The 56,020-nt window shown below is 59.6% G+C and carries 48 protein-coding genes (1 of these 48 running past the window's edge); 24 read left to right on the top strand and 24 right to left on the bottom strand.

What is annotated here, in order from left to right; genetic code table 11:
* Positions 1-95: 95 nt before the first annotated feature.
* The gene (locus ACTD9P_RS03940; protein ID WP_438866780.1) at positions 96-2,471 is read right to left on the bottom strand and encodes an efflux RND transporter permease subunit; all 2,376 of its coding nucleotides are present in this window, start codon (positions 2,469-2,471) and stop codon (positions 96-98) included.
* A gap of 15 nt (positions 2,472-2,486) precedes the next feature.
* Entirely contained in the window at positions 2,487-3,539 is a 1,053-nt protein-coding gene (locus ACTD9P_RS03935; RefSeq protein ID WP_438866779.1) for a WD40/YVTN/BNR-like repeat-containing protein, read from the bottom strand.
* A 387-nt stretch (positions 3,540-3,926) separates the two neighbouring features.
* Here ACTD9P_RS03935 and ACTD9P_RS03930 point away from each other — a divergent pair, with 387 nt between their 5' ends.
* Positions 3,927-5,042 carry a Gfo/Idh/MocA family protein gene (locus ACTD9P_RS03930; RefSeq protein ID WP_438866778.1) on the top strand — a complete coding sequence of 372 codons (1,116 nt, stop codon included), beginning with the start codon at positions 3,927-3,929 and terminating at the stop codon, positions 5,040-5,042.
* A 340-nt stretch (positions 5,043-5,382) separates the two neighbouring features.
* Positions 5,383-7,491 (top strand): M10 family metallopeptidase C-terminal domain-containing protein, encoded by a 2,109-nt coding sequence (locus ACTD9P_RS03925; protein ID WP_438866777.1) that lies wholly within the window; start codon positions 5,383-5,385, stop codon positions 7,489-7,491.
* A 54-nt stretch (positions 7,492-7,545) separates the two neighbouring features.
* Here the strand turns inward: ACTD9P_RS03925 and ACTD9P_RS03920 are convergent, their stop codons facing one another.
* Entirely contained in the window at positions 7,546-9,171 is a 1,626-nt protein-coding gene (locus tag ACTD9P_RS03920) for a methyl-accepting chemotaxis protein (protein ID WP_438866776.1), read from the bottom strand.
* Positions 9,172-9,406: 235 nt separating this feature from the next.
* On the opposite strand from ACTD9P_RS03920, the gene ACTD9P_RS03915 reads away from it, so the two are divergent.
* From ACTD9P_RS03915 to ACTD9P_RS03905, 3 genes are read left to right on the top strand one after another with little or no spacing between them, the layout of a single operon-like run.
* Positions 9,407-10,834 carry a nucleobase:cation symporter-2 family protein gene (locus ACTD9P_RS03915; protein ID WP_438866775.1) on the top strand — a complete coding sequence of 476 codons (1,428 nt, stop codon included), beginning with the start codon at positions 9,407-9,409 and terminating at the stop codon, positions 10,832-10,834.
* Positions 10,835-10,847: 13 nt separating this feature from the next.
* Entirely contained in the window at positions 10,848-11,309 is a 462-nt protein-coding gene (locus ACTD9P_RS03910) for an LEA/WHy family protein (protein ID WP_017138141.1), read from the top strand.
* Between the two features lie 5 nt (positions 11,310-11,314).
* Complete coding sequence (locus ACTD9P_RS03905) at positions 11,315-11,866, top strand: GNAT family N-acetyltransferase (RefSeq protein WP_438866774.1); 552 nt, start codon at positions 11,315-11,317, stop codon at positions 11,864-11,866.
* Between the two features lie 123 nt (positions 11,867-11,989).
* Here ACTD9P_RS03905 and ACTD9P_RS03900 read toward each other — a convergent pair whose 3' ends face one another.
* Entirely contained in the window at positions 11,990-12,916 is a 927-nt protein-coding gene (locus ACTD9P_RS03900; protein ID WP_438866773.1) for a carbon-nitrogen hydrolase family protein, read from the bottom strand.
* Positions 12,917-13,007: 91 nt separating this feature from the next.
* Between ACTD9P_RS03900 and ACTD9P_RS03895 the strand changes: the two genes are divergently transcribed.
* Entirely contained in the window at positions 13,008-13,907 is a 900-nt protein-coding gene (locus tag ACTD9P_RS03895; RefSeq protein WP_438866772.1) for a LysR family transcriptional regulator, read from the top strand.
* On the opposite strand, the gene ACTD9P_RS03890 is transcribed toward ACTD9P_RS03895, so the two are convergent.
* Positions 13,900-14,154, bottom strand: a complete 255-nt coding sequence (locus ACTD9P_RS03890; RefSeq protein WP_003190904.1) for a hypothetical protein — start codon at positions 14,152-14,154, stop codon at positions 13,900-13,902. The genes ACTD9P_RS03895 and ACTD9P_RS03890 overlap by 8 nt on opposite strands.
* A gap of 163 nt (positions 14,155-14,317) precedes the next feature.
* On the opposite strand from ACTD9P_RS03890, the gene ACTD9P_RS03885 reads away from it, so the two are divergent.
* Positions 14,318-14,638 carry an ElaB/YgaM/YqjD family protein gene (locus ACTD9P_RS03885; RefSeq protein WP_056860283.1) on the top strand — a complete coding sequence of 107 codons (321 nt, stop codon included), beginning with the start codon at positions 14,318-14,320 and terminating at the stop codon, positions 14,636-14,638.
* 46 nt (positions 14,639-14,684) lie between these two features.
* On the opposite strand, the gene ACTD9P_RS03880 is transcribed toward ACTD9P_RS03885, so the two are convergent.
* Entirely contained in the window at positions 14,685-15,722 is a 1,038-nt protein-coding gene (locus tag ACTD9P_RS03880) for an Ldh family oxidoreductase (protein ID WP_438866771.1), read from the bottom strand.
* Between the two features lie 170 nt (positions 15,723-15,892).
* Between ACTD9P_RS03880 and ACTD9P_RS03875 the strand changes: the two genes are divergently transcribed.
* A complete protein-coding gene (locus tag ACTD9P_RS03875) occupies positions 15,893-21,037 on the top strand; it encodes a dermonecrotic toxin domain-containing protein (RefSeq protein WP_438866770.1) in 5,145 nt (1,714 codons plus the stop codon).
* A gap of 19 nt (positions 21,038-21,056) precedes the next feature.
* Here ACTD9P_RS03875 and ACTD9P_RS03870 read toward each other — a convergent pair whose 3' ends face one another.
* On the bottom strand, positions 21,057-21,326 hold the full coding sequence (locus ACTD9P_RS03870; RefSeq protein ID WP_056860286.1) for a PepSY domain-containing protein: 270 nt from the start codon (positions 21,324-21,326) through the stop codon (positions 21,057-21,059).
* 152 nt (positions 21,327-21,478) lie between these two features.
* On the opposite strand from ACTD9P_RS03870, the gene ACTD9P_RS03865 reads away from it, so the two are divergent.
* From ACTD9P_RS03865 to fapF, 7 genes are all read left to right on the top strand, one after another.
* On the top strand, positions 21,479-22,474 hold the full coding sequence (locus tag ACTD9P_RS03865; protein WP_438866769.1) for a FecR family protein: 996 nt from the start codon (positions 21,479-21,481) through the stop codon (positions 22,472-22,474).
* 315 nt (positions 22,475-22,789) lie between these two features.
* Positions 22,790-23,248, top strand: a complete 459-nt coding sequence (gene fapA / locus ACTD9P_RS03860) for a fibril amyloid chaperone protein FapA (protein ID WP_438866768.1) — start codon at positions 22,790-22,792, stop codon at positions 23,246-23,248.
* Positions 23,245-23,808, top strand: a complete 564-nt coding sequence (gene fapB / locus ACTD9P_RS03855; protein ID WP_285679590.1) for a fibril amyloid subunit FapB — start codon at positions 23,245-23,247, stop codon at positions 23,806-23,808. Before fapA ends, fapB begins: the two co-directional genes overlap by 4 nt.
* Before the next feature lie 67 nt (positions 23,809-23,875).
* Entirely contained in the window at positions 23,876-24,559 is a 684-nt protein-coding gene (fapC, locus tag ACTD9P_RS03850; protein WP_017138129.1) for an amyloid-like fimbrin subunit FapC, read from the top strand.
* 62 nt (positions 24,560-24,621) lie between these two features.
* On the top strand, positions 24,622-25,299 hold the full coding sequence (fapD, locus tag ACTD9P_RS03845) for a fibril amyloid maturation endopeptidase FapD (protein ID WP_285679589.1): 678 nt from the start codon (positions 24,622-24,624) through the stop codon (positions 25,297-25,299).
* Between the two features lie 37 nt (positions 25,300-25,336).
* Entirely contained in the window at positions 25,337-26,086 is a 750-nt protein-coding gene (fapE, locus tag ACTD9P_RS03840; RefSeq protein ID WP_438866767.1) for a fibril amyloid subunit FapE, read from the top strand.
* A gap of 49 nt (positions 26,087-26,135) precedes the next feature.
* Positions 26,136-27,434 (top strand): fibril amyloid transporter FapF, encoded by a 1,299-nt coding sequence (gene fapF, locus ACTD9P_RS03835; protein WP_438866766.1) that lies wholly within the window; start codon positions 26,136-26,138, stop codon positions 27,432-27,434.
* 121 nt (positions 27,435-27,555) lie between these two features.
* Here the strand turns inward: fapF and ACTD9P_RS03830 are convergent, their stop codons facing one another.
* Positions 27,556-28,881, bottom strand: a complete 1,326-nt coding sequence (locus ACTD9P_RS03830; RefSeq protein ID WP_438866765.1) for a sigma-54 dependent transcriptional regulator — start codon at positions 28,879-28,881, stop codon at positions 27,556-27,558.
* A 345-nt stretch (positions 28,882-29,226) separates the two neighbouring features.
* Between ACTD9P_RS03830 and ACTD9P_RS03825 the strand changes: the two genes are divergently transcribed.
* A complete protein-coding gene (locus tag ACTD9P_RS03825; protein ID WP_438866764.1) occupies positions 29,227-29,487 on the top strand; it encodes a hypothetical protein in 261 nt (86 codons plus the stop codon).
* Positions 29,488-29,554: 67 nt separating this feature from the next.
* Here the strand turns inward: ACTD9P_RS03825 and ACTD9P_RS03820 are convergent, their stop codons facing one another.
* From ACTD9P_RS03820 to gnd, 3 genes are read right to left on the bottom strand one after another with little or no spacing between them, the layout of a single operon-like run.
* Positions 29,555-30,379, bottom strand: a complete 825-nt coding sequence (locus tag ACTD9P_RS03820) for a Cof-type HAD-IIB family hydrolase (protein WP_438866763.1) — start codon at positions 30,377-30,379, stop codon at positions 29,555-29,557.
* Complete coding sequence (gene zwf / locus ACTD9P_RS03815; protein ID WP_438866762.1) at positions 30,376-31,899, bottom strand: glucose-6-phosphate dehydrogenase; 1,524 nt, start codon at positions 31,897-31,899, stop codon at positions 30,376-30,378. The genes ACTD9P_RS03820 and zwf overlap by 4 nt, the downstream gene beginning before the upstream one ends.
* Positions 31,896-32,879 (bottom strand): phosphogluconate dehydrogenase (NAD(+)-dependent, decarboxylating), encoded by a 984-nt coding sequence (gene gnd, locus ACTD9P_RS03810; protein ID WP_138815162.1) that lies wholly within the window; start codon positions 32,877-32,879, stop codon positions 31,896-31,898. The genes zwf and gnd overlap by 4 nt, the downstream gene beginning before the upstream one ends.
* A 270-nt stretch (positions 32,880-33,149) precedes the next feature.
* Here gnd and ACTD9P_RS03805 point away from each other — a divergent pair, with 270 nt between their 5' ends.
* The 4 genes from ACTD9P_RS03805 (at position 33,150) to ACTD9P_RS03790 (ending at position 37,945) form a co-directional block, all read left to right on the top strand.
* Entirely contained in the window at positions 33,150-33,326 is a 177-nt protein-coding gene (locus ACTD9P_RS03805) for a DUF6026 family protein (protein ID WP_438866761.1), read from the top strand.
* A gap of 152 nt (positions 33,327-33,478) precedes the next feature.
* A complete protein-coding gene (locus ACTD9P_RS03800; protein ID WP_438866760.1) occupies positions 33,479-35,221 on the top strand; it encodes a phosphoethanolamine transferase CptA in 1,743 nt (580 codons plus the stop codon).
* A gap of 128 nt (positions 35,222-35,349) precedes the next feature.
* Entirely contained in the window at positions 35,350-37,590 is a 2,241-nt protein-coding gene (locus ACTD9P_RS03795; RefSeq protein ID WP_438866759.1) for a TonB-dependent siderophore receptor, read from the top strand.
* A 142-nt stretch (positions 37,591-37,732) separates the two neighbouring features.
* A complete protein-coding gene (locus ACTD9P_RS03790) occupies positions 37,733-37,945 on the top strand; it encodes a hypothetical protein (RefSeq protein WP_200433756.1) in 213 nt (70 codons plus the stop codon).
* Between the two features lie 112 nt (positions 37,946-38,057).
* On the opposite strand, the gene ACTD9P_RS03785 is transcribed toward ACTD9P_RS03790, so the two are convergent.
* The 4 genes from ACTD9P_RS03785 to ACTD9P_RS03770 form a co-directional block, all read right to left on the bottom strand.
* Positions 38,058-38,549, bottom strand: coding sequence for a GNAT family N-acetyltransferase (locus tag ACTD9P_RS03785; RefSeq protein WP_200433755.1), 492 nt, complete (start codon positions 38,547-38,549; stop codon positions 38,058-38,060).
* Between the two features lie 157 nt (positions 38,550-38,706).
* A complete protein-coding gene (gene zapE, locus ACTD9P_RS03780; protein WP_438866758.1) occupies positions 38,707-39,813 on the bottom strand; it encodes a cell division protein ZapE in 1,107 nt (368 codons plus the stop codon).
* Positions 39,814-39,828: 15 nt separating this feature from the next.
* Positions 39,829-40,164, bottom strand: a complete 336-nt coding sequence (locus ACTD9P_RS03775; protein WP_438866757.1) for a nuclear transport factor 2 family protein — start codon at positions 40,162-40,164, stop codon at positions 39,829-39,831.
* Between the two features lie 51 nt (positions 40,165-40,215).
* On the bottom strand, positions 40,216-40,932 hold the full coding sequence (locus ACTD9P_RS03770) for a helix-turn-helix transcriptional regulator (RefSeq protein WP_138815155.1): 717 nt from the start codon (positions 40,930-40,932) through the stop codon (positions 40,216-40,218).
* Positions 40,933-41,094: 162 nt separating this feature from the next.
* On the opposite strand from ACTD9P_RS03770, the gene ACTD9P_RS03765 reads away from it, so the two are divergent.
* Positions 41,095-42,141 carry an aldo/keto reductase gene (locus ACTD9P_RS03765; protein ID WP_438866756.1) on the top strand — a complete coding sequence of 349 codons (1,047 nt, stop codon included), beginning with the start codon at positions 41,095-41,097 and terminating at the stop codon, positions 42,139-42,141.
* 184 nt (positions 42,142-42,325) lie between these two features.
* Here the strand turns inward: ACTD9P_RS03765 and pepN are convergent, their stop codons facing one another.
* The 8 genes from pepN to ACTD9P_RS03725 form a co-directional block, all read right to left on the bottom strand.
* Positions 42,326-44,983: an aminopeptidase N gene (gene pepN, locus ACTD9P_RS03760; RefSeq protein WP_438866755.1), complete on the bottom strand. Its 2,658-nt coding sequence runs from the start codon at positions 44,981-44,983 to the stop codon at positions 42,326-42,328.
* A gap of 14 nt (positions 44,984-44,997) precedes the next feature.
* A complete protein-coding gene (locus ACTD9P_RS03755; RefSeq protein WP_065931283.1) occupies positions 44,998-45,828 on the bottom strand; it encodes a DUF2797 domain-containing protein in 831 nt (276 codons plus the stop codon).
* Positions 45,825-46,085 (bottom strand): YeaC family protein, encoded by a 261-nt coding sequence (locus ACTD9P_RS03750; RefSeq protein WP_017138108.1) that lies wholly within the window; start codon positions 46,083-46,085, stop codon positions 45,825-45,827. The genes ACTD9P_RS03755 and ACTD9P_RS03750 overlap by 4 nt, the downstream gene beginning before the upstream one ends.
* Before the next feature lie 80 nt (positions 46,086-46,165).
* Positions 46,166-47,089: a tetratricopeptide repeat protein gene (locus tag ACTD9P_RS03745; protein ID WP_099549296.1), complete on the bottom strand. Its 924-nt coding sequence runs from the start codon at positions 47,087-47,089 to the stop codon at positions 46,166-46,168.
* Positions 47,089-47,574, bottom strand: coding sequence for a hypothetical protein (locus tag ACTD9P_RS03740; protein ID WP_438866754.1), 486 nt, complete (start codon positions 47,572-47,574; stop codon positions 47,089-47,091). Before ACTD9P_RS03740 ends, ACTD9P_RS03745 begins: the two co-directional genes overlap by 1 nt.
* Positions 47,574-48,923, bottom strand: a complete 1,350-nt coding sequence (locus tag ACTD9P_RS03735; RefSeq protein WP_438866753.1) for an AAA family ATPase — start codon at positions 48,921-48,923, stop codon at positions 47,574-47,576. Before ACTD9P_RS03735 ends, ACTD9P_RS03740 begins: the two co-directional genes overlap by 1 nt.
* A gap of 38 nt (positions 48,924-48,961) precedes the next feature.
* Positions 48,962-49,933, bottom strand: a complete 972-nt coding sequence (locus ACTD9P_RS03730) for a metallophosphoesterase (protein ID WP_438866752.1) — start codon at positions 49,931-49,933, stop codon at positions 48,962-48,964.
* Entirely contained in the window at positions 49,933-50,823 is an 891-nt protein-coding gene (locus ACTD9P_RS03725; protein ID WP_010210870.1) for an NAD(+) kinase, read from the bottom strand. Before ACTD9P_RS03725 ends, ACTD9P_RS03730 begins: the two co-directional genes overlap by 1 nt.
* A 144-nt stretch (positions 50,824-50,967) precedes the next feature.
* Here ACTD9P_RS03725 and ACTD9P_RS03720 point away from each other — a divergent pair, with 144 nt between their 5' ends.
* Positions 50,968-51,915 carry a DUF1853 family protein gene (locus ACTD9P_RS03720; RefSeq protein ID WP_438866751.1) on the top strand — a complete coding sequence of 316 codons (948 nt, stop codon included), beginning with the start codon at positions 50,968-50,970 and terminating at the stop codon, positions 51,913-51,915.
* On the opposite strand, the gene pvdP is transcribed toward ACTD9P_RS03720, so the two are convergent.
* Positions 51,908-53,521 carry a pyoverdine maturation tyrosinase PvdP gene (gene pvdP / locus ACTD9P_RS03715; protein WP_438866750.1) on the bottom strand — a complete coding sequence of 538 codons (1,614 nt, stop codon included), beginning with the start codon at positions 53,519-53,521 and terminating at the stop codon, positions 51,908-51,910. The two genes, ACTD9P_RS03720 and pvdP, sit on opposite strands and share 8 nt — an antisense overlap.
* A gap of 142 nt (positions 53,522-53,663) precedes the next feature.
* Here pvdP and pvdM point away from each other — a divergent pair, with 142 nt between their 5' ends.
* Together pvdM and pvdN are read left to right on the top strand one after the other, a co-directional pair.
* Positions 53,664-55,013: a pyoverdine-tailoring dipeptidase-like protein PvdM gene (gene pvdM, locus ACTD9P_RS03710; RefSeq protein WP_438866749.1), complete on the top strand. Its 1,350-nt coding sequence runs from the start codon at positions 53,664-53,666 to the stop codon at positions 55,011-55,013.
* 18 nt (positions 55,014-55,031) lie between these two features.
* Positions 55,032-56,020 carry the 5' portion of a pyoverdine-tailoring periplasmic protein PvdN gene (pvdN, locus tag ACTD9P_RS03705; protein WP_438866748.1) on the top strand. 292 nt of this gene lie beyond the right edge of the window, so the window shows 989 of its 1,281 coding nt (coding positions 1-989); it begins with the start codon at positions 55,032-55,034; its stop codon lies beyond the right edge, outside the window.

The raw sequence follows: 56,020 nt of genomic DNA, 5'->3' as shown, positions 1-56,020 counted from the left end.
AATGCGGTAGTTCAGTCTATACATCTGGCGACTGATACACCGCATTCGCGAGCAAGCCCGCTCCCACCGGTTAACTGAGTACGGCCGTTAAACCGTTAGTGCGCAAACAGCGAGTTGCCCTTCTGCCCCGCCAGCTTCTCGGGCTTGATCAAGAACCGCGCCAGTGCCGGCAACAGCCACAGCGCACCGAACATGTTCCAGAGCAGCATAAAGGTGAGCATCAGGCCCATGTCGGCCTGGAACTTGATGGCCGAAAAGATCCAGGTGCACACACCGATGGCCAGGCACAGGCCGGTGAACAGCACAGCTTTACCGGTGGACTTGAGCGTCTGGTAGTAGGCCTCTTGCAACGGCAGGCCGGCGCGCAGGAAGCTTTCCAGGCGACTGTAGATGTAGATGCCGTAGTCCACGCCAATCCCCACGCCCAACGCCACCACCGGCAAGGTCGCGACCTTGACGCCGATGCCCATGAACGCCATCAGGGCGTTGCCCAGCACCGAAGTGAGCACCAGCGGCAACACGATGCACAGGGTCGCCGCCCAGGAGCGGAAGGTGATCATGCACATGGTGGCCACGCACAGGTACACCAGGATCAGGATGGTCAGCTCCGACTCCTTGATCACCTCGTTGGTGGCCGCTTCGATCCCGGCGTTACCGGCGGCGAGGATAAATTCCAGGCCGTCCTTGTTGTTTTCCTTGGCGAAGTCCTGCACCGCATGCACGGCGCGGTCGAGGGTTTCGGCCTTGTGGTCGTTGAGGAACACCAGCACCGGCGCCAGTGAGCAATTGTTGTTGTACAGGCCGTCGGCGCGGGCAATGGAGTTGTTCAACACGTCGGGGTTGCGCGACAGGGTTTCCCATTTGAGGTTGCCCTCGTTCATGCCCTTGATCATCTGCTTGGACACGGTCACCAGCGAGATCGCCGACTGCACGCCCTCGGTGTTCTGCATCTTCCACATCAGTTGGTCGATGGGCGCCATGGCTTCATAACGCGAGCATCCCTCGGCCTTGGTCTTGACCATCACTACCAGCACATCGGAGCTGGTGGAGTAGTTGCTGATGATGAAGTTGTTGTCTTTGTTGTAGCGCGAATCCGGGCGCAGTTCCGGTGCGCCCAGGTCCAGGTCGCCGATCTTGAGGTTCTGGCTGTACCAGAGGCCGCCGCCGAAGGCGACCAGCGCAAGCAGAATCGAGACTGGCGCGACTTTCGCGCTGGCGAATTTGGACAGCAGGCGCCAGAACGGGTGTTCGCGGTGCGCGTCCTTTTTGCTCTTGGCGATGGCGCGCTTGCTGATGCCGACATAGGAAATCGCCACCGGCAGCAGGATCAGGTTGGTGAACACAATCACCGCCACGCCGATGGACGCACCGATGGCCAGCTCGCGGATCACGCCGATATCGATGATCAGCAGCGTGATGAAGCCCACGGCGTCGGCGAGGATCGCAATCATGCCGGGCAGGAACAGTTGCCGGAACGTGCGCCGCGCGGCGGTCAGGGCGTTATCCGCTTCGCTGGATTGCAGGGCGATGCCGTTGATCTTCTGCACACCATGGGAAATACCGATGGCGAAGATCAGGAACGGCACCAGCATCGAATACGGATCCAGGCCAAAGCCGAAAAAGTGCATCAGCCCCAATTGCCAGATCACCGCCACCAGCGTGGTACTCAACACCGCGACGGTACTGCGCAGGCAGTTGGTGAACCACAGCAGCAGGATCAAGGTGATCACAAACGCGATGCCGAAGAACATCACCACCATCACCAGGCCGTCGATCAGGTCGCCGACCTTCTTGGCAAACCCGACGATGTGGATTTTAACGTTGGGGTTCTGGGCTTCGAATTTGTCGCGGATCTTGTCTTCGAGTTCATGGGAAAACTTGCGGTAGTCCAGAGCCAGCAGCTTGCCTTGGTCCTGCGGGTCGGGGTAGGACTCGAGCAACGGAATATCGACGATGCTCGACTTGAAATCGTTGGCGACCAGACGCCCGACCTGGCCGGACTTGAGCACGTTGTTGCGCAGTTGGTCGAGGCTTTGCGGCGAGCCGTTGTAGCTTTGCGGGATCACTTCACCGCCGGCAAACCCCTCTTCGGTGACTTCGGTCCAGCGCACGCTGGGGCTCCACAGCGACTTGAGGCCCGAGCGGTCAACCCCGGAGATGTAGAACACCTCGTCGTTGATCTGCCTCAGCGTCTCCATGTACTCCTTCGAGAAGATGTCGCCATCCTTGGCCTCCACCGAGATGCGCACGGTGTTGCCCAGGTTCGCCAGGTCGTTACGGTGTTCCATCATCTTTTCGATGAAGGGGTGCTTGAGGGGGATCATCTTTTCAAAGCTGGTGGACGGGCGGATCAAGGTCGCCTGCCAGAACAGGAAAATGCTCACCAGCAGGCAGATCACGATCACTGCCGGGCGGTTGTTGAAGATCAGGCGCTCAAGAAAGGTCGCTTTATCGTTGTGATGACTGCTCATTCTTTCCCCGCCTTCTTATTGTTTTTCGAGTTCAGCGCCGGTTGGCTTGGCAACACGAACGCCGCCCTGCCCCGCCAGAATCAAGTTGCCATTGCCCGCCGCCGTGACCGACGACAGTGAAATGCGGTCCGGGCGGTTGAACACGCTGAAGGTCTGGCCGTCGTCGTGGCTGATCACCACACTGCCGCCGTTGCCGACCACCACAATGGCGCCGTCATCGAGTAACGTCGCACCCGACAAGCCAAACTCCAGGGCACCACGCGCCGCATTCAACTCGACCTGCTCCCAGGTGCTGCCAAAATCGGTCGAGCGGTAAAGATTGCCGCGCAGGCCATAAGCCAACAGGGTCTGCGGCTGGGCGGTGCCGATCACGCCGAACAGCGAGCCCTCATAGGGGCCTTCGAGTTTTTCCCAGGTCTGGCCGTCGTCGCTGGAGCGGAACATGCTGCCCTGCTCGCCGACGATAAACAGGCCTGCACCTTTGATAGCGGCGATGGCATTGAGGTGGAACTGGTCTTCGTTGTCGAGGCGATCGCTCACGTCGTCCCAGGTTTTGCCGCCGTCGGTGGTTTCGATCAACGCACCGTAGGCACCCACGGCCAGGCCATGCTCGGCATCCTTGAACCACACGTCCAGCAAGGGTGCTTCGCGCTTGAGGTCCTGGTATTGCTGAGCCCAAGTGGCGCCGCCGTCGGTGCTGGCCAGGATCTGTGCGTCATGGCCCACCGCCCAACCGTGTTTGTCATCGACGAAATACACCGCCGTGAGCAGTTGCCGGGTTGGCACTCTGGCTTGGGTCCAGGTACTGCCCTGGTCATCGGAATACAGGATGTGCCCGCGATCGCCGACCGCCACCAGGCGCTTTCCGGCATGCACGACATCGATCATCAGGCCTTTGGCAGCCTTGGGGGACTCAATTGCAAATACCGGCTGTGCGCTGCTGGTGTCGCCGGTTGCCAGCGCGGGGGTGGACAACACCCCAAGCAGCGAGAGCGCTGTGGCCAGCATCGCAACCCTGCGTGCGGCGCGCGGGCGGCAAACAGCCCAACCCATGACAGGCTCACTCATAGACCTTTCTCCCCATTTATTATTGTTAGGTGGTCTCGCCTTCCCGGGCTCTGAAACCTGCAATCTAGAGCGCCTGGAGGAAGCAGGGCCATCCTATCGGGCTTTGGAATCGTCTGACAATCGGCGCTACGTTATCTTTTGTTAACTGAGGGGCTTTGGCGCTGGCCTGAATATAGCCACATCATCTGCATTGATGCTCGTTCCCAGGCTCTGCGTGGGAATGCGGCCTGTGGCGCTGCGCGTCACGACTTCAAGAGCGAACGCAGAGCGTCCTTGGCTGCATTCCCACGAGCGAGCTTAATGAATTTTTATTCCATCTATTGAATTATGGGAATTTTTATTCCATTAATAGCCTTCCTGACAACAATAATCCAAAGGACCACGGCGATGCGTGAACTCGGAATCGGCTTGATCGGCACAGGTTTTATGGGGCGCGCCCATGCGCTGGCGTTCAACAATGCCCGCGCGGTATTCGAACTGCCGGTACACCTCAAGCTGGCGGCGCTGGCCGATGCCGACACCGAACGCGCCCAACGTTGCGCCACGGCCTGGGGCTTTGCCCAGGCCCACGGTGACTGGCAGGCGCTGGTCAATGACCCGAACGTCGACGTAGTGGCAATCACCACGCCCAATCATTTGCACTACCCCATGGCCATGGCGGCCATTGCGGCGGGCAAGGCGGTGTATTGCGAAAAACCCCTGGCGGTCAGCCTGGAACAGGCCGACGCCATGCGCCGTGCCGCAAGTGCTGCCGGCGTGGTCACACGGGTCGGTTACAACTACCAGCACAACCCGATGATCGGCCTGGCCAGGCAGATGATTGTCGACGGCGAACTGGGCGAGATCATCAGCTTCCAGGGCGAGTTCAGCGAAGACTTCATGGCCGACCCGGCCTCGCCGTGGTCATGGCGCTGTGAAGTGGAACATGCCGGTGGCGCGCTGGCGGATCTGGGTAGCCACCTGCTGTCGATGGCGGGTTACCTGGTGGGCGACGTGGTGAGCGTGTGCGCCGACACGCACACCGTGCATGCCCAACGCCCTGCCGTCAAAGGCAGCAGCGACCTGAAATCGATCGCTGTGGATGACCAGGTGCATGCCCTGCTGCGCTTCGCCAATGGCGCACGCGGTACGGTGAGCAGCAGTTGGCTCAAGCAGGGTTACAAGAACCACCTGAGTTTTGAAATCAGCGGCACTCAAGGCACCTTGGCGTTCGATCAAGAGCGCCTGAATGAACTTCGCGTATGCCGCGCCGGCCAGGACGGCTTCCAGCGTTTACTCGCTGGCCCTGCGCTGCCCGGCTATGCCGCGTTCAGCCCGGCGGCCGGGCATCAGTTGGGTTACAACGAGCTGAAGACCCTGGAAGTGCAGGAGCTGATCATGGCGCTGGCGGGGCAAGGTGCAGCGGGCACTGACTTTGAAGCCGCCTGGGCGGTCGAGCGGCTGGCAACGGCGATTCGCCTGGCCGCCCGTGAGGAGCGCTGGGTCGACGTCAATACGCTTTAAATAGCGTGCCCACGGCGTGCACTGCCCGTGCGCGCCGATCCTTACGTTTGCTGGGCGTGCACAAATTTACGCAAAAAAGAGCAAGTTATCGCGCCAAATCCTCTATTAGCCAAGCACCTTCCTTCGCACTAAAACACCAGAACCCAACCCCACGCAACTCACAATCCCACACGTGCCTGTACAAAGCCCTGCCACACATTTACATCACCAACAGGAAATAACCATATGTCACACGCCGCAATATATACCCCACTGGCACGCACCTCAAAAACCACCTACCTTATTTATTCATCAGCCACTCCCCAATTTAGTAATTTATTATTATCATCAAGAGCACTCCATGTTAACCATCAAGCCTTATACCTTTACACCCTTACAACTTAACCCCGCCCCGAACAGCTTAAGCCCTCTTCCCTCTTCACAGGCTGATACTACTGCTAGTTCCTCAGTATCTGACAGGGTCGCAAAAGAACTCACCCAGGAAGGATTCAAAATATGGGATAAGAACGGAGACGGCCAGATAACCATCGGTTATAAATTCTACAGCGCCTCCGATCCTACACAATCCTGGCTTAGAGAAGGCGGGGCAAGGCCATTCAGCGAAGCTCATAAAAAAGCCTTTAGAAATGCATTACGCGCCTGGGAAGATGTGGTTAAAGTCAAGTTCATTGAGAACACCCAAAACGCCGATGCCACCTTATCAATTCACGGCAATGATGGCACCGGTGGCTTTTCCAGTATGCCAACTAAAACAAACGACGCGCTGGACATCGGGATCGGAATCGGCGATCCGCGTTTTGCCCCACATGCCTCAATGATTCACGAAATTGGCCACAGCCTGGGACTGGGACATACAGTCGGACAGTACCCCGAGGACAACATAACGCATGCCGCCATGTCTTATAACCGACATTGGTGGAGGCCTCGAGACAAAAACGGCGTCAGCGTCTCGGACAGCCCGTTAACGCCCATGATGCATGATATTGCCGCGGGCAATCTGCTCTATGGCACCAACAATAAAACCCGCCAAGGTGATACCACCTATGGTTTTAACTCAAACGCTGAGCGCGATCACTACAGTTTAAAAAGTGCCGATGACCTAACGGCTTTTTGCATATGGGATAACGGCGGTAATGACACTCTGGATTTGTCCGGTTACAAGCAAAACCAAAGGATCAACCTCAATGCAGAAACACTCTCGGATGCAGGCGACAGGAAGGGCAATGTGTCCATCGCCAAAGGCGTTATAGTGGAAAACGCCATCGGTGGTTCGGGGCATGATGTGCTGATAGGCAACGCTGCCAACAACCGCATCACCGGCGGCGCCGGCGGCGACACGCAGTACGGCGGCGCCGGTGCTGATACATTTGTCTACAACGGGGTCAGTGACTCGCCGCCACAAAACCCGGACAAGCTTAACGACTTCGTCAGTGGTGTCGACAAAATTGATCTTTCCAAGGTGCTGAAAGACGCGGGTATATCAAAACCCATATTCACCAGCGCTCCCACTGATCAAACCGGCAAGCTGAACGGGCGCAAAGGCGAACTGCTGCTGGACTATGATAAAAACATCAAGATGCACAGGTTGATTCTTGATGTGAGTGGCAATGCTAAGTCCGTGCTGTTGATTTTGAGCAAAAACCCAATTAAGCCCGACGACATTTTGATTAAGGCGGGTTCACAATCACTGACGGCATCACCCACCCCTCAGCCAACGCCCAACCCGGCGCCTTGGCCCATTAATAAAAAGCCAGCGCCTACACTGACCCTACTCCCACTCGTATTACGCAATACCGTTGATACCGATGATACCGTCTACGGGTTCAATGCCACGACCACTAAGCCTGGCATGCGGCTGACCTCTTCCACCGATAAACCTGCTTTCACCGTGACAGACACTGAAGGTAATGACACCTTGGACTTTTCAGGTTTCGACCACAACCAACGCATCAACCTTATGCCGGGCTCACGCTCCAGCGTTGGCGGCTTGGTCGACAATGTGCGGATCAACAACAATACGGTTATTGAAAATGCCAGGGGCGGCCGAGGCCATGACCACATAACCGGAAACGCGGCCAATAACGTACTGACGGGTGGAGCCGGTGCAGACAAACTGACAGGCAATGGCGGCGTAAACATTTTCAACTATGAAGCCGTCAGTGACTCGCCTTACCACAATGCTGACATCCTGATGGATTTCAAAACCGGCGAAGACAAAATCGACTTAACCGCTATGAGTAAAAAAACCCAAGTGCCCCTCAACCAGGTCAAGTATTACACAGGCCAAATCGGCGATACCGTTATTGACTATTACCCGGCCACCAAAAAGTACTACGTGGGTGTCGATATGACGGGAAATCGCCAGTCTGACTTTTTGATCAAAAGTTTCAAGCCGATCAACAGCCAGGATGTGATTGGCCTTAACCGTATGAACGACGGCCATTGCTGACCGTCTCGAAGGGCTTTAAAAGAGGGCAGCGTGAGGGCGGCTCACACCGGTCGATCAGATAACGAACCGCGCGACCATCCCATTCAGATCCACCGCCAGGCGCGACAGTTCATGGCTGGCCGCGCTGGTCTGGTTGGCACCCGCCGCCGACTGAGTCGCCAAGTCGCGAATGTTGACGAGGTTGCGATCCACTTCACGGGATACCTGGGCCTGTTCTTCCGAGGCGCTGGCGATCACCAGGTTGCGCTCGTTGATCAGGCTGATCGACTGGGTGATCTGCTCCAGGGCCACACCGGCCGCGCGGGCCAGCTCCAGGGTGGTCTGGGTGCGTTGGTTGCTCTGCTGCATCGACTGCACGGCTTCGCCGGTGCCGCTCTGGATGCCGGCGACCATTTTTTCAATTTCCTGGGTCGATTGCGCCGTGCGGTGCGCCAAGGCGCGGACTTCATCGGCGACCACGGCAAACCCACGCCCGGCTTCACCGGCCCGCGCCGCTTCAATCGCTGCGTTGAGCGCCAGCAGGTTGGTCTGTTCGGCAATTGCGCGGATCACATCGAGCACCTTGCCGATATCACGCCCCTGGGTGGCCAGGCCTTCAATCATCAGGGCGGTGTTTTGCACATCCTGGGTCATGGTCTGGATTGCGCCGACGGTTTCCACCACGCGGTCACGCCCTTCCCGCGCCGCCTGGTTGGACTGGCTGGAAGCTTCGGAGGTGGACACCGCATTGCGTGCCACCTCTTCGACGGCGGCGGTCATTTCGTTGACGGCTGTGGCAGCCTGGTCGATTTCGTTGTTTTGCTGTTGCAGGCCTTTGGAGGCTTCTTCGGTGACGGCACTGAGCTCTTCGGCGGCAGAAGCCAGCTGCGTGGCCGAGCCGGCGATGTGCTGGATGGTCTGGCGCAGGTTGGTTTGCATCGCCGACAAGGCGCCCAGCAGGCGCGCAGGCTCATCCTTGCCGGCGTCTTCGATAACGGTGGTGAGGTTCCCGCTGGCGATGGTCTGGGCCACTTCCACTGCTTTGCGCAATGGCGTGACGATGCTGCGGGTCAGCAGCCAGGCGAGCAGTACGGTCAGCACGGCGGCCGCGACCGAGAAGACAATAACGCCGGTGATCGCGCCTTGATAACTCGACCCGGCCAAGGTGTCTGCATCCTTGGCGTCGGCGGCATTGATGGCGATCAACTTGTTTAGCTGCTCGCCCATCAGGTCGGTGCCGTCCTTGATGCGGGTGTTGATCAACGTACGCATTTCATCAACTTTGTTTTGCTTGGACAAGGCCAGCATGTCGGCCTGGGCCTTGAGGTAGTTGTCCAACGTGCTGACAAATGCCTTGTACAACGCGGCTTCTTCCGGCCCAGCCGGCAGCAGTGCATAGCCGGCCTGGGCGGTTTTTACCTTGTCGGCCAGCACACCCATGCGGGTTTCGGCTTCCTGCAGGCCGGCTGGTTCACGGTTGACCAGCACGCGAAAAGAGAGGATGCGCAAACGCAGCACGTTTTCGGTGATGTTGCCCAGGTACGTGACGCTGGGTAATTGCGTGGAGGTCATTTCCACCGACGACTGACGGATCTGCGTCATGCGGTTGACCGCAAACACCCCCAACAACACCACTAACAACGCAATGAATGCGAAACCGAGAAACGCGCGAGGGGCAATATTCAGGTGACGTAGGGACATAGGGGGTTGCTCTCAGAAGAAGTGTTTGCGAGCGTCCCTGCCGCGAAACGATCAGTCAGCGTCAACGCGCTGCTCAGACCTTGGTCACCACTGTTGTAATAGTTGTGTGGGCCTATACGAAGTATCGGCAGCCCTTCGGGTTTTATGCAGGCGGTTTATAAATATTTTTTTACACTTCTGACGATTGGCACTTTCTGGCATCCTGCGCCTCCATTTTCTGACCCGAGCCCGCATTGTGTCTGACGCTCAAGCTCCTCGCCCGCGCTATAAATCCGACCTGATCTACGGCCTGGAAGACCGCCCGCACTTCACCGCAGCGATTTTTGCCGCATTACAACACGTGCTCGCCAGTTTCGTAGGCATCATCACGCCCACGCTGATCGTTGGCGGCGTGCTCGGCCTGGAAAGCGAGGTGCCTTACCTGGTGAGCATGGCGCTGTTCGTGTCCGGGCTTGGCACCTTTGTGCAGGCGCGCACCTTTGGCCCGATCGGTTCCGGCTTGTTGTGCCTGCAGGGCACCAGCTTTTCGTTTATCAGCGTGATCCTCAGCGCGGGTTTTATGGTCAAGGCCCGAGGCGGCGGCACCGATGAGATCCTCTCGACGATTTTCGGCATCTGTTTTTTTGCCGCCTTTATCGAAGTGGTGCTGAGCCAGTTCATCGGCAAGCTGCGCAAGCTGATCACTCCGGTGGTGACCGGCACCATCATCACGCTGATGGGCTTGTCGCTGATCAAGGTGGCGGTCACCGACATGGCCGGCGGCTATGGTGCCAGCGACCTGGGCGCAGCGGGCAACATGGGGCTGGCTGCGCTGGTACTGCTGACTATTGTGGTGCTGAACCGTTTCAGTAATCCGTTCCTGCGTTTGGGCTCAATCGTGATCGGCCTGAGCCTGGGGTTTGTCGTGGCCTGGATGATGGGCCGTGTGGATCTGGCCGCCCTGCCCCAAGTACCGTTGATCAGCGTGCCGGTACCGTTCAAGTATGGGTTCTCGTTCGATTGGGTAGCGTTTATACCGGTGGCGGTGATCTTCCTGATTTCGCCACTGGAGGCTGCCGGTGACCTGACCGCCAACTCGATGATTTCCCAACAACCGGTAAAAGGCCCGCTATACATAAAGCGCATCAAGTCGGGCCTGTTGGCCGACGGCCTCAACTCGGCGATGGCGGCGACGTTCAACAGCCTGCCGATGGTGACATTCGCCCAAAACAACGGCGTTATCCAGCTCACCGGCGTGGCCAGTCGCTATGTGGCGTACTTTATTGCCGGCCTGCTGGTGCTGTTGGGGCTGTTCCCGATGATCGGCGCGGTGCTGCAACTGATGCCCAAGCCAGTACTGGGCGGTGCCACGCTGATCATGTTCGGCACCGTGGCCGTGGCCGGGATCAAGATCCTCGCCGAAGCCGGGCTGCACCGGCGCAATGTGCTGATCGTGGCGATCTCTCTGGGCATGGGCCTGGGCGTGGCCGCGGTGCCGGAAGTGCTGCGCGACCTGCCCAAGGCGTTGCACAACATCTTTGAATCGCCGATCACGGTGGGTGCGTTCTGTGCAATCGTGCTGAACATTTTCCTGCCGGAGGAGTTCTTAGAGCTGGAAGAGGATGAATTTGATCCGGAGTCCTCTACCCTCAAGGTCATGCAGGATCCGGACGTCACGAAATAGGAGCACCTTTGTTATGCGCAAGCTCATGGTTCTATCGTTACTGCTGCTGACCTTGAGCGCCTGCGCGCTGTTCCCCAATCGCGACCCGGTCAATATCAGTGTGGTGGGTATCGAGCCGCTGCAAAGCCAGGACCTGGAAGTGCGTTTCGCCGTGAAGTTGCGGGTGCAAAACCCCAATGAAACGGCGATCGACTACAGTGGTGTGGCCCTGGACCTGGACGTGAATGGGCGCCCATTGGCATCCGGCGTGAGCGATCAGGCCGGAAGCATCCCACGCTTTTCCGAGACGGTGCTGATGGTGCCGGTGAGCGTTTCGGCGTTTTCTGTACTGCGTCAGACCTTGGGCCTGAGCCAGACCCAAAGCCTGAACAACCTGCCTTACACACTGCGCGGCAAACTCGCAGGTGGCCTGTTCGGCACCATGCGCTTTGTGGAACGCGGCACCCTGGACCTGCCCAACACCGCGACCTGGTAACGGCCATGCAACCGACGTTGTTCACCGAAAGACTGATCCTGCGCCCGCTGACCCTGGAGGATGCCGAGGAAACCCAAGCGCAATTCGCGCATTGGGATGTGGTGCGTTACCTGAATGCCGAGGTGCCCTGGCCGTACCCGGCCGACGGCGCTCGCCGTTATCTGGAACAGGTGGCGTTGCCGGGCATGGCCCGTGGCGACCAATGGCATTGGTCGATCCGTCTCAAACACGCGCCGCAACAGCTGATCGGCAACATCAACCTGACGGACGAGCAAGACGACAACCGAGGGTTCTGGCTGGGGCCGCAATGGCAAGGCCAGGGTTTTATGACTGAAGCCTGTGCGGCGGTGACGGAGTACTGGTTCGATGTGCTCAAACGCCCGCAGATGCGCGTGCCCAAGGCCGCGCCCAACCAAGCGTCGCGGCGGATTTCCGAGCGCACGGGGATGCGCTTGATCCGCACGCAGATGGGTGAATTTGTAGAAGGTAGGTTGCCACGCGACGTTTGGGAGATTACCCGCGAAGAGTGGTTGGCATTCAGATCTTCCAAACGCTGAAGATCTGATGCGGGAGCTGGCTTGTCGGGTCGCCGCATCGCTGCGATGCAGACACCTCGGTACATCAGGCACACCGAGTTGAGGCCATCGCAGGCAAGCCAGCTCCCACAGTTTTTACCGTGTTTAATCTGTCAGTGTGCGCACGCCCGGCTTGGCGCGTTCATCCACTACCAGTTCGAAAATATCCGGCCGCGCGTAGTGCCCCACCACGTCGTAGTCGTAGCGCGCCCTCACCAGATCGTCGGTGTTGATCTGCGCGGTCAGCAACCCCTCTTCACCCACCAGCGGCCCTGCCAGAATGTCACCCATCGGCCCGACAATCACACTGCCGCCGGCGATCAACGGGCGCTCTGACGGCCAGTTGGCAATCTCCACACCCAGCGCCGCCGGCGAGGCCTGCACCTGGCAGGCACTCACCACAAAGCAGCGACCTTCATGGGCAATGTGGCGCATGCTCACTTGCCACATCTCGCGTTCATCCACCGTCGGCGCGCACCACACTTGCACGCCCTTGGCGTACATCGCCGTGCGCAGCAGCGGCATCATGTTTTCCCAGCACACCGCGCCGCCCAAACGCCCAACGGCAGCGTCGATCACCGGCAAGGTCGAGCCATCGCCCGTGCCCCAGACCAGCCGCTCAGTGCCGGTGGGCATCAGCTTGCGGTGCTTGGCCACCAGGCCGCCGGTGGGTTCGAAATACAGCACGGTGCAATACAGCGTGCTGCCACTGCGCTCGATCACGCCCAGTACCAGGCTGGCACCGGTGCGAGCGGACAACCCTGCCAGCGCCTCGGTTTCGGCGCCCGGTACATCGATGGCATTGGCAAAATAACGCGCAAAGGCTTCGCGGCCTTCCGGCAATCGGTAGCCCAACTGCGTGCCGAAGGTTTCGCCCTTTGGATAACCGCCGAGCAACGCTTCGGGCATCACCACCAATTGCGCGCCACTGCGCACAATCGCGTCCTCGTAGGTGAGGATATGGGCCAGCGTGTCAGCCTTGCCACCCGGCAAGGATCCGATCTGCAACGCCGCCACGGTAGAAATGGGCATCAGGTTCACTCCAGAAAAAGGGGGTTGCCCATTCTCCGGTGAGCGGCAATCATGAATAAAGCCCTTCTCAGTGCTAAATGATATGAGCCAAATGAATATCGCCCAGGTTGACTTGAACCTGTTGAAAACCTTCGAAGCCTTGCACGATGAGTCCAGCGCCAGCCGTGCAGCCTTGCGCCTGGGCGTCACGCAATCGGCGATCAGCGCCGGCCTACGGCGTTTACGTGACCTGTATGGCGACCCGCTGTTCGTGCGTACCGGGCGTGGGCTGGCGCCGACCCTGCGCGCTAACCAGCTGAAACCGGTGATCAGCGAAGCACTGGACCGTTGTCGACAAAGCCTGGAAATGATCAACCCGGCCAACCCGAACTATCAGGGCCGCTCGGTGGTGCTGGGCTTGTCCGATGACTTCGAAATTGCCCATGGCCGGCGGTTGATGGCAGAAATTGCCCGGCGTGCGCCGAAACTGCGCGTGATCTTCCGCCAGACCCACAGCCAGATCGTGGCCGGCGCCCTGCTCGACCGCAGCCTGGACCTGGCGATTACCGCCGGCGGCTTTGCCGAGCGCAGGTTGAGCCGGCACGTACTGGGCGAAGGTGATTATCGCTGCCTGGTCGACCCGCACAGCCTGGCGCCGGGCCAAGAAGGCATCAGCCTTGCGCAGTTCGTGGCACGCGAGCATGTGCTGGTGTCGTCAGGCGGGTTTATCGGGATTACCGATGAAGGGTTGGCGGCGCACGGGTTGAGCCGCCAGGTGTGTGCGTCCACCAGCCACTTCGCAGGGCTGCCGTTTTTGCTCAAGGGCAGCGCGGCGGTGGCGACCATCCCCGGGCATGCCGCCGAGGCGATTGCGCAGATGACCGGCTTGCGCGTACTGCCCTGCCCACTGACGTTGCCACGCTACCCGGTGGAGCTGGGCTGGCGCACCCAGGCGCAGCTGGATCCGCTGTTGCTCAAAGTACGCGAAGCGATTGTGGCCAGCTTTACTTAGCAGCGGCCATCAGTTTGTTGACTTCGCTGCGCACCATGTTGGAAAACTCCGGCGGCGACATGCCATCAAGCTCGGCACGCACCCATTCGGCCCACTTGCCCTTGCGCTTGGCACGCTCGCCGAACAAACGCGCGGCTTCGCCCTTGGCCTTGCCCAGGTTGGTTTGCCACAGGTCGTAGAGGCGGGACTTTTCATCTTCCAGCTCGGCGCGTTCGGCGAGGGTTTTGTTGGCCAGATTGAAGCTCATGTTGAATTACCTGCTGCACAAATAGGTGACATCTTACACTGTAGGTCGAAATATCCTGATTCGGATTTTGCCCGCAAACCGCGCACAGCAAAAAAACTGCAACTTTTAGCCAAGCCCGACACTCCATTGTTCACTGTCACATTCACTCGCAAGGAGTCACACAATGGCCCGCAAAACTGCCGCCCAAGCTGTCGAAGATCAAATCAAGGATCAAGCTTTCAGTGAACTGACGGCCTTGATCGAAGAGTCGGACAAGCTGCTCAAAAGCAGCGCTTCGCTGGTAGGCGAAGAAGGTGAGACGCTGCGCGAGCAAGTCGCTATCAAGCTCAAGCAAGCGCTGGACTCGGTGTCCAACGTGCGTGAACGCAGCAAGCCGGTGGTGGATGCCACCGAGAACTATATTGGTGGCCATCCATGGCAGACCGTGGCGATTTCCGCAGGTTTTGGCCTGGTGGTCGGCCTGTTGCTGGGTCGTCGCAACTAATTCAAACGACTGAGCCAAAGGGGCTGCGCTGATAGCGCAGCCCCTTTTATCCTTCTGCCAGTGCCTGCAACTGCTTGAGTTCCTGCGCATCAATCTCGATGCCGGTTTGCTGCGACTTCGCCCGCGTGCGATGGCGCCGATCACCTGGCAACCGCCGCAACCCCGCCGCATGCATCTGCCGCACCAGTTCCTGGCTGCGCTCGGCAAAGCCTTGCCCGGCAGTTTTGCTCGGGTCGATCACGATCAGCAATTGGCCGGTCCAGGGGGTTCGCGCACCGGGATGATCGGCCCAATTGAATTCGAACGAAAAATTGCCGCCCGTGAGCGCCGCCGCCAGCAACTCGACCATCATCGACAGTGCTGAACCCTTGTGCCCGCCAAACGGTAACAACGCACCACCTTCAAGAATCGCCTTGGGGTCCTGGGTTGGCTGGCCCAGGCTGTCCACGCCCATGCCGGGCGGCAGGCGCTCGCCCTTGCGTGCGGCGATCTGCACGTCGCCATGGGCAATCGCACTGGTGGCCAGGTCAAACACAATCGGCGGCCCATCGGCGCGCGGCGCGGCAAAGGCAATGGGGTTGGTGCCGAACAGCGGTCGATCCGCGCCATGGGGCACCACGCAGGTCATGCTGTTGACCACACTCAGGGCTACCAGGCCTTCTTCGGCGAAGGGCTCGACATCGGGCCATAAAGCGGCAAAGTGATGGGAGTTTCGAATGGCCAACAGCGCGATACCGGCGTTGCGCGCCTTCGCCACCAACAGTGAGCGCGCCGCCGCCAATGCCGGCTGGGCAAAACCATTGTCGGCGTCTACCCGCACAAAACCCGAGGCTACATCCTCGACCACCGGCACAGCCTTGCCATTGACCCAGCCGCTGTTGAGCGTCGACACATACCCCGGAATGCGGAACACGCCGTGGCTATGGGCGCCGTCACGTTCGGCGCTGGCGCAGTTGTGCGCCAGGATGGCAGCCACCTGCGGCGACGTGCCATGGTGCTCAAAAACCTGTTTAAGCAATGCCACTAACTCGGTAAAGCCGATTGCGGTGGGGGCCGTAGCAACTGTCGGAGACTGCGCAGACATTTGAAGCTCCGTTTTTATGATTGGAAGAGGCAACGAATGGATATTCCGGGCTTCGATTAAACAACACGCACGGTGCCTGCTGTCAACTTGCGGCGGCGCTCAATAGTTACCCCCGCCCGCAGGTCATGGGTGCTTAGCCTGTCATTCCCCTTGCACGATGGAGAATGCCCATGACTGGTGTAACCCCTGCCTATTTTTTTGACGAATTGCTGCTGCCAATAAAAAGAAACTCGCCCAGCGCCCGCGAGCGGGCGCTTGGGCTCAGCGTCAAAGACCTGGACTGGTTGTATGGTGTGTACCAGGCCACCCATGCCGCACGGCAAGACTCCCGCCTGCAGACCTACCCCATGAGCGTCGAAAGACTGCTGATCAACGTGTCAGGCCAGGCCCCCATTCCACTCGCCGGCGCCTTTTTGATGAGCCCTGCGCCAGACGATGGCAAGGCAGTGCTTTACACCCCTTATGGCGGTATTCAGGTATTTGACGACCACGCCACGCTACTTGAGCAGGTCGGCGAGCAACTGGAGAACGCGGTGCAGCGTGTCGAGTTGATGCACTTTCTGTCAATTGCGCAGCGCAACGCTCTGCCCCTGAACACGCCCATAACGCTGACTACCACCCTTGTCGAAGGCGCCGTCATGCAAGACCAGGAGCAGACCCTCGAGGACTGTCAGCAAGCCAATGTGCGCATGATGCTTGAGCAGTTACAGAAGACCCCCACCTTGCGTGCCATGCTCGACACAGTGCTCGGCATCATGGCGCGGTCGTACTTCCCCACGCTGAACCAACGCGATACGCGGGTGGATTTTTTCGTACAAACCCCGGCGGGCGATCATGGTCGCTGGGTCAATTCCCTGCCTTTAAGCGAAGCTTTCCTAGAGTTTTATGTGAAACACGCCTGGTCCAAAGATCAGACCCGTGTATTTATCAACCCGAAACATGACACCAGCGCCTTCACACCGGCCGAACGAAAACAGGATCAACAGCACTGGGAAACTCTGATCAAAGAAACGTCCGGCAGCCTGTCAAAACTGCTGGGCAGCCTGTTGCAGACTTACTGGAATGAAGATATCGGCAATGAGACCTCACGCCTGGAGTTGTTCACACAGGTCATGGCCGAAAAGTTTCGCCTGGATATCTTGCTCAAGCGGCAGAACCAGATCATCAGCGCCGAGGAAAGCCACACCCTGCAGGCAATGTTCCTTGCCGATCAGCGCGCCCGCAGTGCCCATGCCAAAAAGTTGAATGTGGAAAAAGTGCGTATCTACGCGCCCTACCAGCACTTTGTGGAACTGGCCAGCACCCTGATGATCAGCGAAACCCATGCCTACCTTTACACGCAATCGCGTGGCTTGCAGGTACTCAAAGACATGGCGGACCTCAAAGATACACTGTTGAGCATGCTCAAGGCCGCCGGGCACGAAGATGAGTTACTCAACTTCCTGTCCCTGGATGAGCGCAACACCTTCATTGGCCTGGACCAGATCAACATCGCCGCCCGGCCCATTCCAGGCGACGTGTTCACCGGCATGCTTGAAGATATCGCCGCCAAGCAAGTCAGCAACATGAACCATGCACTTGCGCTCTACCGACGCAGCGACGGCCAGGTCAACCTTGATGCACTGCTCGATTGCGCGCTGGACATACGTGCCATGCTGGACAACCGCCTGGACCCACTGGAAACCGCCGGGCGCTGGACTGCGCACCCGATCACCAGCGGCAACGGCCGACCTTCCACGGTGCAGGCCGAGCGCGCCAAACAGCACCTGCAACGCTTGCAGGCCGCTGAGCAAGCACTGGCCACCGAAAGCGAACAACACCCGACCTTGCGCACAATGGTTGCCGTCGCACTGAATGCAGAACTGCAATCTCAGCGCCTGGACCTCAAGGCCGACGAGGTTTATATCAACACCTACCCCACGCAGGCCGAGGAGCGCGAAGAGCGTCCGGCATTGACGTCTGTGAGCATGGTCGACCATTTCATCGAGCGCCTCAGCGGTGAAGCCCGCCCACTGCCCAACACCAGAAAAATCGGCTTTTACCAGATGCTCGAACCGCATGTGGCGCTGCGGTTGCCCAGCCTGACCTTGAGCACCTTCAACATGGTCAACGAACAAGTCTTGAAGGTGTTTGCCAACCACGAAATGCGTCAGCTCCCCCTGCTGTTTCTGAGCAACATGCGGAAAAAACATGCGCATTCGATGCTGCTCGGGTTACGCAGCGAGGCCGAGCTGAGGTTATTGAACGACACACTGTCCCCCGGCAGCCAGGCCGTGCTGGACACCGTACTCAGGCCCGACAGCCTTGTGCGATTAACCCGGCACGGCCTCAACGGTTTTCTGCCGGACGCCTACGCGTTGACGCTCTTTGCAGGCACGTCCGATACCGCCCAGGCCCTCGCCAATGCGTTTACTTTGACTGAGCGCGGCGGTACGGACCCGCAGCGTTCAGGCCGGGCCGTACTTTGGACGCCCCGGCGCGGTCATGAAGTATTCACCTCGATTCAAGCCTTGCGCGAGGCAATCACACGGCGCCTGGAGCACCCGATCCTGCGTTTACCGCTGCTGGAAAACCTGCCGATTTCCCTGCGTATCCCTCATCAGGTTTATCGGCTGGGGCCGCTGCAACGCATTGACGACAATTTGCTGGACAATCGCGTGAGCAGCTATGGCGACGCGGTGATGGACGGGGTCGATCATCTTCTTTCGATGAACTTCGCCGCTCGCGCCTTGCAAGATCGTATGGACACACTCATGCAGCAAACCGCCCCCACCAACCTTGCACGGGCGATCGCGGTGGCGAGCGCCATGAAGCATCAGCAGGCCCTGCCGGTCTGGTTGGGGATGGCACCACCCCGGGAGCAGATCCATCAAGCCGAACTGCTGGAGCAGTATCACAACAACGCCCCGGAGGAAGAAGACTACCTTCATGGCATCACGCCGATTCGCACGCATACACACGCAGCTTTGCTGGCGCTGCTCAAGGCCCGTTTCCCCCACCAGGCTCTTGACCCCGATGACGTGCTGATCCCGGTGCACCAAGCCCTGGACGTGCATGTATACAACCTCACCGACTTTGCGTTGCGACATTGGCCGCACTTGGATGCCGAGAACATCCTGCCACGCTCACGTACGACTGTGGCGCTGCCGGCCACACTCGACGCCAGTGCCATTGTGCAGATGGTCCGCCAGTTGGACCTGAAAACGGCCTATCAGAAACGGTTGCAAAACCACCTGGACGTGCAGACGGACGAAGGACGCCAGCGCCGGCGCCTGTTCTGCCGACAGCTGCCGTGGCAAACGTTGCACTATGCCCATGAGCAAAAGCTGCAGGAGCGTCTGACAGCCGCGGCATTGAGCAGCGTTCAGCAGGTATTCGACATGCCTGACGCCCTGGCGCGCACTGCGCTCGAAGGTGCATCGGCCATGATTCGGCCTCTGGAGTTGATTGCGACCGAGGGCGCGACTCTGGCCAAAGTGTTGGGCATGTACTTGATTGGCCCTGAAACCGAGGGTTCTGGTCCCTTGGTGCTGTTCGCACCCTATAGCGAAAACCACGTGCTCAAGGAGTACCCGAACGCGCAAGCACTGCTGGATGAATTAGGCAGGCCGGGTGAACTTCAGGATTGGGTGATCCTGCACCTGGAGGCCCCTCACCAGGCGATTTACCGTAACTTGCTGCAAAACAACCCCCATCGCCCGTACGATATCCGTCTCGCGTCGAGCGCCGTCACCGGCAATGCCCTTCACTACCTGTTCAGTGAAAACACACTGATATTGCACAAGATGCTGGCCTGTCAGTTCGAGAACGGCTGCGCAGCGATCTGGAACAACATGATCCACTTGCTGGAGGGGGCCATCACCGCCGCCGCGCGGTTCATGGCGGGAAAACTCGCCTACCCGCTGGTGGTATGGCGCAGCTATACGCTGTTCAAGCGCTCAGCCGATGAATTGCAGCTGCACCACTGGAAAGCCGGCCTCAAAGACTTTATCAACGGCGTGGCGCAAATGGCCGTTCTGTACACTGAACTTGAGGGCAGCGATGCCGCGCCGCCCACCGAAACAGAGGTATCGCAGGCCAATCTGTCAGGCGAAACCCTGCCCACTGCCAACACTCTGGCCACCCTGAGTATCACCGCGCCCTCACGCACTCGATTGCAACCTTTCGAAAGCCACGATGTTGCATTGAAGGACTTGGAGCTGGGTGCTGTCAGCCATGTGTATACCGACAAGGCAACCTCGAACAACTATGTGCCAGTGGCAGGCAAGGTGTACTCAGTGAAGAAAACTGATGATCATTGGCGCCTGGCGAACGACGAACAAGAGGGCCCCGCCATCGGCCGAAACTCAGACGATAAATGGGTACTGGACCTCAGCCGTCACAACCCACGTTTTGGCAAAACCTTGTCACGCATGCACACGCGGGCAGGCGAACGGGAGGCGATCAATATTGAAGCGTCGGGCATCAGAGCGATTGCCGCGCTGTCGAGCTGGAAAGCCCAGGTAATCAACGAAGCGTTGAATGTAGCGACTTACTACGCCGTCAATTGCAAGCGCAACATCGTTCATTTCGCACAACAGCGCGCGCCCGACAGCCGTGTGGGCCTGTTTTTGGGTGAGCTGTTCGGTGTCATCAGCCTCACGCCTGCTCAGGTCAGCAGAGTCGAGAGAATAGTCGACGTGATATTGGATGAATTGAGCGATCCGACCTTGACCAGCACCGACTCTAGACGCTTTGTCAGTGGGACCAGCCGTATCAGTGCAGCGCATCAATACGCTTTTGTCATTCCGCAAGATCGGGAGCGCAAACTGTACCTGCTCAACCGGTTCTTTGACCCCTGCATGGACAATTACCAGAACCGCCTGAATTCACCCTTCGACCTATCGGCCCACGCCAGAGCCAGTGTCCTGATCCACGAATTGACGCACTTGAAGCTCGACACCGAAGACATCGCCTACCTGGACGCCATGCGGCCATTCCCGGACCTGATAAACGCGGCCAAGCCGGGTGCTAAACTATTGAAAACAACCCTGGAAGATCTGCGCAGTACTGCACTCTCCACGCTGACGCCCGCGACAATGCTGTTCAAGACGTGGGACGATTTCTCGGCAGAGTGGGAAGACTACGGGCCCGACACGGCCACCACCCACGTAAAACAAAAAGTCCTCAGCACCACCGGCACCAAGGACCTTAGAGATGCCCGCGACGTGTTCATGAGCAACCCGGACAAACGCATCGACACCATTTTGGCCAACGCAGACTCGGTGACCTACTTGATTACTCACTTGGGCCGTCTGCTGGAAACGGGAGCCTGAGCGGCCCCCGCAGCGAGCATCAGTCTTTCTGGTCGCGCAGGACATTACCGGAAGCGCCATCGATACGTGCTTCATACACGATGCCATCGGACTTGCGCCCTTTGACTTCCCAATAGCCGTTGTCATCGGCTTCGGCACTGTAGACTTCGACATAGCCGGCCTTGGTCTTGGCGGTTTCAATGGCTTTCTCGATGGTGATCCAGCCGGCGCCCGGCTTATCGGCCAGGGCGGCGCCAGCGCTGAGCAGCGCGGTGGTTGCACACAGGGCGACTAAGGTTTTCTTCAGCATATTCGTTCTCCATTGTGGGACTGACGGACTCGTGTCCTGTGTTTTCTGATATTTACAAACGAGAATAAGTTCCAATTGATGTGCAATCGCCATGACGGCTGTTCTCGCCATCCGCCTTGGGAGGTTAGAATGTGGGAAATCAGGACGGTTTAATGACTCAACAGCCCCTTTCAGAAGACGAGTATGACGCGATCACCGATGCCGCCGCGCATTGGTGCATGCGTCTGCATGCCAGTGATTGCACGGCGAGCGAACGTCGGGCTTTTGAACAGTGGCACGATGCGCACCCGCTGCATGCCTTTGAGTATGCCGCCATGCTGGAAATCTGGGACGTGGCTGACCACCTGCCACGCAGCGAACCGGCTGTGGTTGTGCTGCCATTCAAGCCACGCCGCCGACTGCGCACCTATGCAGTGGCCGCCGCGATATGCCTCGCCGCCCTGCCGCTGGCCGCCTTTACCGGCTGGGAAGCAGGCTGGTTGCCCAGTTCCTATGAACATTTCGAAGCCGACACCGGCTTGCGCAAAGTGACCCTCGGCGACGGCAGCCAGGTTGAATTGAACCTGGGCACCGAGTTGGTCTACAGCCATTACAAGGACCAACGCCGCGTGACCTTGACCAAGGGCGAAGCGTTTTTCAAAGTCACCCATGACAGCCTTCACCCGTTTATCGTCAAGGCGGGCGAAGGCCAGGTTCGGGTGACCGGCACTCAGTTCAATGTCTGGAAATATGAAGACCAGGTGCGGGTGATGTTGCTTGAGGGCTCGGTGCAGATTTCCAGCGACAAGGTGCATGCCAGCGTGCCCCTGACCCCAGGCATGCAGGCCATTTACAACCTGGGCGATGCCACCCCGCAAATTGCTGCGATTAACCCCGATGATTCGGCCCTGGCCTGGCGCCAGGGCAAACTGGTACTCGACAACCTGGCCCTGACCGACGCGTTGCCGCTGATCAACCGCTACTTGAACAAACCGGTGATGCTGGCAGATGCCAGTACCGGGGCGATTCGCATCGGCGGCATCTACAACATCAATGAGGTCAACAACCTTGTGCCTTCCCTGCCCAAGGTGCTGCCGGTCTACCTGACCCAGAACCAGGACGGCAACCCGGTACTCAATTCCATCCCGCGTAAAGCGCCCAAGGGCTGAGCCTGCCTGCAACAGCTGGTTCGCTCGCGCCCAAAGTGTCCATTTTTGAAACACCTTCCTCGCTTGAATCGCCCGCCCGGTGCGCATTCATGGCTTTGTCACGCGCAGTGTTACATCGCTGAGACACCCTTGAGGCTTGGCCGGGCATGCCCGTTGACGGCGACACTGTTTCAACGATGAAACAGCATCGTTATCACTTTGCCTCGATTTAACGCCAACCCTCTGAATATAAACAATAAATAAAAAGCGGCACGCGTTCTGCTCTGTTCCCAACAACGCTGTTTAGGGTCAGCGTGAAGAATAAGGAACACTGCCATGGACACACACAATCCAGGCTCACTGAGCCTCCTGCTGATCGGCTGTGCACTGAGTGCCAGCGTGAGCGTTCCGGTGCTCGCGGCGGGTGATGGTGTGATCGTGCTTGAACGCCAGGTTCAACCTTATGCAATTGGTCGTTCACGCGGCCAGGATCCCTACCCCACCACCGTGAATGCCAACCCGTCGGCCCAAGTCAATCGCGCCATGAACCATGAGCTCAGCGACAACGACATTGCCGGTATCAGCAGTGGCTCAAGCATTACTCGCAGCACCATGCCCAATGGCGGTATTCCCGCCCTGAACAACATCGGTAGCGCCAGCAACCTGGGCGCAGCGGGTGCGGCCGGCCACGGTGGTGGTGGCAGCGGCATCGCTGGCACGGTCAACGGCGCAATCTCCAGCGGCCTCGCGCCGCTGAACAACATCGGCGGCATGGTTGGGGGGGCGATGAAATGAACCGCTCCTGGATGCTTCTTGCAGCCCTCGGTTGCACTGCGGCGATGGCCGACAGCAACAACAACGCAACCCTTGATAACTCGGGCAAGCAATACAACGGTGTGGTGACGATCAACCAGGCCGCCGGTGACCAGCAACAACTGAGCAACAACGTCGCCATCGCAGTGGGCCACAACGCCCAGGCCAACATCGCCGTCACGCAAAAAATCGGCGGCGCGCCCGCCGACCGCTCCCTGAACGCCAATGCCGCGATCCAGGGCAACTCTTTCAGTAATGGCAACGGTGCACTGAGCGTCAACCAGTCCGCCGGGGCCCAGAACCAGATGATCAATGCCGTGCGCATCAGCGTGAACGCTGGCCCGCAAAGCATCGACGACAGCGTCATGTCGCAACAGAACGTTGCGCTTGCAACCGACTCAGGGTTGACCCCTACCACTGGCAGCCGCCAGGTCGTTACCAGCGACCAGGCCTTCACCGGCAGCCGTGGAGTGGTTCAGGTCAACCAGAGCGCCGGGGTGGGGAACCGAGTGGCTAACACCCTGAACTTACGACTCAACTGATGGAGCTGAGTCTATAGCTGGACCGTACCAACACTTAACCAACTAATTAGAAGCAAGGAGATACACCATGAAAACTTCAATGGCTCTTAAACCACTGGCTTTCGCTCTCGCTGCGCTCATGGCTGTTGCTGCTCAAGCGGGCGGTTATCACGCGCCTACCACGGCTGCTGCGACCACACAGGACGGTCAGAGCAACCATGGCAACGTGGTACTTAATGACAAAACCAAAAACAACGCCTCGGCCAATGATTCCTACAACAACATCAGTGGCGTGGCCAACGGCAACGTGCTGAGCGGCGACAACAACCAAGGCAAAAACGACGTTGCCATCGTTTCCGGGGATGCGGATTTCGTATTCGCCGCCACCGGTACCGCTCAATCGAACACCGGTAACTTTGTGGCCAACAGCGGCACTAGAAACAACGCTTCCCTTAACGACAGCGGCAACCACGCTTCAGGCGTGATTCAGTTGAACGCCGCATCGGGCACCTCCAACCAAGGCAGCAACAGCGTTGCAATTGCCTCGGGTAATGGCGACAGCGGTGCTGCAGCCGTCACTGGCGTGCAGGATGTGTCGGGCAACCTGACCCTCAATCTGGCCAGCGGCCACGGCTGGGGCAGCACCAAACCGGTGGTCAACAACGCCAGCGTGAACAACTCGATGAACTACAGCTCTGGGGTGTCGAACTCCAACGTTCTGTCGGGCAGCAACAACCAAGGTCAGAACAACGTAGCAATCACTCGCTTCTGATCCAGATAGGGCCTTGGCAACAAGGCCCTTTTTATTTCCAGTGTCCAGCAGGTCATACGATGATGCGCCTCACAGCTGCCTTCCTTCTGCTTGCACTCACTGGCCCGGCCTGGGCGGCGCAAATGGCCGTCGTCATGCCGAATGGCGCGGTGGTCTACAAGAAGGTCGAAAGCATCCGCGAGCGCAAGTTCGCCAACCTGGTGGAACAGAAAACCGATTTCAGCTGCGGCGCCGCCGCGCTGGCGACCATCCTGCGCCAAGCCTATTGGATGGACGTGGATGAAGACCACGTGATCAAGGGCATGCTGGTCAACGCCGACCAGGACCTGGTGCGCACCCAAGGCTTCTCGATGCTCGACATGAAGCGCTACCTGGAAAGCATCCACATGCGCGCCAAGGGCTACCGGATCACGCCTGAAGTGCTGGTCACCGTGAAAGTGCCGGTGGTGGTGTTGCTGGACATTCGCGGCTACAAGCACTTTGTGGTGCTGCAACGAGCCGACAAAGACTGGGTATATATCGGCGACCCCGTGCTGGGCAACAAGCGCTATGCCAAGGACGACTTCGTCAAGGGCTGGAACGGCATAGTGTTCGCGGTGATCGGTGAGGGTTACGACAAGGCCAACGCCTTGCTCACTCCGCGCGCGCCGCTGACGGCCAAGAACCAGTTCAACGAGTTCAGCCCGGTACGCGACAGTGAATTGATGGACTTCGGTTTTATCCAGAGCGACTTCTTCTAGAAGCGCAATAAGGAGCAGGACGCTCCAGGAGCAAACGATGAACACTCAACGCTGGCTGACGGTGTTATGCCTGGCAGCCGCAGCACCTGCCTATGCTTCTTCGACATTCAAGCCGATCGAGCTCAAGGACGCGGAAATGGCCGAGTTGCGCGGGCGCTATGTGATGCCCGGGCGGATTATCAGCTTTGGCATTGTGATGAGCAGCACCTGGACCAATGCCGCCGGCGCGACCGTGACCGGCACCGCCAATATGCAAGTCAATGCCTCCACCGTCACGCCGCAGTTTTATGTGCAAATTACCGGTAACGATGGCACTGGGGTGATCAAACAGCCTGACGGCAAGGGCACCGTTGTCGGCGGCGCCGGTCTCGGCACTGGCCAGGGTGTCACGCAAAGCGTGCGCGCAGCGGGCGATGGCAACACGGCCAACAATGGCGTGGATATCAACGTGACGAAAAACGGCCTGGCGCCGGCCAATTACGTGCAGTCGGGCCAGGCACTGATTGCCGGCCAGCCGATCACGGGGGGCACAGCCGCCGGCCAGGTCACGGTCACGGCTAAAAACGGCGGGCTGCAAATGGCGCTCCAGGCCAATAACAATCAAGGCAATGTGGTGCAGCAAATCGGTGCCGGCAATGTGCTTCAAGGCACCGTTATTCAAGGCAACAGCAATTTCGTGAACAACTTGACCCAACTTAATGTGGTCATGGGCAACAACGGTTTGAACAACATTACGCAGAACCTGAACCTGGACCAACTCAAAGGCCTACGCCCTTCCGGTTATTGAACTACGCTGAGCCTCGACACTTACGCATTAGAAAGGGACGGCTTATTTCATGCATCGATCTTTATCGTTACGTGCCGTAATTTGTTTGAGTACGCTCCTGCCCGCATCGGTGTTGTACGCCGCGCCGGATGCCGACATCGAAACGCTGAAACAGGAACTGCTGGAGCTCAAGCAACGTTATGAAGTGCAGCAAAAAGCACTGGCCGTATTGGAGCAACGCGTAAGGCAAGTAGAAGATCAGCCCGCAACACCAACGCCCAAACGCCTGGCCAAATCCCCTGCCGACTTCCAGAAAGGCGGTACGACAGTGGCCGGCGTGGGCGCAGCCGCCGCATCCGGAGGCGCGGCAGGCAGCAGTTCCTACGGGCAAAGTTTGAAGGACGATTCCACCCCGGCACAAAGTGTGAGCAACTTGTACAACGAGGCCAGTGGCTTTTTTGGCAATGGCAAGTTCAGCTTTGAAACCGGGCTTACCTACGCCCGCTACGACGCGCGCCAATTGTCACTCAACGGCTTTCTGGCGTTGGACTCGATCTTCCTGGGCAATATCAACCTGGACCGGATCAAGTCGGACAGCTGGACCCTGGACCTCACCGGCCGCTACAACCTGGACAACCGCTGGCAATTCGACCTGAACGTGCCGGTGGTGTATCGCGAAGCAACCTACCAGTCCGGTGGTGCCGGCGGCGATGCCAAGAATACGTCGGAAGCCTCCGTCAGCCGCGATCCCACCATCGGTGATGTCAACTTCGGCATCGCCTACAAGTTCCTCGATGAAAGCGCCAGCCTGCCGGATGCGGTGGTGTCGCTGCGGGTCAAGGCACCCACCGGCAAGGAACCCTATGGCATCAAGCTGATCGAGCAAGCCAGCAACAACAACCTCGCCGTGCCGGAAAGCCTGCCGACCGGCAACGGAGTGTGGTCGGTCACGCCGGGTATTTCCCTGGTCAAGACCTTCGACCCGGCGGTGTTGTTCGGCTCGCTGTCCTATACCCATAACTTTGAAGACTCGTTCAGTGACATCAGCCCCAACGTCAACCAGAAGATCCCGGGCAAAGTCAGCCTGGGTGACAGCTTCCAGCTCGGTGTTGGGGTGGCCTTCGCGCTTAACGAGAAGATGAGTATGTCGTTCTCGGTGTCTGACTTGGTGCAACGCAAAAGCAAGGTCAAGCAGAGCGGCCAGGACTGGCAATCGGTGGTATCCAGCGATGCCAACGCCGGGTATTTCAACGTGGGCATGACGATTGCGGCGTCGGATAACCTGACGATCGTGCCGAACCTGTCGATTGGGATGACGGATGATGCGCCGGACTTTACGTTCAGCTTGAAATTCCCGTATTACTTTTAGTGGTATGGGGACGCGGAGCGTCCCTGGCGGCATTACCACGCGGAGCGTGGGAACGATCAGCGTGGGAACGATCAGCCCCGCAACGATAAGGGTCGTTGCGGGGCCTTTCGGTTTACCCGCCCTAGCGGATCTGGTGTTTGTGCAGCAACCGGTAGAACGTCGGCCGCGACACGCCGAGCACACGGGCCGCGATACTCAGGTTATCGCTGTGCCGGTTGAGCACATCGCACAACGCCTGGCGTTCAGCGCGGTGCTTGTAATCTTCCAGTGTAGCCATGGGCGGCGCAATTGCCTGTTCACCTTGCAACCCCAGGTCAACGGCTTCGATCTGGCGGCCTTCTGCCAGCACCAGACCACGGCGCACACGGTTGGCCAACTCGCGCACATTGCCCGGCCACGGGTGTTGGCCCAGGGCAACCAAGGCATCCTCGCTGAAGCTGCGCGGCCTGCGCCCGGTTTCCTGGCTGTAGAAGCGTGAAAAATGGTTGGCCAGCATCGCCACGTCGCCGTGCCGCTCGCGCAGTGGTGCGGTTATCACCTGCAAGACATTCAGCCGGTAATACAAGTCTTCACGAAAGGTGCCCTTCGCAACCGCCGCTTCCAGGTCCACGTGTGTCGCTGCCAGCACCCGCACATCCACCGGGATGGGCTGGCTGCCACCGACGCGTTCGATCTGCTTTTCCTGCAGGAAACGCAGCAAGTTGGCTTGCAGTTCCATGGGCAAGTCGCCGATCTCATCGAGAAACAGCGTGCCACCGTGGGCTGCCTCGATACGCCCGACCTTGCGCTGGTGAGCGCCGGTGAACGCGCCTTTTTCATGGCCGAACAGCTCGGACTGGATCAGGTGCTCGGGAATCGCGCCGCAATTGATCGCGACAAAAGGCTTGGCATGGCGCTGGGATTGACGATGCAGGGTCTTGGCCACCAGCTCTTTGCCGGTGCCGCTGTCACCGCGGATCAGCACTGGCGATTCTGTGGGTGCCAGTTTGGCGAGTAATTTGCGCAGCTCACGAATGGGCCGGCTGTCGCCCAGCAGTTCATGTTCCTGTGCGTCGATCAGCGCATGGCCTTTGCCGCGCAGGCGGGCCATGCCAAATGCACGCCCTAGCGTGACCTGCACGCGGGCAACATCAAACGGCAGGGTGTGGAAGTCAAAAAACCATTCACAGACAAAATCGCCGACATTTTGCAGGCGTAAAACGTCCTGGCTGAGCACGGCGATCCATTCGGTGCCGCTGCGGCTGATCAACTCCTTGACCGCTTCAGGGCGCTCCAGGTGATACGGCTGCAGGCGCAACAGTCCCACATCACACGACCTGTCGCCTACGGCGGCGAGTGCACAGCTGTCCACTTCCCAACCCGCACTGTGCAGACCGGGCAATAGCTGGTGGCAATCGTCGCACGGGTCGACTACGAGCAAGCGTCGTTGGAAAGGTGTAACAACCATGACTATTCCTTGGCGTCAAAATTGTTAAAGTTATTTATAAACAACGGTTTGTGCGGCCTGGCGCTAACACTAGCAAGTTATTGACGCAGCCTTTGTACCGTTTCGCTATAAGTCTGGGCACAAAGCCATCTCGGCGTCGCTGCGGACAAAAAAATCATCCGTGACCGCCACACTCAATGCGCTTTCAAAACAGCCGCTTACATGACGCCAATCACGAAAAGTTGAAATTTCTTGCTCTAAGATGTGACCCATACCCTGCCATCGTGCATCAGTACAAGTAACTCACCGTCTGGCTCGCCCAACCGACGGTACTTAACTGACTGGGCATTTAGAGAGAAGACCCACATGAACGCCCCGCTCCGCATCAACGAAGCTCTTTTGATCGCAGACCGTGCCTTCCAGCCTTTTCAGTGCGTGGCCTGGCACGATGGCAATGGCGCCCTAAGCCTGAGCGTCATCGACCGTACCAATACCCGTATCGGCAGCAAACAGCTGTCTTCGAGTACTTATTCCGACCCGGCTCAGTTGGAAGAATTGTTGTTGCAGGCACGTGCCGAGCTCGACAAAAACGGCTACCAATTGCAGTCATGGGTTATGCAAAAGTAAGACTGGGCAGTAACTTCCGATCATTGCACAACAATGATCGGAAGTTGAACATCACAACCTCAGCAACTTATCGCGGTGCGAGTATAAAGCGCTCGATCGCTTCGGCTGCGCCGTCCTCGACATTGCTGCCGGTAACCACACTGGCTTGGCGCTTGACGATTTCTTCCGCCTGCCCCATCGCAATCGACAAACCCGCCACGGCAAACATCGCCGGGTCATTGCCGCCGTCGCCGATAGCCGCCGTCTGCTCCATCGGCACGCCGAGGTGCGCAGCCAGGGTTTTCAACGCCTCGCCCTTGTTGGCGAGCATGGCCGTGACGTCCAGGTACACCGGCTGCGAGCGTGATACCTGCGCCAAACCCTGCACCTTGGGCTGCAACTGCGCTTCCAGCTCGATCAACAACTGCGTGTTGTTGCTGGCAGCGACAATCTTGTCGACCCGGTCCAGGTACGGCTCAAAACTCTCCACCACCACTGGCCCATAGCCCAAGCCATCGGCTTCGCGCTGCACCATTGGCCCAGGCGGGTCACGGCGCAGCCAATCGCCATCGGCGAACACCCAGACTTCCACGTCCGGCTCGGCCGAAAACAGCGCCAGGGTTATCAGCGCCGCCTCCGCCGGCAGGTGATGAGCAACCAGGATGCTGCCATCCGGGTTGATCAAGGTGCCACCGTTAAAACCCGCCACCGGTACATCAATACCGAAGGTCTCGATAAGGTGCAGCATGGCCTTGGGCGGGCGCCCGCTGGCCAGGCTGAAAAACACCCCAGCGTCACGCAACGCACGAATAGTGTCGGCGGTGCGCTGGCTAAGACTGTGGTCGGGATGCAACAAGGTGCCGTCTACATCACTGAGCACCAACTGGATGGGATGAATCGCTGCATCACTCATCCGAGGCTGTGCCAGCTGCGACCATCACGGGCCAGCAACTCATCAGCCGCCGCCGGGCCATCTTCACCGGCCTTGTAGGCCTGGATCGCGTCGTCTTCTTTCCAGGCATCCAGGAACGGCTGCACCGCACGCCAGCCATTTTCGATGTTGTCGGCGCGCTGGAACAAGGTTTGGTCACCGGTCATGCAGTCATAGATCAGGGTTTCATACCCGGTCGACGGCTGCATTTCAAAGAAGTCCTTGTAGTCGAAACCCAATTCGATATTGGCCATTTCCAGGGCCGGCCCGGGCTTTTTGGCCAACAGGTCGAACCACATGCCTTCGTTTGGCTGGATCTGGATTTTAAGGTAGGTGGGCTTGAGTTCATCCACGTCCGTGTCGCGGAACTGCGCATACGGCGCGTGCTTGAAGCAGATCACGATTTCGGTGTCGCGAATGCTCATGCGCTTGCCAGTACGCAGGTAGAACGGCACGCCGACCCAACGCCAGTTGTCGATCATCACCTTGAGGGCGACAAAGGTCTCGGTGCTGCTGTCAGGCGCAACGTTGGCTTCTTCACGATAACCGGGCAGCGACTTGCCGCCGATTTCGCCGGCGCTGTACTGGCCGCGTACCGAGTTGGCGCGCGCATCTTCCAATGACCACGGGCGGATCGCACCCACCACCTTGGCCTTTTCACCGCGCACTGCATCGGCGCCAAACGCCGCCGGTGGTTCCATGGCCACCATCGCCAGCAGCTGGAACAGGTGGTTAGGCACCATGTCGCGCAAGGTGCCGGTTTTCTCGAAGAAATTACCCCGCGTCTCGACGCCAACGGTTTCCGCCGCAGTGATTTGCACGTGGTCGATGTAATGGTTGTTCCAGAACGCCTCGAACAGCACGTTGGAGAAACGGCTGATCAGGATGTTCTGCACCGTCTCCTTGCCCAGGTAGTGGTCGATGCGATAGATCTGCTTCTCGCTCATCACCTTGAGCAGGCACGCGTTAAGTGCTTCGGCGGTGGCAAGGTCCGAACCGAAAGGTTTTTCGATCACCACACGACGGAAACCGTCGTCGGTTTCGTCAAGCAAACCGGCACTGCCCAGGCGCTGCGCCACTTCACCGAAGAAGCGCGGTGCCGTGGCCAGGTAGAACACCGCGTTACCGGTGCCGCTGTCGGCGATCTTCTTGCCGATGTCGGCGTAGGTGCTGTCGTCAAGGAAATCGCCCTCGACGTAGCTGATGCCTTTGGCCAACTGCGCCCACAGCTCGGGGTCCAGGGCGTTCTCGCCATTGCCGCGGACTTTGCTGGCGGCCTCGGTGCGAATGAAGTCCTCAAGCTTCTTGGCGAAGTCGGCGTCACTGATGGCGTTGTGATCAACGCCGACAATACGCAGACCGTCGCCCAGCAGCCCGTCACGACTCAGGTTGTACAGCGCCGGCATGAGCAGGCGCTTGACCAGGTCGCCATGGGCGCCAAACAGAAACAAGGTAGTGGGTGGAGCAGGTTCGGCCTTGGGTTTCTTGCCGTTAGCGGTCATTTTTTGGAAGTCTCCACGTGGCCACCAAAGCCGAAGCGCATGGCAGACAGCATTTTGTCACCGTAGGTGCTCTGCTGGCGCGAACGGAAGCGGGCGAACAACGAAGTGGACAGTACCGGTACCGGCACGGCTTGTTCCATGGCGGCTTCGATGGTCCAGCGGCCTTCGCCACTGTCGGCCACGGAGCCGGAGTAACCGTCGAGTTTCGGGTCGGTGGCCAATGCATCGGCGGTCAGGTCCAGCAACCAGGACGAGACCACGCTGCCACGGCGCCAGACTTCAGCGATGTCGGCAACATTGAGGTCGAAGCGCTCGTGCTCTGGCAGGCTTTCCGAATTTTTGGTCTTGAGGATATCGAAGCCTTCCGCGAAGGCCTGCATCATCCCGTACTCGATGCCGTTGTGGATCATCTTCACAAAGTGCCCGGAACCGGCGGGGCCTGCGTGGATATAACCGTGTTCGGCGCGGCTGTCGGCAGAGGCCGAACGGTCCTTGGTGCGTGGGATGCTGCCCAGTCCCGGTGCCAGACTGGCGAAGATAGGGTCGAGGCGCTGCACGGTCTCGACGTCGCCGCCGATCATCATGCAATAGCCGCGCTCCAGGCCCCAGACGCCGCCGGAGGTGCCGACGTCGACGTAATGCAGGCCTTTTTCCGACAAGGCCTTGGCGCGACGGATGTCATCTTTGTACATGGTGTTGCCGCCGTCGATGATCACGTCACCGTCTTCGAGCAACTCACTGAGCGTATTGATGGTGTCTTCGGTGGGCGCGCCTGCCGGCAGCATCACCCACACAGCGCGCGGCTTTTGCAGGCCGGCTACCAGGGCCTTGAGGTCGGCGACGCCGGTGGCGCCCTCCTCGCTCAAGGCTTTGACGAATGCTTCGTTACGGTCGTATACAACGGTGGTATGCCCATTGAGCATCAGGCGCCGCGCAATGTTACCGCCCATGCGGCCTAGTCCGATAATCCCCAGTTGCATGTGCTGATGCTCCTAACTGCTAAATAAATGTGTGACATAGTTTATAGCGCAATGAGGCTAATGAGGGTTAGTCCAGAGCGGATCCGTGTAGTTTCATGACAAAAAAATGCCATCGTTTCAGCATCACTGCCGAAAAAGTCACAGCGACCACCAAAAATAAAAAAGTTCCATTGACCCAAAAAAGAATTCAGAATTGCTTCCGACTGTTGCCGCGAACCTCGACTGAAGCGTTCCGGCACCGCGATCTACCGGCTATTTGCGAGGTAAGCAATGAGCACAGCACAGATGACCCGACCGCCACAGACCCTCTACGTCAGCGTGCGTCGCGATGAATTGCGCCAATTAAAAGAAGAGCGCGATCAGCTGCAGCAGGAAGTTCTGCGCCTGCGCGCACACCTTCAAGCGCAGCTCAACCTGGCATCCGGCGCCCAGCCCGTACTTTGCTGAACCTAAGCTGAACAAAGCCTTCAGAAATAACTCACGAAGTTTTCACATCCTCATCCCGATACTCCCGCCGAATAGGGCCACGCACACGCGGCGGCCCACTGTCGCGTGCATTCCTGCGCAGCGACTGAGCAATTATCGGGTTGGAGTACTGGATGGCGATGTTCAAACGCAGCACCAAGTCTGCGAAAGGCTTTGATTGGGCCGGTCTTGGCTGGTTGTTCCTGTTTTTCTGGTATTTCTCGGGTATTACCCAACTTCTGATCCAACTGACCGGCACCTCCGGTTTCAGTGGTTTTCGCCAAGCCTTCTTCCTGAGCGCGTTCTGGCTCGCGCCGATGCTGCTGTTCCCTAAGCGCACGCGCTTGCTCGCGGCCTTGATCGGCGTGGTGCTGTGGGCCTGTTCGATGGCCAGCCTGGGTTATTTCTTCATCTACCAGCAGGAGTTCTCGCAAAGCGTCATCTTCATCATGTTCGAATCGAACATCTCTGAAGCGGGCGAATACGCGACTCAATACTTCGCCTGGTGGATCGTGCTGGCGTTTATCGCCCATACCGCCGTGGCCGTGCTCCTGTGGACCCGCCTGCGTCCGGTTTACTTGCCGCGTGGCCAGGCGCTGCTGGCAGCCACCGCGATTGTGCTGGCCGTGGTCGGTTACCCGCTGGTCAAGCAGATTGCGACCAACCCGACCATGGAACTGGCCATCGACGGCTTTGAAAGCCGCGTCGAACCTGCCGTGCCATGGCAGATGATCGTTGCCTACCGCCGCTACACCGAACAGCTCAACAGCATGCAGGGCATGCTCACCAGCGCCAGCAAGATCCCGCCGTTGAAGAACCTCAAGGACACCATGGCCGACCAGCCATCGACCCTGGTGCTGGTGATCGGCGAATCCACCAACCGTCAGCGCATGAGCCTCTACGGCTACCCGCGCAATACCACGCCGGAACTGGACAAGCTGCGCGACCAGCTGGCGGTCTTTGACAACGTCATCACTCCGCGGCCCTACACCATTGAAGCGCTGCAACAGGTGCTGACGTTTGCCGACGAAGAGAACCCGGACCTGTACTTGAAGACGCCGTCAATCGTCAGCGTGATGAAACAGGCCGGTTACAAAACCTACTGGATCACCAACCAGCAGACCATGACCAAGCGCAACACCATGCTCACCACCTTTTCCGAGCAGGCTGACGAGCAGGTGTACCTCAACAACAACCGCAACCAGAACGCCCGCCAATACGACGGCGACGTGCTGGCGCCGTTCGCCAAGGCGTTGGCCGACCCTGCCGAGCGCAAGTTCATCGTGGTGCACCTGTTGGGCACGCACATGAGCTACCAGTACCGCTACCCGCCGACCTTCGACAAGTTCACCGATCGCCAGGGCGTACCCGCCGGTGTCAGCGACGATCAGCTGCCGACCTACAACAGCTACGACAACGCGGTGCTGTACAACGATTTCGTGGTGTCGAGCCTGATCAAGGATTACGCCAAGACCGACCCCAACGGCTTCCTGCTGTACCTCTCGGACCACGGCGAAGACGTGTTCGACTCGGCCGGCCACAGCACCTTGGGCCGTAACGAAGGCAAGCCGACGGCGCCGATGTATACCATCCCATTCATGGCCTACGCCTCACCAAAGTGGCGTGAAACCCATGACTGGAGCTTTGCCAGCGACTTGCAGCGGCCTTACAGCAGCTCGCAGTTGATCCACACCTGGGCCGACATGGCCGGTTTGAGCTTCGATGAGTGGGACCGCAGCAAGAGCCTGGTGAACGACAGCTTCAAGCCACGCCCGCTGCTGATTGGTGACCCTTACATCGGGCAGAAAAAGGGCCTGATTGATTTCAGCCTGATCAAACCAAAGAAGTCGGACGCCTCTGAAGTGGTAGCAAAATAGACTGAGCCTTGTAACAGAAAGATAACAATCATTCTCGTTTAAGCCTAAAGTTCCGCGCGCCCTTTCGTCTTTGAGCCAAGGCCTTCTCTTACTGAGAAGGCCGCAAAGACGACAAGGAGTCTGCCGCGATGTTCGCGCCTTTTACCCGTTCCATGACCCTCACCCTTGGCCTGTGCAGCGTCGCGCTGAGCCCGGACCTGCTGGCTGAGACCGATCCCGAGCACGCCCCGCCACGCGCCCTTGAGCTGGGTGCCACCAGCATCACCGCCGAAGGCCTGGGCGCGACCACCGAACACACCGGGGCCTACACCACCGGCTCGATGAACACGGCCACCAAGCTGAACATGTCCATCAAGGAAACCCCGCAATCGGTTTCGGTGATTACCCGTCAGCAAATGGACGATTTCAACCTCAATACCCTCACCGAAGTGCTGCGCCAGACCACAGGTGTCAACGTCCAGCATTATGACTCCGACCGTGTCTACTATTCCGCCCGTGGCTACGGCATCAATAACTACCAGATTGACGGGATGCTCAATACCTTCGGCTACATGAAGTCGGATGCGGACACCATCATTTACGACCACATTGAAGTGGTACGCGGCGCCACGGGGTTGACCACGGGTGCAGGCGACCCTTCGGCCACCGTCAATATGGTGCGCAAGCGCCCCACCGCCCAATGGCAGGCGCGAACCGGTGTGAGCGGTGGCAGCCATGACAACTATTACAGCTACGTGGACGTCGGCGGGCCGCTGGCATTTGACGGGCGATTGCGCGGACGCACCGTACTGGCTTACCGCGACAGCAAGTCGTTCCGAGACAACTATGGGCTGCAGCGGTCGGTGGGCTACGGCATTCTGGAAGGCGACCTTTCAGACGATACCGTGCTGGCTGTAGGGTTTGATTACCAAGACAAGCATGTGCAAGGCACCTCCTGGGGCACTGTGCCCTACTGGAACAGCCAGGGCGGCAAGGCCGGTCTCTCGCGCTCAACCAACATGGCGGCAGACTGGAGTTCGTGGCCGCTGACGGACAAAACCGCCTTCGCGACACTGGACCATCGGTTCGCCGGTGACTGGCATTTGAAGGCGGCCTACACCCATCGGCAAAGCGACACCGACGGCAAGGTTTACTACGGCGGTGCGGGCTTCCCGAATGAAGATCGCAGCGGCATGTATTCCTGGTCCAGCCATATGCTCGGCAAATCAACCATGGAAGCCATCGACCTCAATCTCGCCGGCAGCTACACGCTATTGGGCCGCGAACACGCGCTGATGGTGGGCTATGGCGAAGCCGCCCAACGCGATGTATCACCCTTTCTGCGTAGAGGCCAAAACCCTGCGGGTTACGAAACTATTCCAGATTGGAAATACATGGGCGGGATCGGCAAATTTCCTGACACCGTCACGGGCCTCAAAGGTGAGCACAGCAGTAAGGAACAGAAAGCTGGCTACCTGGCCACGCGCCTGAGCCTGACAGATCGTTTGCACGCCGTGCTCGGCAGCCGCTACGGCAGTTGGTCGCTGGAAAGCGCAGAACCGGCCTACAACGCCAACGATCAACTGACTGCTGCCAACAAAACCCGCCAGACCCACAATGATATGTGGACCCCCTACGCCGGGCTGCTTTATGACCTGACGCCGCACTACACGGTCTACGCCAGCTACACGGATATATTCAAGCCACAAAGCAACCGGGATGCCAACAAGAAATACCTCGAGCCTGTGGTGGGCAGCAACTATGAGGTGGGCCTCAAAGGCAGCGTGCTGGACGAACGCTTGAACCTGGCGGCGGCGTATTTCTGGAGCAGCCAGGACAATGTCGCGGAGCTGGACGACTCGGTGCCACCCAATCCAGTCACGGGTGAGGAGTACTACAAAACCGGCGGAAAAGGTAACAAGGTCAAGGGCTTCGAACTGGAGGCCGCCGGTGAAATCATGCCCGATTGGAATGTGACAGCCGGCTACACCTACACCCACTCAACGTACGGCACGGGCAAACGCAACAATACCGAACAGCCGCTCAACCTGCTGAAAGTCTCCAGCGCCTACCGGCTGCCAGGCGAATGGCGCAACCTTACGGTGGGTGGTGCAGTGAACTGGCAGAGCGACTTCTACGGCCTCAGCAATCGGCCAACGGGCGCCCGGGACGACAAGGGCAACCTGATCACCACACGAGCAAGGATCACCCAGCAGGCCTACACCGTGCTCAACCTGATGTCGCGCTACCAATTCGACGAACATGTTTCTGCGTCAGTTAACGTCAATAATCTATTTGATAAAAAATATTACGAGCGCGTCGGTTTTTATAATGGCGTGTATTGGGGAGACCCGCGCTCGATCACGCTGGCAGTGGATTGGCGGCTATAAATGGCAACCCCGAAGTTAACAAAAACGTTAACTTCGGGGCAGTTCCATGTTAATTCCCACTTAATAAGACAGCCCCATAGTCGCTCCATGAATCGGATCACGGAGCGATCAGACACCACTCACTCTTAATGGGAATACTGCCATGAAACTTTCGACCTTGATGCTTGCCGGCCTGATGAGCCTGACCTCCGTTGCCGCCTTCGCAGAGGGCGGTTCAGAGCGCTCGAAGGAGTTTTACAACAACTTCGCCTTCACCCAGCAGCAAATTCACGGCACCACAGACAAAACCGCACTGGCCGACGGCAAGAATGTAAAGACCGAACAGTCCAGTGCCGAGCAACAACCTAACAGCTGATTTAATCTTTAGTTAATCCGCATGCCCCTGTGCCAATCCGCTCCTTTGGCAAAGGTTTATTTGGCGCCATTGAATGGCGCCTTTTTTATGCTGTTTATATTAAGCGCAGTGATTAAAGCGGCTTACTCCAAAACAGCATGCGGCCATGGGCGGGATCAAAGATCGAATCATCAAAACCAAACTTGCGATAGGCCGCTTGCGCCACGTCATTGCCTTCGAGCACTTCCAGCGTGATCTTGCAGCAACCGCGCTGACGGGCAATCTCTTCGACCTTGAGCAGCATTTTCTGGCTCAGCCCCAGGCCACGAAACTGATTCATCACCACCACATCGTGTACGTTGATCAGCGGGCGGCAGGCAAACGTCGAGAACCCTTCAAAACAATTGACCAAACCCGCCGGCTCCCCGCCGACAAACGCCAGTACGCTGAAAGCGTGGGGGCGCTTGGCCAGTTCGGCTGGCAGTTGCTGCAGCAGATCGGCTGGCAGCGTGTGACCGCCACCCATCGGGTCTTCAGCGTAATGGTTGAGCACCTGGCCAATGGCTTCGGCATGCACGGGGTTGGTATAGCTGGCTTGCAGCACCAGGATGTCTGGGGTGTCCATTTCCTTCCTCAATCACGACAACAAGGGAATCGGTTCCCTTTGAAGGGACGATTGTAATCGGGGAGCCAGGCGCAGATGAAGGAGATTAACTACAAATGCCTGACGGAAATGACGAAGGTTGCCCCCCCAAACAAGCACCGCCGGCCTGGGATTTGTCCTAGGCGCCGAACCGTTGCAGTTGCATCTCTTGCAGACGGCTCAGGGTGCGCCGGAACGCGAATTCCAGATAACCCTCGGTATAAAGACTTGCCAACGACACTTGGGCCTCGATAAACAATGGCACCTTGCGGTCGTAGCACTCATCCACCAGTGCGATGAAGCGCCGCACACTGTCATCATGTACCGACAATTCAGGCAGTTCTCGATCACCCGCCACCACGCGCTGGGCCGCATCTTCGGTGCCACGGGCAATCCGCGCCGGGCGTTTTTGTGCGCTCAGGTTGGGCACTTCACCCAGCAGGATCGCCTTGTAGCGGTCGCACAGCAGCATGAAGTCCATCGCTGCCAAGGGTTGCTCGCAAAAATCGGCGTACCGACACCAGAGCACCGTGTCGCTGGACTGCACCGCGACTATCGAACGAAACCCGACACTGACCGCCCCGCTGCTGACCGCCTGCCCTTCGCTCAGTTGCCTGAACACCGTAGCGAGTGCATCCGGTTGATTCACCCAATAGCGCTGCAGCCCCACACCTGGATGCAAACGGTGATCTTCACCACCGTCCACTGCTACCACATCCATATGCTGCTTGAGCGCCTCAATACCCGGCAGGAATCGTTCGCGGTTGAAGCCGCCCGCGTAGAGTTCGTCGGGCGGTTGGTTGGAGGTGCAGACCATGACCACACCCTCCTCGAACATCACCTGGAACAGTCGGCCGAGAATGATCGCATCACCAATGTCGTTGACGAACAGTTCGTCGAAACACAACACGCGCACGTCCTGGCTGAGTTCCCGCGCCAACGCCTGCAAGGGATCATGAATGCCACTGAGCTGGAAAGAGCGCTGATGCACCCAGCCCATGAAGTGATGAAAATGCTGGCGCCGCGCGGGAACGCGCAGGCTCTGATAGAACTGGTCCATCAACCAGGTCTTGCCCCGACCCACCGGCCCCCACAGGTAAACCCCGGGAATCGGCGAGCGGCCTTGGTGCAAGGCCTCAAAGCAGGTTTGCAGGGCTTGCACCGCCCGGCGCTGGGCGTCGTCGGGCACGAAACCTTGCTGGGCGATGGCGTGTTGGTAGGCGACGAGCGGCGAGTCGAAAGTCATGCGTACCAGTATGACTTACAGCGAGATATCCAGCCGTGAAATCTTGCCCTGCTCGTTCAGGCGAAAGGTATAGCGCAGCTCCAGTGGGCTACCGGGGAAATTGCCGGAAACCACATTGCTGACCAGGACCTTGCCGGTGCGATGCTGCACGTTGATCACTTCGACACGCGGCTGATAACGCCGTCCGGTGTCCTCGACCCAGCGGGCAATGGCTGCCGGGCCGACCTGATGCTCGCCTTCATCGAACACATTGGCATCGTCGGCAAAACACTGGGCAATCGCTGAGGTGTCGCCGGTATTGGTCGCGGTTATATAGGCTGCAATGGCCGGGGCCAACGCTGGAAAAGACATGGCACAGCTCCTTTTTAGTGATTTATGGCGCCATGCTAAGCCAGAGCTGTGTCAGTTTTTGTCAGGAGTAAAAGGACCCGCATCATTCTGTTCCATCAACTTGCGCCAGCCGCGCAGCAGGTCGCTGCGCCGGCCTGGGTAACGCTCACCGTGGGCGTCTGCTGCGGCAACCCGGTCGGTGCGAAACGTACGATAAGCGCCCCGCAACTCGCACCAGGCCACGATCACACGGACCTCATTGAGAAACCCCAATGCCAGCGGCCAGATCAGCCGCTGGCTCTGGGTTTGGCTGGCGTCGGCGTAATCGATATGCAACTTGGCCTGGTTGCGAATAGCCTCGCGGAACACATTCAGCGGCACGCGATTTTCCGGGTAGCCAAAGCCGGGTGGCCCCGGCAGCAGCGTGGGGTTACGCAAGGCTTCCTGCGCAGCCGGGTCCAACACGTCGGCGATTTTCGCCAAGGCGTTGGCAGCCGCACGGCTGAGCACGTCATCGCCACGCTGGTCCACATAACGCAAGCCCAGCACGATGGCTTCAGTTTCCTCGGCGTTGAGCATCAGTGGCGGCAAAAACAGCCCACTGCGCAACACATAGCCCACCCCGGCCTCACCAAAAATCGGCGCGCCGAGGGCCGTCAGCTCCGCGATATCGCGATACAGCGTGCGCTCGGACACCTCCAACTGTGCAGCGAGTACGGCTGCGGTCACCGGACGTTTTTTGCCCCGCAGGGCCTGCAACAACGTGAGTAAACGAGTGGTACGCGACACGTTGGCCCCGCCGAAAAAAGAAAAGTGCCGCAGCTTAGCAGAGCGCCCTGTCAGAAAACGTCAGCAGTAAAAAAGGCCCTTGACCGGATAAATTACCAAGATCATATTAAATACATGTTTGCAGACATGTATAAATCCCACATCCCCTTCAGGAGTCTTCATATGCGCAATAAAGTCTTTGGCCGTCGCAGCGGTCTGCAGGTATCGGAGCTGGCCTTGGGCACCGGCAATTTCGGCACAGGCTGGGGGCATGGCGCCGAGCGCGATGAAGCCAAGCAGATATTTGACGGTTACCTTGAAGCAGGCGGCAATTTCCTCGATACCGCCAACGGTTACCAGTTCGGCCAGGCCGAAAAGCTGCTGGGGGAATTTATCGCCGCCGAGCGCCACAACCTGGTGGTTGCCACCAAGTACAGCCTGCGTACCCAGCCCTCCGACGAAGGCACGATCAAGCTCGGCAACAACCGCAAGAACATGGTGCGGGCCGTCGAAGAAAGCCTCAAACGCTTGAACACCGATCACATCGACCTGCTCTGGGCGCATATGAGTGACAACGTCACGCCGATGGAAGAAATCCTGCGCGGTTTCGATGACCTGGTGCGCGCCGGCAAGATCCACTATGCCGGCCTGTCGAACTTCCCGGCCTGGCGCATCGCCCGCGCCGACCTGTTGGCAGAGGTGCGCAACTTCGCGCCGATCATTGGCGTACAGGTGGAATACAGCCTGGTCGAGCGCAGCGCCGAACGTGAAATACTGCCGATGGCCGAGGCCCTGGGCTTGGCCGCCACGCTGTGGTCGCCGTTGGGTGGTGGCTTCCTTACCGGCAAATACCGCGAAAGCCAGGACGACAATCGCGCCAATAAACTGGGCATGCTGATCCATTGCGAACAAAGCGCGCGCGAAACGGCCGTGCTCGATACCTTGCTGGCGGTTGCCAGCGAATTGGAGGCAAGCCCAACCCACGTCGCCATCGCCTGGCTACGGGAAAAGGCCCGGCGTTCGACTACGGCGCTGATCCCGATCCTCGGCTCACGCACCCGTGCACAACTGGATGCCACGTTAGGTGCACTCGAGGTGCAGCTGTCGAACGAACAAGTGACCCGCCTGGACAGCGCCGGCGCGATCCCACTGGGCGTGCCCCACGGGATTATCTCGGAGCGCTTCGCGCTCAACCACGGCGCAGACACACCGCGACCACCGGTTATTTGAGACGAAAAAAAACGGCCTGTTCAGACTAATGCCAGCTAGTTAAGAGTTGGAACTGACAACCCGCAACCTGTGGCGAGAGAGCTTGCTCCCGCTGGGGTGCGAAGCGGCCCCTGCTTTAAAAGCATGGGACTGCTACGCAGTCCAACGGGAGCAAGCTCCCTCGCCACAATTATATGCGTCCAACTTACGCAAGGCTCTTGCTGACCACCTCGAACACATCGCTCGACAGCTCGCCGGAGGCGCGAATACGCTCCAGTTCCGCCTTCATCAGCGCCTGACGCGCGCTGTCGTATTTACGCCAGCGGGTCAACGGCGCCAACTGGCGCGAAGCGATCTGCGGGTTGAAGCCATTGAGCTGGATCACCAGGTCCGCCAGGAAGCGATAGCCCGAACCATCCGCCGCATGGAAGTTGATCAGGTTCTGCCCGGCAAATGCGCCGACCAGTGCGCGCACCTTGTTCGGGTTCTTGATATTGAACGCCGAGTGCTCCATCAGCGCCTTGACCCGCGCCAACCCGCCCGGCAGGGTGCTGCCCGCCTGCACGCTGAACCACTGGTCCATCACCAGCGGGTTATCCTTGAAGTTCTCGGCAAACACCGCCAACGCCTGGGCCTTTTCCGCCTCGAACGGCGAGTTCACCAACACCGCCAATGCCGTCAGGCGCTCGGTCATGTTGTCGCTGGTGTCGAACTGATCCAGGGTGGCAGCCAACACTTCAGGCTTGCCGCTGAGCATCAGGTACGACAGCGCGATGTTCTGCAAGGCGCGCCGGGCAAAGTGCTCGGCCGCCGCCACATAAGGCGTCTGCTTGGACAGCTCGCGATTGGCCTGGTAACGCAGCCACAGCGCTTCGAACAGGTTGTCGGCCAGTTGCTTGCGGGCATACTCACGGGCGGCGTGGATGGCCTCCACATCCGCGACTTCGCTGATTTCCGTCAGGTAGGCTTCGCTTGGCAACGAGAGCATTTCGGCGACCATGGCCTGGTCCAGGCTTTCATCGCTCAAGACGCTGCGCAGTGCGTCAATCAGACGCTGATCGAGCTTCAAGGCCTGGCCTTGCTGATGCTGGGCGATCAGCTCCTGCAACACTTGCACGGATAATTGCTGGCCGGCATCCCAGCGGTTGAAGCCATCGCTGTCGTGCTGCATCAGGAACATCAGTTGATCGCGGTTGTACGGGAAGCTCAGTTTCACCGGCGCGGAGAAGCCGCGCAGCAACGAAGGCAGCGGCTTTTCTGCGATATCGACGAAGGTGAAGGTCTGCTCGGCTTGCGTCACCGAAATCACCCGCGACGTGCCGCCAGCCGCTGCTTCACCGGCCAGGCGCAAGGCGATACCTGCGCCCTGCCCGTCCAACAGGCCTAATTCCACCGGAATCACAAACGGCAGCTTCTCAACCTTGTCCGGGGTTTCCGGGCAGCTTTGACGGAACGTCAGGCTGTAGGTTTTGGCGGCGGCATCAAACGACTCGCTCACCGCCAGACGCGGCGTACCGGCCTGGCTGTACCAGCGCTTGAACTGGCTGAGGTCGGCGCCGTTGGCGTCTTCCATGGCCTTGATAAAGTCATCGCAGGTCACGGCCTGGCCGTCATGGCGCTCGAAGTACAGGTCGCTGCCTTTACGGAAGCCTTCAGCGCCGAGCAAAGTGTGGATCATGCCGACCACTTCCGAGCCCTTTTCGTACACGGTCAGGGTGTAGAAGTTGGAGATCTCGATAAAGCTGTCCGGGCGTACCGCGTGGGCCATGGGGCCGGCGTCTTCGGCGAACTGGTGCGTGCGCAGGTACGCCACATCCTGGATGCGCTTGACCGTGGCCGAGTTCATGTCGGCGGAGAAGCCCGAGTCACGGAACACGGTGAAGCCTTCCTTGAGCGACAGCTGGAACCAGTCGCGGCAGGTGACGCGGTTGCCGGACCAGTTGTGGAAGTATTCGTGGGCAACAATCGCCTCGACGCGCTGGTGCGCGGCGTCGGTGGCCGTTTCCGCGCGGGCGAGCACGGCGCTGGAGTTGAAGATATTGAGGCCCTTGTTCTCCATGGCACCCATGTTGAAGTCGTTGACCGCCACGATCATGAAGATGTCGAGGTCGTACTCGCGACCGTAGGTTTCTTCATCCCAGCGCATGGATTTTTTCAGGCTGGTCATGGCGTGCTGGCACTTGTCGATGTTTTCCGGCTCGACGTAAATGCGCAGCGCCACTTCGCGGTTGGTCATGGTGGTGAAGGTGTCTTCAACGCACCACAAGTCACCGGCCACCAACGCAAACAGGTAGGCAGGTTTCTTGAACGGGTCTTCCCAGGTCGCCCAGTGGCGGCCGTCTTCACCCGGGCCGCTGGCGATCGGATTGCCGTTGGACAGCAGCACCGGGTAGCTGTGTTGCTCGGCGATCACCGTGGTAGTGAAGGTACTCATCACGTCCGGGCGGTCGAGGTAGTAAGTGATCTTGCGGAAACCTTCGGCCTCGCACTGGGTGCAGAACATGCCGCTGGATTTGTACAGGCCTTCCAGGGCGGTGTTGGTTTCCGGGTGGATGCGTACGCTGGTGTCGACCGTGAAGGTTTCGCGGGTCGGGTGCAGGGTCAGGTGGCTGTCGGTCAACTGGTAGTCGGCCTCGGTCAGCTCCTTGTCACCCAGGTTGACCGTCAGCAGCTCCAACTGTTGGCCATCGAGCACCAACGGCGGCAGGCCGGCGCCGCGCTCGGGGTTGCGGCGCATCACCAGTTGCGCATGGACCAGGCTGTGGTCCTCGAACAACTCGAAGGTCAGGTGCGTCTCTTCGATCAGGTAGTCCGGCGCCTGATAGTCCTTCAGGTAGATCATCTTCGGTTGTTCGGTGCGCATGGATAGCATCCTTTTTACTGATGCACGGCGAGCTGGTAGGCCGTGTACTTACGAATGTTGATAACGCCGGTGTCGAAGATCAGGTATTGGCCCTTGATCCCCAGCAACGTGCCTTCGGCAATCGGGTTCTTGTCCAGGTTGAAGCTGACGATCTTGGCCGGGTATTGCTCGACCGGGTAACGAATTTCGATCGGCTCGATGTCGGTCACCGGTTGGATGGCCTGCAAGCCAAAGCGTTCCTGCAACCCCAGCAGGCCGTCTGCGCAAGAGGCGAACAGCTCATCGCGCACCTGCTTGAGGTCCACCGATTGCGCATCGCCCTTGAGTAAAGCACGCCAGTTGGTCTTGTCGGCTACTTGGCTGCGAAACAGGTCTTCAACGAAACCGGATTGCTGACGGGTCGCCACGCGCATTATCGGCAGCGCCTGGCTGGCACCCTGGTCGAGCCAGCGGGTCGGCAACTGGGTGGCGCGGGTGATGCCGACCTTGATGCCCGACGAGTTGGCCAGGTACACCACATGGTCGGTCATGCAGAATTGTTCGCCCCAGCCCGGATCACGGCAGGTGCCGGCGTCGTAATGGCAACGCTCGGGGCTCATGATGCACAGGTCACACTGGGCCAGTTTGGTCATGCACGGGTAGCAATAACCCTGGCTGAAACTGGTTTTGGTTTTGCGGCCGCAATGGCTGCAATGAATGGCACCGAGGTATTCCAGGCGCACGTGGGTACCGATCAACGGGTTGACCGGCACCTCGGTGTCGCCCAGGCGAAACGCGTATTGAACGGTCGGCTCACCGAGTTGCGCCGACATTTTGCTGACTGCACCGCGACCAATTTCAATCAATGGATCGCATCCGACTTGAACAGAATGTTCGGCACCGGCGCCGACTTCGACGCGCATTCCTGCGGGCCCATGTAGCCGGTGCGCTGCTCTTCGGGCAGGTTCTGGATTTCCCAGGCGATCACCGCTTGCAGCGACAACTCGCGCTGTTCGGCGGTGAGCTTGCGGCCATCGGACCACTTACCGATTTCCACGGCCAGCTTGAGGCTCTCGTAGATGTCCGGGGTGATGTTTTCGATCATTTCAGCAAAGGACGACATGTGTACAACCTCTTTATAACGGTCGCTGGTTCGGCGAATACCGTGATTGACAATTGAACGCAGGGCTCGACACCGACGCGTCAGAATTCCTTGGACAGCTTGACCTGGACCAGCTCCTTTTCCAGCAAGCGCCGGAAGATCTGCGGCGCCGCGAAGGTATAGGCGGCAAACGCCAGCCACACCCAATCAATCATCTGCGCCACTTGCGGGTAACCCTGGGCCGTCAGGGTGATGACCACCACACGATAGGCCACGAACATAAACAGCAGTAGGACAATGGCGCGAGTGGCGCTGCGCTCGTTCATCCAGCTATTGAAGCGCCACCAAGCGCCCAAAAACAAATTACTGCGGGCTTTTACTGCCGTCAGCAGGTGCAGCGCCGCGACATTCGTGGCGTTTTCCTGCAAAGCCCAGATCGCATTCTCGCGGGCGCCCTTGACGTCGCCCTCGCGCAGCAGCAAATGCCCCAGCACCACCACCGCGCCGGCATTGCCCGGATCGGCCTGCAACGCTTGACGCGCAAACTGATGCGCCTGATCCCAATGGCCACTGGCGCGATGGAACTGCGCCATGGCGACCAAGTTGGAAGCGTCATCGGGGGCCAGCTCCAGGGCTTTTTCCAGCGGCTCGCGGCTCTGCGCCAGGCGGCCGGTCAATTGATACAGCTCGGCCAGGCAGCGGTAATTGATGGGGTTGAGCGGTTCCATATCCAGTAACTGGGTCAAATGTTCTTGGGCCAAGCTGAACTTACGCAAGGCCATCGCCACCTGGGCGGCCGCGTAGTGAGCCAACGGCAACTGCGCATCCGACGCCAGGGCGAGCTGCACTTCACGCTTGGCCGCATGCACGCGGCGCATGTTCATCAAACAGATCGCCAGCAGCGCATGGGCTTCGCCGGAGTGCGGATCGCTGGCCAGCAGTTGGCGCAACGCATCAATGGCACCGTCATTGTGGTCAGCCTGCAGGCGCTGATAAGCCAGTTGCAACAGGTAGTCGGTATTCATCAGCTCACCACCAGATACCAAAGGGTGCTGGGCACCCATTTGACGACCATGCCTTTAAGAACAAAGCCACCGATCAACGCCAATGGGAGACCAAAACGGCTGAGGACACCGCCGTAGTATTGGTAAATCTCGATGGTCGCGTTTTGCTGCATATACAACAGGTAACCAATGCTCAATTTCCACACCACCAATACCAGCAAGGCATATTGGATCCCGGCCTGGGACTGGATATAGCCAAAGCCCACCAGTTGCAGCAGCCCGAACCCAATGACCACGCTGCCCACCAGCGCCACGCCGGCCAACACCCACTCGCGCACCCGCGTCGGGCTGCCCACGGCAATCGAGTTGAACACAAACCAGGGCAAGCCGAGCCAGGCGCCACCCAGCATCAAGCCCAACAAGGGCCACAGCGGTGACACCGCCCATTTGGCCAAGGCGCCCGGGCGCGGCTCATCTTCAATGCGGTACCCACCGTACTGCGCCATCAGCGACCCTTCCCGTGTTTGTCGAGGAAGGCCAGCACCTCGTCGTATTGATTGCCTTCATTGGCATATCGCGCGTAGTTACGCGCGGTGGTCAACCACTCCAGGGTTGTCGCACGTACGTCTTTCAACGCGGCCTTGAAATGCCGGTCGCAGATCAACTGTTCGGTACCACTCTCGATCGAGGCTTCAATCGCCTCATCGGCAGCGGTTTCCACCAACTCGCTGAGGTCCGCGCCTGAGAAACCCGAGGTGTTCTTGGCCAGGAAGGCAAAGTCGATGTCATCGGCCATGGGCCGGCCTTTCATCATCGCCTTGAGCATGCTTTCGCGCGCAGGACGATCCGGCGGCGGCACGAACAGCACGCGGTCAAAGCGCCCAGGGCGACGGAAGGCCGAGTCCACCGACCATGGCACGTTGGTCGCGGCAAGGATCAACACCCCGTGGTTGTCATTGGTAAACCCGTCCATCTCGGACAGGAACTGGCTAACCAACTTTGAGGAAGTCGATTCACGGGTATTCGAACGTTTGCCGCCCAACGCCTCGACTTCATCGAAGAACATCACCGCAGGCGCCTGGGCCCGTGCCTGTTCGAACAACGCGTGCAACTTGCGCTCGGACTCACCGATATACATGTCCAGCACATCAGAAATCGCCACATTGAAAAACGTCGCCTTGCACTCCCCGGCCGTCGCGCGGGCTAACAGGGTCTTGCCACACCCTGGCGGGCCGTACAGCAGCACGCCACCGCCGACCTTCTTGCGAAAACGCTGGAATAGCCCAGGTTTTTGATACGGCAGGATGATCTTTTTGTGGATAGTCTTTTTCAGCTCGTCCAGGCCACCGATATCGTCAAAAGTCAGGGTTTCCTTTTCCGGCACCAGCAGGCGCACCACTTCGCTCTTGTCGGTGTCGTCGTTGGAAATCACGCGCAGGCGCGGGCGCCCTTCGGCCGCAGGAAAATCCAGCACCGACACATTCAACCGACGCCACAGCGCCATGTCTTCCAGCGCCGGGTTGGCATCGACTGCCGCGCGGTATTCCACCTGGGCTTCCTTGAAGCGTTCCAGCGACGCCAGCACGCGGGCCTTGAGCAGGCGTGCGGCAGGGTCGTTGCCTTCTATCAGTTGCAAGGCACGTGGTGCCTGGCCGGCGGCAAGACACAGCTGCGCGGCTGCCAGCTTAAGGGCTGCGGCGTTGGGCCATTGTTCAAGGTCGGCCGGCAGCAGGTCAAGCCCGCGCTCAAGCTCGCCGCGCTCAAGGCTGGCGCCGAGCAGCATCGTCAGCAGTGCGACATTGCCGGGCGCCGCAGACAAAGCCGCCTCTAACTGATCGAACGTCGAATCATCCATGGTGCTTCCTTAAATGTGCAGTGTCGGTACACAGAGATTCATGTGATTACCTCAGGCCGCTCAACGTCGACCCATACAAATTTACGCGGATCCAGATGGGTTTCCTGGTCCAGTCGGTACGCCACCAGCTTGCCGTACAGCACCGCGCTGTAGTCCAGGCAGGCCAGGTTGTCGCGGATCGGCGCCGGTTTGCCGCTGCGCCAGTAATGGCCGACGAACAACAACGGCTCGTCGACGCCGTAGCGCAGCAGGGAATTTTTTTCGGTCGACGACAACGGTGTACGCGCCACCGGCTCCGGCAGCGCATCGGGTTGGAACACGATGTCGCCGTAGGTTTTCGGGTCGTCTTCCCAGAATTTGGTGCGGAAAAATGAGCGCGTCAGGCCATCGCCACCGGTCAGCGTGAGGCCGTCCGGCAGGCGCATGTCGGTGCCGCGCAGCAGGCGGTCGAAGGCGTTGCAGGCAAAGCTGCCCGGCACGGCGGCGGCCTGCAAAAAGTGCTGGTCGATGCAGCCATCCGGGAAGGTGGCGCGCAGCGGCTGGATAAAGCCTTCGTCCCAGCACGCATGCACCACGCGAAACCGCCCGGCGTCGACAAACAGCGGCATGTCGTAGAACCAGCCGAGGAAGTCGTGCCAGTCGGCGGGGTGGTGCTCGAACTGGGTCAGGGTTTCGTGGATCAACCGCGCATGGCGTGGGTTGTGCTCGCGCACGAACTGCTTGCCACTGCCCGGCGGTGCAGGCGTGGTCCAGCCCAGCGCGTTGAACTCATGGTTGCCCATGATGCACAGCGCCTGGCCGGCTTCGGTCATATCATGGACGATATGCAGCGCCTCGCGGATGCGTGGCCCACGGTCGATGATATCGCCGAGGAACACCGCCATACGCGTCGGATGGCGCCAGGTTCCAGCCTGTTTGTGATAACCCAGCCGGTCGAGCAAGTGCTCAAGGGTATGAGCGCAACCGTGCACGTCACCAATCAGGTCGTAGCTACGCGCGGGATCGAGCATCAGTCGCCTCCACCCCCCAAGCGGCTGCCCCAGCCCAGCTTGGTGCGGCACACTTCGTAGTAGTTGTGGTCCAGCGGGTGGATCAACCGCAACTTCTGTGCTTTTTTGCTCACGGTGATGGTGTCACCGGGGGCGCAGGTGAAATGGTTCTGCCCGTCGCAGGAGACTTGCGGGTAGATCTGCATGTCTTTGGACACCACGATTTTCAGCTCACTGTTGCCATCGACCACAATGGGTCGGCTGGACAACATATGGGGGTACATCGGCACGATCACAATGGCGTCGAGCTTGGGATGCATGATCGGGCCGCCGGCCGACAGCGCATACGCAGTGGAACCGGTCGGCGTGGCGACGATCAGGCCGTCGGCCTTCTGGCTGCACACAAACTGGCCGTCGATATACAGCTCGAATTCGATCATGCGCGTGGACTTGCCGGGGTGCAGCACCACGTCGTTGAGCGCATCGCCCTGGCCGATGGCCTCGCCGTGGCGGCGTACTTCGGCTTGCAGCAGGAAGCGGTTTTCCACCAGGTAATGGCCGTCGAGTACCTTGGCGACTTCAACTTCCAGGTCATCCGGGCGGATATCCGTGAGAAACCCCAGGCTGCCACGGTTGATCCCCAGCACCGGCACGTTGTGCCGCGCCAGGGCACGGGCGGCGCCGAGCAGGCTGCCGTCGCCGCCGACCACAATGACCATGTCGCAGACTTCGCCGAGCATCTTGCGCGACGAGGTCTGCAAGCCGTGGCCGGGCAGGATTTCGGCGATGGTGTCTTCGAGGATCACATGCAGGTGGCGTTCCAGCAGGAATTTTTTCAGCCGGCGGACGGTGTCCAGCACCTGGGTACTGCCCAGGCGACCGATAATGCCGATATTGCGAAATTGCTCCATGGGGCTCCTGCGGGATGTGGGGTGTGGCAAAAAGAACGATTATGGGCGAAAGGCCGCGTCAGGCAAAACCCTTTGTCGCCCCAGGGCCTTGATGACAATGGTTCTCAGCCACCCGTAAACGCTCTAAAAGGCTATGCTCGGACCATGACTGTGTTCCCCGACCTGCTCAACCTGCCCCGCCAATTACGGCACCCCGAGGTGCGCGACCTGGCGTGGGTGATGCTCGCCCCGCCGATGCTCGCGCAAACGCCCTGGCCCCAGCGCCACCCACTGGCCGGCAGCGACTGGGTGCAGGCGCCGCACCGGCTCGAACACTGGTTACGCACCCTCGACCAGGACAGCAGCGCCTTGCAGCACTGGCTCAGCCTGTCGCGCACGCGGCGCCTGGGCTTGTACTACGAACGCCTGTGGCAATTTGCGGTGCAACATGCGCCGGGCGTGGAGTTGCTGGCCGCCAACCTGCCGATCCGCCGCGCCGGGCATACGCTGGGCGAGTTGGACATGCTGGTGCGCGACCGCGATGGCGTGCACCACCTGGAACTGGCGATCAAACTGTATCTGGGGCCGCAGGACGGCAACGGCCAGGACGCCGCGCAATGGCTCGGCCCCGGCTGTCATGACCGGCTGGACCGCAAGCTGGCGCACCTGGCCCAGCATCAATTGCCGATTTCAGCCCGCCCGGAAAGCCGCGAAGCCCTGGCGGCACTGGATATTGCGCAGTTCGATGCGCATTTGTGGCTGGGCGGGTATTTGCTCTATCCGTGGCCCGGCACCGCAGAATCCCCGCTGGGCGTCGAGCCACAGCACCTGCGCGGGCGCTGGCTGCATCAGCGTGACTGGCGCGATTTCGTCAGCCAGAGCCCGCCGGGGCGCTGGCAGCCCCTGCCTCGGCATGCATGGCTGGCACCCGCGCATTACCCGGCGGATCAGGTGTGGCAGGCGCACCACATGCAAGCCTGGCTGGCTGAACTGGACCCGATGGCACCGGCCCAGTTGCTGGTGCGACTGGTTCAAACAGGAGAAGACTGGGAAGAAGCCGAACGCTTGTTCGTCGTTGCAGACCTGTGGCCAAACGTTCCAGGCATTACTTGAGTTTCAAGTGCCGTGCATACCAGGGTCGTTTCGGCACGCGCTTGAACAATGCCTGCAATCCTTCTTCTTCGGCGAAGGTGATGCGCAGCGCCAGCTTCATGGTTTCCGGGTCCATCTCCATCGACCGCCCCATCTGCAACCCCGGCGTGGTGCTGCAACCGTGGGTGTCCGGCCCCAGCCATGGGTCAGCGACTTCCACCCATCGGCCCTGGGCAAACCACTTGACCCCGTTGACCTCAAGCCGGCTGACCTCGCCCGGGTTGAACCGCTCATGGGCGCGAAACCAGTCCTCGATGCGATCATCGATCCAGCCGTGAAAGTGCCAGAACACCGGGTTTACATGCGATGAGAACGGGTCGCCCAGGAAGTCGTTCTGCGGCGCGTACCAACGCGCGGCAAAGTCCGCCGGGTCACGGGCGAACGGCACCGGCGCGCCGTTGGACGGGTCGCGGGGCACCGAGGCCCAGCGCATGTGCAGCCAGTCATGCAGGCCCAGCTCCATCTCCGAACCCAACTGGCCCAAGGTCAGCTTGGACAGGTAACGCGGGTCACGGTACTGCGACTCCCACACCTGGAAATTGCTGTGGTAGGTCTCGGCCGCCTTGATATCGCTGACCCATTGGGTGTAGTCGCTGTCATCGGGTGCCGACCAGCAAGGCGGCAGCGCAAAGCCGTCGTGGTTGTCGAAATAGCGCAAAAACCCCAGGCGATCGCGCTCCAGCGCCGGCTGTGGTTCGGGGAATTGCGGCCAGGAAGGCAGCTCTTGCAGGGAACGCGCAGTGCCGAGCATGTGCCGGTGCATGAAAAAGAAGTCGATACCCGAACCGTTGCGGTCTTTGCGTTTGCCCCGCGCGTCACGCTCCTGGCCGCGTGGCCCGGGTTGCCAACCGATACCGCGCAGGGCATCGCGTTTTTCCTCGGACAGCTTGTGCCACTGGTCACGGGTGGCGTGCCACAGCTGGTGGAAAAGCCGGTGCTCAGGCGCGATCAGCCAGGCCAACAAGGTCGGGTTAAGGCCGATACGCTGGCGCGCTTCGGGGAACAGTTGCTTGTGGGCGATAAAGCGGTTGTCGCGCTCGGTCAGGGCCAGGGGGCGCTCAAGGTCGAGAATCTGCCCGCTCAGTGTGCTGCTGCCGGCATTGGCGAAGTCGGCCCAGACTTCGTCGAGGGTCATCTTGAACTCATAGGCCGGTGCGCCATCTGCGGCGTCGCGGTCGATCAGGCGCCAGTAGAGCACGGCGCCCTCGCCCGTCAGCAGATCACCGAGCACGCGGTAACGCGGCTCGCCCTCGGCACGCAGGTTTGCAGCGGTGTCCAGATAGCCACGCAAGCCACGGCCACGCGGAGCGATGTCGAGCAACAGCTCCAGGCCTTGCAGCGGCAAGCCTTTAAGGCCCGCATCGCGGCCCTCCAGGCGCAGGCTCCACACACCGCGCAGGGTATTGGCCAGGTGTTGGCCAGCGGTGTCGGCCAGGTCCACCGTGGCCTCGCCCGGCGTGATCGGGAATTCTTCACGCGTCAGCTCGCGGTGGGCATAAAGGGCTGCTGGTACAGCAGCGCCGGTCAGCGCCAGGCCGGCGATGAAGCCACGTCGAGAGAGGGTCATTGTCTACCTTAGGAAACAGCTTGATCAGAGCTAGAACGTTGACGGCCGCAAGAAATTTACCGTTGCCGCGCCCGCGCCTAAATTTCCCCGACGATGGCTCGTTCTTCCCTGATAGCAAAGGCCTCAACTGACTGAGATGGCAATGACAAAACCACGTTCGAAAAAGGCGCTGTATATCGGCCTGCCGCTGGCACTGGCCATCGGCGCCGGGGTCGGTTTCCTGGTCTGGGATCACTGGTTCAAAGGCAATGCCGGCTACCCGCTGGAGGTGATCAAGCAGGCCAATGAAATGCAGGACCGCTTGTTGTCGTTCGACAGCCATATCACCGTGCCCATGGATTTCGGCACGGCCGGTAACGAAGCCGACAAGGATGGCAGCGGCCAGTTTGACCTGGCCAAGGCGGCACGCGGGCGCTTGTCGGGCGCGGCCCTGACGATTTTCGGCTGGCCGGAAATCTGGAACGGCCCCAACGCGCCGCACAAACCCACCGACGGTTTTGTCGAAGAGGCCCGCCACGAGCAAGAGGTACGCTACAAGATCATCTCCGGCATGGTGCGCGACTTCCCCAATCAGGTCGGCATCGCCTACACCCCGGACGATATGCGGCGCCTGCATGGCGAGGGCAAGTTTGCGATCTTTATCAGCATGCTCAACGCTTACCCGCTGAGCGATGACCTCAACCAGCTGGACCTGTGGGCTGCACGCGGCATGCGCATGTTCGGCTTCAGCTATATCGGCAACAACGCCTGGTCCGACTCGTCGCGCCCGTTGCCGTTTTTCAATGACACCACCGACGCGCTTGAAGGGCTGTCGCCCATCGGCCAACAAGCTGTGCACCGCCTCAATGACCTGGGCGTGATCATCGATGTGTCGCAGATGTCGACCAAGGCGCTGGAGCAAGTCGCGCAATTGAGCCGCACCCCGATGATTGCCTCGCACTCGGCACCGCGTGCCTCGGTGGATATCCCGCGCAACCTCAGCGACAAAGAACTGCAACTGATCAAAAACAGCGGCGGCGTGGTGCAGGTGGTGGGCTTCTCGGCCTATTTGCGCCCGCTGAGCCAACCCACCCAGGACAAGCTCAACACCTTGCGCGCGCGCTTCGATTTGCCGCCGCTGCCCAACCTGGCCATGGCCCTGATGCCCGGTGACGCCATCATCGCCGCCTGGTCCGAGCAGAAGTTCGGCCAGTACGCCCAGGGGCTGTACGCCATTCTTGAGGAAGAACCCAAGGCCACCCTCAAGGACTGGGGCGATGCCATTGACTACACCGTGCGCAAGATCGGCATCGATCACGTCGGCATCGCCTCGGACTTCAACGACGGCGGCGGTATCCAGGGCTGGGAGAACGTCGGCGAGGTGCGCAATGTCACCGCCGAACTGATCCAGCGCGGCTACTCCGAGGCCGACATCGCCAAGCTATGGGGAGGCAACTTCCTGCGGGTGTGGGACCAGGTGCAAAAAGCCGCCAAGCCGTTGGCCAACCGCTAATTACTCAGAAGCCAGTCCATGACCCACCGCCGTACATTCCTCAAACAGGCCGGGGTACTCGCCGCCAGCCTGCCATTGGGCAGCGCAGTGCTCGCGCACGCCCAGGCAGCCACCCAGGCGCCTGCCATCAACGACCCATGGACGGGTTTCAAGCAACTATTCACCCAAGACCCCGACTACCTGCACTTTTCCAACTTCCTGGTGACCTCCCACCCACGCCCCGTGCGCGACGCCATTGAGCGCTACCGCCAGCAGATCGACCGCAACCCCGGCCTGGCCATGGACTGGGGCCTGGAAGAAACCTGGAAACGTGAAGGCCAGGTGCGCGAATGGGCCGGACGCTACCTGAACGCCAAGCCGGCGCAGATAGCGCTCACCGGCAGTACCTCCGAAGGCTTGGCGATGATCTACGGTGGGATCAAGCTGCGCCCCGACCAAGAGATTCTCACCACCGAACACGAACACTACGCCACCCAGAACGTGCTGGATTTTCGCGTCGCCCGCCAAGGCACGCAGGTGCGTCGCATCCGCTTGTTCGAGCGGGCCAGCCAGGTCTCCAGTGACGAAGTGCTGGGCAACATCAAGCGCGCCATTCGCCCCACTACCCGTGTGCTGGGCATGACCTGGGTGCAGTCCGGCAGTGGCGTGAAGCTGCCGATCGGCGAAATCGGCACGCTGGTGGCGGAACTCAATCGCAACCGCGACGACAACGACCGCATCCTGTATGTGGTCGATGGCGTACACGGTTTTGGCGTGGAAAACCTCGACTTCCCGGCCATGCACTGCGACTTCTTTATCGCCGGCACACATAAGTGGATGTTCGGCCCACGCGGCACCGGGCTGGTCTGCGCCCGCGATACCGAAAACAAATACGTCACACCCATGGTGCCGACCTTCTCCGAAGACACCAACTTTGCCACCTCCATGACACCCGGCGGCTACCACGCCTTTGAGCATCGCTGGGCGGCGGACGAGGCCTTCAAGCTGCACCTGCAACTGGGCAAGGC

It is taken from the genome of Pseudomonas onubensis, assembly GCF_965653655.1.
Taxonomy (GTDB): Bacteria; Pseudomonadota; Gammaproteobacteria; order Pseudomonadales; family Pseudomonadaceae; genus Aquipseudomonas.
Note: the sequence above shows the minus strand (reverse complement) of the source record. Positions and strands in the feature narration are given on the sequence as shown.

What these genes read in the sequence shown, in the direction of transcription:
- ACTD9P_RS03875 (WP_438866770.1), top strand. Translation starts at nt 15,893, where the DNA reads ATGACTGGTGTAACCCCTGCCTATTTTTTTGACGAATTGCTGCTGCCA.
- ACTD9P_RS03880 (WP_438866771.1), bottom strand. Translation starts at nt 15,722, where the DNA reads ATGTCTGCGCAGTCTCCGACAGTTGCTACGGCCCCCACCGCAATCGGC.
- ACTD9P_RS03730 (WP_438866752.1), bottom strand. Translation starts at nt 49,933, where the DNA reads ATGCTCGATCCCGCGCGTAGCTACGACCTGATTGGTGACGTGCACGGT.
- fapF (WP_438866766.1), top strand. Translation starts at nt 26,136, where the DNA reads ATGCATCGATCTTTATCGTTACGTGCCGTAATTTGTTTGAGTACGCTC.
- ACTD9P_RS03895 (WP_438866772.1), top strand. Translation starts at nt 13,008, where the DNA reads ATGAATATCGCCCAGGTTGACTTGAACCTGTTGAAAACCTTCGAAGCC.
- ACTD9P_RS03775 (WP_438866757.1), bottom strand. Translation starts at nt 40,164, where the DNA reads ATGTCTTTTCCAGCGTTGGCCCCGGCCATTGCAGCCTATATAACCGCG.
- ACTD9P_RS03750 (WP_017138108.1), bottom strand. Translation starts at nt 46,085, where the DNA reads ATGTCGTCCTTTGCTGAAATGATCGAAAACATCACCCCGGACATCTAC.
- ACTD9P_RS03790 (WP_200433756.1), top strand. Translation starts at nt 37,733, where the DNA reads ATGAAACTTTCGACCTTGATGCTTGCCGGCCTGATGAGCCTGACCTCC.
- ACTD9P_RS03830 (WP_438866765.1), bottom strand. Translation starts at nt 28,881, where the DNA reads ATGGTTGTTACACCTTTCCAACGACGCTTGCTCGTAGTCGACCCGTGC.
- ACTD9P_RS03795 (WP_438866759.1), top strand. Translation starts at nt 35,350, where the DNA reads ATGTTCGCGCCTTTTACCCGTTCCATGACCCTCACCCTTGGCCTGTGC.
- ACTD9P_RS03870 (WP_056860286.1), bottom strand. Translation starts at nt 21,326, where the DNA reads ATGCTGAAGAAAACCTTAGTCGCCCTGTGTGCAACCACCGCGCTGCTC.
- ACTD9P_RS03825 (WP_438866764.1), top strand. Translation starts at nt 29,227, where the DNA reads ATGAACGCCCCGCTCCGCATCAACGAAGCTCTTTTGATCGCAGACCGT.
- pvdM (WP_438866749.1), top strand. Translation starts at nt 53,664, where the DNA reads ATGACAAAACCACGTTCGAAAAAGGCGCTGTATATCGGCCTGCCGCTG.
- ACTD9P_RS03785 (WP_200433755.1), bottom strand. Translation starts at nt 38,549, where the DNA reads ATGGACACCCCAGACATCCTGGTGCTGCAAGCCAGCTATACCAACCCC.
- ACTD9P_RS03820 (WP_438866763.1), bottom strand. Translation starts at nt 30,379, where the DNA reads ATGAGTGATGCAGCGATTCATCCCATCCAGTTGGTGCTCAGTGATGTA.
- ACTD9P_RS03935 (WP_438866779.1), bottom strand. Translation starts at nt 3,539, where the DNA reads ATGAGTGAGCCTGTCATGGGTTGGGCTGTTTGCCGCCCGCGCGCCGCA.
- fapE (WP_438866767.1), top strand. Translation starts at nt 25,337, where the DNA reads ATGAACACTCAACGCTGGCTGACGGTGTTATGCCTGGCAGCCGCAGCA.
- ACTD9P_RS03740 (WP_438866754.1), bottom strand. Translation starts at nt 47,574, where the DNA reads ATGGCGCAGTACGGTGGGTACCGCATTGAAGATGAGCCGCGCCCGGGC.
- ACTD9P_RS03940 (WP_438866780.1), bottom strand. Translation starts at nt 2,471, where the DNA reads ATGAGCAGTCATCACAACGATAAAGCGACCTTTCTTGAGCGCCTGATC.
- gnd (WP_138815162.1), bottom strand. Translation starts at nt 32,879, where the DNA reads ATGCAACTGGGGATTATCGGACTAGGCCGCATGGGCGGTAACATTGCG.
- fapD (WP_285679589.1), top strand. Translation starts at nt 24,622, where the DNA reads ATGCGCCTCACAGCTGCCTTCCTTCTGCTTGCACTCACTGGCCCGGCC.
- ACTD9P_RS03800 (WP_438866760.1), top strand. Translation starts at nt 33,479, where the DNA reads ATGGCGATGTTCAAACGCAGCACCAAGTCTGCGAAAGGCTTTGATTGG.
- ACTD9P_RS03910 (WP_017138141.1), top strand. Translation starts at nt 10,848, where the DNA reads ATGCGCAAGCTCATGGTTCTATCGTTACTGCTGCTGACCTTGAGCGCC.
- ACTD9P_RS03720 (WP_438866751.1), top strand. Translation starts at nt 50,968, where the DNA reads ATGACTGTGTTCCCCGACCTGCTCAACCTGCCCCGCCAATTACGGCAC.
- ACTD9P_RS03735 (WP_438866753.1), bottom strand. Translation starts at nt 48,923, where the DNA reads ATGGATGATTCGACGTTCGATCAGTTAGAGGCGGCTTTGTCTGCGGCG.
- ACTD9P_RS03920 (WP_438866776.1), bottom strand. Translation starts at nt 9,171, where the DNA reads ATGTCCCTACGTCACCTGAATATTGCCCCTCGCGCGTTTCTCGGTTTC.
- ACTD9P_RS03925 (WP_438866777.1), top strand. Translation starts at nt 5,383, where the DNA reads ATGTTAACCATCAAGCCTTATACCTTTACACCCTTACAACTTAACCCC.
- ACTD9P_RS03905 (WP_438866774.1), top strand. Translation starts at nt 11,315, where the DNA reads ATGCAACCGACGTTGTTCACCGAAAGACTGATCCTGCGCCCGCTGACC.
- ACTD9P_RS03930 (WP_438866778.1), top strand. Translation starts at nt 3,927, where the DNA reads ATGCGTGAACTCGGAATCGGCTTGATCGGCACAGGTTTTATGGGGCGC.
- ACTD9P_RS03885 (WP_056860283.1), top strand. Translation starts at nt 14,318, where the DNA reads ATGGCCCGCAAAACTGCCGCCCAAGCTGTCGAAGATCAAATCAAGGAT.
- fapA (WP_438866768.1), top strand. Translation starts at nt 22,790, where the DNA reads ATGGACACACACAATCCAGGCTCACTGAGCCTCCTGCTGATCGGCTGT.
- ACTD9P_RS03865 (WP_438866769.1), top strand. Translation starts at nt 21,479, where the DNA reads ATGACTCAACAGCCCCTTTCAGAAGACGAGTATGACGCGATCACCGAT.
- ACTD9P_RS03745 (WP_099549296.1), bottom strand. Translation starts at nt 47,089, where the DNA reads ATGAATACCGACTACCTGTTGCAACTGGCTTATCAGCGCCTGCAGGCT.
- ACTD9P_RS03900 (WP_438866773.1), bottom strand. Translation starts at nt 12,916, where the DNA reads ATGCCCATTTCTACCGTGGCGGCGTTGCAGATCGGATCCTTGCCGGGT.
- ACTD9P_RS03805 (WP_438866761.1), top strand. Translation starts at nt 33,150, where the DNA reads ATGAGCACAGCACAGATGACCCGACCGCCACAGACCCTCTACGTCAGC.
- pepN (WP_438866755.1), bottom strand. Translation starts at nt 44,983, where the DNA reads ATGCGCACCGAACAACCGAAGATGATCTACCTGAAGGACTATCAGGCG.
- pvdP (WP_438866750.1), bottom strand. Translation starts at nt 53,521, where the DNA reads ATGACCCTCTCTCGACGTGGCTTCATCGCCGGCCTGGCGCTGACCGGC.
- fapB (WP_285679590.1), top strand. Translation starts at nt 23,245, where the DNA reads ATGAACCGCTCCTGGATGCTTCTTGCAGCCCTCGGTTGCACTGCGGCG.
- zapE (WP_438866758.1), bottom strand. Translation starts at nt 39,813, where the DNA reads ATGACTTTCGACTCGCCGCTCGTCGCCTACCAACACGCCATCGCCCAG.
- ACTD9P_RS03765 (WP_438866756.1), top strand. Translation starts at nt 41,095, where the DNA reads ATGCGCAATAAAGTCTTTGGCCGTCGCAGCGGTCTGCAGGTATCGGAG.
- ACTD9P_RS03725 (WP_010210870.1), bottom strand. Translation starts at nt 50,823, where the DNA reads ATGGAGCAATTTCGCAATATCGGCATTATCGGTCGCCTGGGCAGTACC.
- zwf (WP_438866762.1), bottom strand. Translation starts at nt 31,899, where the DNA reads ATGACCGCTAACGGCAAGAAACCCAAGGCCGAACCTGCTCCACCCACT.
- fapC (WP_017138129.1), top strand. Translation starts at nt 23,876, where the DNA reads ATGAAAACTTCAATGGCTCTTAAACCACTGGCTTTCGCTCTCGCTGCG.
- ACTD9P_RS03890 (WP_003190904.1), bottom strand. Translation starts at nt 14,154, where the DNA reads ATGAGCTTCAATCTGGCCAACAAAACCCTCGCCGAACGCGCCGAGCTG.